The 57,501-nt window shown below is 68.4% G+C and carries 57 protein-coding genes and 1 tRNA gene (1 of these 58 only partly in view); 27 read left to right on the plus strand and 31 right to left on the minus strand.

What is annotated here, in order from left to right:
- From MK181_04935 to MK181_04945, 3 genes are all read right to left on the minus strand, one after another.
- Positions 1-728, minus strand: a 728-nt coding sequence (locus MK181_04935) for a biotin/lipoyl-binding protein (GenBank protein MCH2419142.1), incomplete at its 3' end; no start/stop codon positions are given.
- Positions 729-789: 61 nt separating this feature from the next.
- Positions 790-1,548: a hypothetical protein gene (locus MK181_04940; GenBank protein ID MCH2419143.1), complete on the minus strand. Its 759-nt coding sequence runs from the start codon at positions 1,546-1,548 to the stop codon at positions 790-792.
- On the minus strand, positions 1,545-2,456 hold the full coding sequence (locus tag MK181_04945) for a hypothetical protein (protein ID MCH2419144.1): 912 nt from the start codon (positions 2,454-2,456) through the stop codon (positions 1,545-1,547). The genes MK181_04940 and MK181_04945 overlap by 4 nt, the downstream gene beginning before the upstream one ends.
- A 193-nt stretch (positions 2,457-2,649) precedes the next feature.
- On the opposite strand from MK181_04945, the gene MK181_04950 reads away from it, so the two are divergent.
- Positions 2,650-3,879, plus strand: coding sequence for a hypothetical protein (locus tag MK181_04950; GenBank protein ID MCH2419145.1), 1,230 nt, complete (start codon positions 2,650-2,652; stop codon positions 3,877-3,879).
- Positions 3,880-3,933: 54 nt separating this feature from the next.
- On the opposite strand, the gene MK181_04955 is transcribed toward MK181_04950, so the two are convergent.
- The 6 genes from MK181_04955 to MK181_04980 form a co-directional block, all read right to left on the minus strand.
- A tRNA-Ala gene (locus tag MK181_04955) sits at positions 3,934-4,007 on the minus strand.
- Between the two features lie 60 nt (positions 4,008-4,067).
- Positions 4,068-4,526: a hypothetical protein gene (locus MK181_04960; protein ID MCH2419146.1), complete on the minus strand. Its 459-nt coding sequence runs from the start codon at positions 4,524-4,526 to the stop codon at positions 4,068-4,070.
- A 155-nt stretch (positions 4,527-4,681) separates the two neighbouring features.
- A complete protein-coding gene (gene moaC, locus MK181_04965; GenBank protein ID MCH2419147.1) occupies positions 4,682-5,113 on the minus strand; it encodes a cyclic pyranopterin monophosphate synthase MoaC in 432 nt (143 codons plus the stop codon).
- A 53-nt stretch (positions 5,114-5,166) separates the two neighbouring features.
- The gene (moaA, locus tag MK181_04970; protein MCH2419148.1) at positions 5,167-6,150 is read right to left on the minus strand and encodes a GTP 3',8-cyclase MoaA; all 984 of its coding nucleotides are present in this window, start codon (positions 6,148-6,150) and stop codon (positions 5,167-5,169) included.
- 51 nt (positions 6,151-6,201) lie between these two features.
- Positions 6,202-7,401, minus strand: coding sequence for a molybdopterin molybdotransferase MoeA (locus tag MK181_04975; protein MCH2419149.1), 1,200 nt, complete (start codon positions 7,399-7,401; stop codon positions 6,202-6,204).
- Positions 7,402-7,414: 13 nt separating this feature from the next.
- A complete protein-coding gene (locus MK181_04980; GenBank protein MCH2419150.1) occupies positions 7,415-7,990 on the minus strand; it encodes a glycerol-3-phosphate acyltransferase in 576 nt (191 codons plus the stop codon).
- Positions 7,991-8,096: 106 nt separating this feature from the next.
- Between MK181_04980 and MK181_04985 the strand changes: the two genes are divergently transcribed.
- Positions 8,097-8,456 (plus strand): FmdB family transcriptional regulator, encoded by a 360-nt coding sequence (locus tag MK181_04985; protein ID MCH2419151.1) that lies wholly within the window; start codon positions 8,097-8,099, stop codon positions 8,454-8,456.
- Between the two features lie 32 nt (positions 8,457-8,488).
- On the opposite strand, the gene MK181_04990 is transcribed toward MK181_04985, so the two are convergent.
- Genes MK181_04990 through MK181_05000 form a run of 3 tightly spaced genes read right to left on the minus strand, consistent with a single transcriptional unit; the run spans position 8,489 to position 12,094 of the window.
- The gene (locus MK181_04990) at positions 8,489-9,310 is read right to left on the minus strand and encodes an undecaprenyl-diphosphate phosphatase (protein MCH2419152.1); all 822 of its coding nucleotides are present in this window, start codon (positions 9,308-9,310) and stop codon (positions 8,489-8,491) included.
- 14 nt (positions 9,311-9,324) lie between these two features.
- Entirely contained in the window at positions 9,325-10,665 is a 1,341-nt protein-coding gene (locus MK181_04995) for a TldD/PmbA family protein (GenBank protein ID MCH2419153.1), read from the minus strand.
- Between the two features lies 1 nt (position 10,666).
- Complete coding sequence (locus tag MK181_05000) at positions 10,667-12,094, minus strand: TldD/PmbA family protein (protein MCH2419154.1); 1,428 nt, start codon at positions 12,092-12,094, stop codon at positions 10,667-10,669.
- An 82-nt stretch (positions 12,095-12,176) separates the two neighbouring features.
- Here MK181_05000 and MK181_05005 point away from each other — a divergent pair, with 82 nt between their 5' ends.
- The 3 genes from MK181_05005 (at position 12,177) to dxs (ending at position 15,328) form a co-directional block, all read left to right on the plus strand.
- Positions 12,177-12,557, plus strand: coding sequence for a thioesterase (locus MK181_05005; GenBank protein ID MCH2419155.1), 381 nt, complete (start codon positions 12,177-12,179; stop codon positions 12,555-12,557).
- Positions 12,544-13,389, plus strand: a complete 846-nt coding sequence (locus tag MK181_05010) for a phosphatase PAP2 family protein (GenBank protein MCH2419156.1) — start codon at positions 12,544-12,546, stop codon at positions 13,387-13,389. Before MK181_05005 ends, MK181_05010 begins: the two co-directional genes overlap by 14 nt.
- 106 nt (positions 13,390-13,495) lie before the next feature.
- Positions 13,496-15,328, plus strand: coding sequence for a 1-deoxy-D-xylulose-5-phosphate synthase (dxs, locus tag MK181_05015; protein MCH2419157.1), 1,833 nt, complete (start codon positions 13,496-13,498; stop codon positions 15,326-15,328).
- A gap of 16 nt (positions 15,329-15,344) precedes the next feature.
- Here dxs and MK181_05020 read toward each other — a convergent pair whose 3' ends face one another.
- The gene (locus MK181_05020) at positions 15,345-15,989 is read right to left on the minus strand and encodes a NifU family protein (protein ID MCH2419158.1); all 645 of its coding nucleotides are present in this window, start codon (positions 15,987-15,989) and stop codon (positions 15,345-15,347) included.
- 70 nt (positions 15,990-16,059) lie between these two features.
- Here MK181_05020 and MK181_05025 point away from each other — a divergent pair, with 70 nt between their 5' ends.
- The 6 genes from MK181_05025 (at position 16,060) to MK181_05050 (ending at position 23,734) form a co-directional block, all read left to right on the plus strand.
- Complete coding sequence (locus tag MK181_05025; protein ID MCH2419159.1) at positions 16,060-16,776, plus strand: crotonase/enoyl-CoA hydratase family protein; 717 nt, start codon at positions 16,060-16,062, stop codon at positions 16,774-16,776.
- Between the two features lie 23 nt (positions 16,777-16,799).
- A complete protein-coding gene (hemH, locus tag MK181_05030; protein ID MCH2419160.1) occupies positions 16,800-17,825 on the plus strand; it encodes a ferrochelatase in 1,026 nt (341 codons plus the stop codon).
- A gap of 55 nt (positions 17,826-17,880) precedes the next feature.
- The gene (locus MK181_05035; protein MCH2419161.1) at positions 17,881-18,201 is read left to right on the plus strand and encodes a hypothetical protein; all 321 of its coding nucleotides are present in this window, start codon (positions 17,881-17,883) and stop codon (positions 18,199-18,201) included.
- Between the two features lie 151 nt (positions 18,202-18,352).
- The gene (locus MK181_05040) at positions 18,353-20,770 is read left to right on the plus strand and encodes a DNA topoisomerase 4 subunit A (protein MCH2419162.1); all 2,418 of its coding nucleotides are present in this window, start codon (positions 18,353-18,355) and stop codon (positions 20,768-20,770) included.
- A gap of 2 nt (positions 20,771-20,772) precedes the next feature.
- Entirely contained in the window at positions 20,773-22,896 is a 2,124-nt protein-coding gene (locus MK181_05045; protein ID MCH2419163.1) for an ATP-binding protein, read from the plus strand.
- A gap of 10 nt (positions 22,897-22,906) precedes the next feature.
- Positions 22,907-23,734 carry a PD-(D/E)XK nuclease family protein gene (locus MK181_05050; protein ID MCH2419164.1) on the plus strand — a complete coding sequence of 276 codons (828 nt, stop codon included), beginning with the start codon at positions 22,907-22,909 and terminating at the stop codon, positions 23,732-23,734.
- Positions 23,735-23,744: 10 nt separating this feature from the next.
- Here MK181_05050 and MK181_05055 read toward each other — a convergent pair whose 3' ends face one another.
- A complete protein-coding gene (locus MK181_05055; protein ID MCH2419165.1) occupies positions 23,745-24,074 on the minus strand; it encodes a hypothetical protein in 330 nt (109 codons plus the stop codon).
- Positions 24,074-24,892: a ParA family protein gene (locus tag MK181_05060; GenBank protein MCH2419166.1), complete on the minus strand. Its 819-nt coding sequence runs from the start codon at positions 24,890-24,892 to the stop codon at positions 24,074-24,076. The genes MK181_05055 and MK181_05060 overlap by 1 nt, the downstream gene beginning before the upstream one ends.
- A 98-nt stretch (positions 24,893-24,990) precedes the next feature.
- Between MK181_05060 and mutM the strand changes: the two genes are divergently transcribed.
- Together mutM and MK181_05070 are read left to right on the plus strand one after the other, a co-directional pair.
- Entirely contained in the window at positions 24,991-25,812 is an 822-nt protein-coding gene (mutM, locus tag MK181_05065; GenBank protein MCH2419167.1) for a bifunctional DNA-formamidopyrimidine glycosylase/DNA-(apurinic or apyrimidinic site) lyase, read from the plus strand.
- A 73-nt stretch (positions 25,813-25,885) separates the two neighbouring features.
- The gene (locus MK181_05070; protein ID MCH2419168.1) at positions 25,886-27,598 is read left to right on the plus strand and encodes a DUF3048 domain-containing protein; all 1,713 of its coding nucleotides are present in this window, start codon (positions 25,886-25,888) and stop codon (positions 27,596-27,598) included.
- Between the two features lie 28 nt (positions 27,599-27,626).
- On the opposite strand, the gene map is transcribed toward MK181_05070, so the two are convergent.
- Complete coding sequence (gene map / locus MK181_05075; GenBank protein MCH2419169.1) at positions 27,627-28,568, minus strand: type I methionyl aminopeptidase; 942 nt, start codon at positions 28,566-28,568, stop codon at positions 27,627-27,629.
- Positions 28,569-28,611: 43 nt separating this feature from the next.
- A complete protein-coding gene (locus tag MK181_05080; protein MCH2419170.1) occupies positions 28,612-29,067 on the minus strand; it encodes a MaoC family dehydratase in 456 nt (151 codons plus the stop codon).
- A gap of 115 nt (positions 29,068-29,182) precedes the next feature.
- On the opposite strand from MK181_05080, the gene MK181_05085 reads away from it, so the two are divergent.
- A complete protein-coding gene (locus MK181_05085; GenBank protein MCH2419171.1) occupies positions 29,183-30,091 on the plus strand; it encodes a cation diffusion facilitator family transporter in 909 nt (302 codons plus the stop codon).
- Between the two features lie 21 nt (positions 30,092-30,112).
- Here the strand turns inward: MK181_05085 and MK181_05090 are convergent, their stop codons facing one another.
- Positions 30,113-30,832 carry a VIT1/CCC1 transporter family protein gene (locus MK181_05090; protein ID MCH2419172.1) on the minus strand — a complete coding sequence of 240 codons (720 nt, stop codon included), beginning with the start codon at positions 30,830-30,832 and terminating at the stop codon, positions 30,113-30,115.
- 93 nt (positions 30,833-30,925) lie between these two features.
- Here MK181_05090 and MK181_05095 point away from each other — a divergent pair, with 93 nt between their 5' ends.
- A complete protein-coding gene (locus tag MK181_05095; protein MCH2419173.1) occupies positions 30,926-32,035 on the plus strand; it encodes a hypothetical protein in 1,110 nt (369 codons plus the stop codon).
- A 16-nt stretch (positions 32,036-32,051) separates the two neighbouring features.
- Here the strand turns inward: MK181_05095 and MK181_05100 are convergent, their stop codons facing one another.
- From MK181_05100 to MK181_05120, 5 genes are read right to left on the minus strand one after another with little or no spacing between them, the layout of a single operon-like run.
- On the minus strand, positions 32,052-32,960 hold the full coding sequence (locus tag MK181_05100; protein ID MCH2419174.1) for a DMT family transporter: 909 nt from the start codon (positions 32,958-32,960) through the stop codon (positions 32,052-32,054).
- A gap of 49 nt (positions 32,961-33,009) precedes the next feature.
- On the minus strand, positions 33,010-33,666 hold the full coding sequence (locus MK181_05105; protein ID MCH2419175.1) for an aquaporin: 657 nt from the start codon (positions 33,664-33,666) through the stop codon (positions 33,010-33,012).
- Positions 33,667-33,670: 4 nt separating this feature from the next.
- Positions 33,671-35,290, minus strand: a complete 1,620-nt coding sequence (cimA, locus tag MK181_05110) for a citramalate synthase (protein MCH2419176.1) — start codon at positions 35,288-35,290, stop codon at positions 33,671-33,673.
- Positions 35,277-36,197 (minus strand): branched-chain amino acid transaminase, encoded by a 921-nt coding sequence (locus MK181_05115; GenBank protein ID MCH2419177.1) that lies wholly within the window; start codon positions 36,195-36,197, stop codon positions 35,277-35,279. Before MK181_05115 ends, cimA begins: the two co-directional genes overlap by 14 nt.
- 42 nt (positions 36,198-36,239) lie before the next feature.
- Positions 36,240-37,220, minus strand: a complete 981-nt coding sequence (locus MK181_05120) for a 3-isopropylmalate dehydrogenase (GenBank protein ID MCH2419178.1) — start codon at positions 37,218-37,220, stop codon at positions 36,240-36,242.
- A 221-nt stretch (positions 37,221-37,441) separates the two neighbouring features.
- Between MK181_05120 and MK181_05125 the strand changes: the two genes are divergently transcribed.
- Entirely contained in the window at positions 37,442-37,912 is a 471-nt protein-coding gene (locus MK181_05125; GenBank protein ID MCH2419179.1) for a transcription elongation factor GreA, read from the plus strand.
- 150 nt (positions 37,913-38,062) lie between these two features.
- Entirely contained in the window at positions 38,063-38,215 is a 153-nt protein-coding gene (locus MK181_05130; GenBank protein ID MCH2419180.1) for a hypothetical protein, read from the plus strand.
- A gap of 9 nt (positions 38,216-38,224) precedes the next feature.
- Here MK181_05130 and MK181_05135 read toward each other — a convergent pair whose 3' ends face one another.
- Positions 38,225-39,691 carry a hypothetical protein gene (locus tag MK181_05135; protein ID MCH2419181.1) on the minus strand — a complete coding sequence of 489 codons (1,467 nt, stop codon included), beginning with the start codon at positions 39,689-39,691 and terminating at the stop codon, positions 38,225-38,227.
- A gap of 142 nt (positions 39,692-39,833) precedes the next feature.
- On the opposite strand from MK181_05135, the gene MK181_05140 reads away from it, so the two are divergent.
- From MK181_05140 to MK181_05150, 3 genes are all read left to right on the plus strand, one after another.
- Positions 39,834-40,751: a LysR family transcriptional regulator gene (locus tag MK181_05140; GenBank protein MCH2419182.1), complete on the plus strand. Its 918-nt coding sequence runs from the start codon at positions 39,834-39,836 to the stop codon at positions 40,749-40,751.
- The gene (locus tag MK181_05145; GenBank protein MCH2419183.1) at positions 40,748-42,097 is read left to right on the plus strand and encodes a methylmalonyl-CoA carboxyltransferase; all 1,350 of its coding nucleotides are present in this window, start codon (positions 40,748-40,750) and stop codon (positions 42,095-42,097) included. The genes MK181_05140 and MK181_05145 overlap by 4 nt, the downstream gene beginning before the upstream one ends.
- A gap of 252 nt (positions 42,098-42,349) precedes the next feature.
- Positions 42,350-43,618 (plus strand): citrate synthase, encoded by a 1,269-nt coding sequence (locus MK181_05150; protein MCH2419184.1) that lies wholly within the window; start codon positions 42,350-42,352, stop codon positions 43,616-43,618.
- 22 nt (positions 43,619-43,640) lie between these two features.
- Here the strand turns inward: MK181_05150 and MK181_05155 are convergent, their stop codons facing one another.
- On the minus strand, positions 43,641-44,624 hold the full coding sequence (locus MK181_05155; protein MCH2419185.1) for an NAD(P)H-quinone oxidoreductase: 984 nt from the start codon (positions 44,622-44,624) through the stop codon (positions 43,641-43,643).
- Positions 44,624-45,811 carry an acyl-CoA dehydrogenase family protein gene (locus MK181_05160; GenBank protein MCH2419186.1) on the minus strand — a complete coding sequence of 396 codons (1,188 nt, stop codon included), beginning with the start codon at positions 45,809-45,811 and terminating at the stop codon, positions 44,624-44,626. Before MK181_05160 ends, MK181_05155 begins: the two co-directional genes overlap by 1 nt.
- Positions 45,812-45,875: 64 nt before the next feature.
- On the opposite strand from MK181_05160, the gene MK181_05165 reads away from it, so the two are divergent.
- The 6 genes from MK181_05165 to MK181_05190 all read left to right on the plus strand — a co-directional run bounded on the left by MK181_05165 (position 45,876) and on the right by MK181_05190 (position 51,866).
- Positions 45,876-47,069 (plus strand): M20 family metallopeptidase, encoded by a 1,194-nt coding sequence (locus MK181_05165; GenBank protein MCH2419187.1) that lies wholly within the window; start codon positions 45,876-45,878, stop codon positions 47,067-47,069.
- Between the two features lie 2 nt (positions 47,070-47,071).
- A complete protein-coding gene (locus tag MK181_05170) occupies positions 47,072-47,881 on the plus strand; it encodes a thioesterase family protein (GenBank protein ID MCH2419188.1) in 810 nt (269 codons plus the stop codon).
- Positions 47,882-47,989: 108 nt separating this feature from the next.
- On the plus strand, positions 47,990-48,943 hold the full coding sequence (locus MK181_05175) for a hypothetical protein (protein ID MCH2419189.1): 954 nt from the start codon (positions 47,990-47,992) through the stop codon (positions 48,941-48,943).
- Between the two features lie 21 nt (positions 48,944-48,964).
- Positions 48,965-49,912 carry a cyclase family protein gene (locus MK181_05180; protein MCH2419190.1) on the plus strand — a complete coding sequence of 316 codons (948 nt, stop codon included), beginning with the start codon at positions 48,965-48,967 and terminating at the stop codon, positions 49,910-49,912.
- A gap of 86 nt (positions 49,913-49,998) precedes the next feature.
- Positions 49,999-50,907 (plus strand): ribokinase, encoded by a 909-nt coding sequence (locus MK181_05185; GenBank protein MCH2419191.1) that lies wholly within the window; start codon positions 49,999-50,001, stop codon positions 50,905-50,907.
- Between the two features lie 17 nt (positions 50,908-50,924).
- Positions 50,925-51,866, plus strand: a complete 942-nt coding sequence (locus MK181_05190; GenBank protein ID MCH2419192.1) for a nucleoside hydrolase — start codon at positions 50,925-50,927, stop codon at positions 51,864-51,866.
- A gap of 17 nt (positions 51,867-51,883) precedes the next feature.
- Here MK181_05190 and MK181_05195 read toward each other — a convergent pair whose 3' ends face one another.
- A complete protein-coding gene (locus tag MK181_05195; protein MCH2419193.1) occupies positions 51,884-52,366 on the minus strand; it encodes a hypothetical protein in 483 nt (160 codons plus the stop codon).
- A 66-nt stretch (positions 52,367-52,432) separates the two neighbouring features.
- On the opposite strand from MK181_05195, the gene MK181_05200 reads away from it, so the two are divergent.
- Positions 52,433-54,238 (plus strand): FAD-binding protein, encoded by a 1,806-nt coding sequence (locus tag MK181_05200; GenBank protein MCH2419194.1) that lies wholly within the window; start codon positions 52,433-52,435, stop codon positions 54,236-54,238.
- Positions 54,239-54,262: 24 nt separating this feature from the next.
- Here the strand turns inward: MK181_05200 and MK181_05205 are convergent, their stop codons facing one another.
- The 4 genes from MK181_05205 to MK181_05220 form a co-directional block, all read right to left on the minus strand.
- The gene (locus tag MK181_05205) at positions 54,263-54,625 is read right to left on the minus strand and encodes a DUF2237 domain-containing protein (protein MCH2419195.1); all 363 of its coding nucleotides are present in this window, start codon (positions 54,623-54,625) and stop codon (positions 54,263-54,265) included.
- Positions 54,625-55,038: an arsenate reductase ArsC gene (locus tag MK181_05210; protein MCH2419196.1), complete on the minus strand. Its 414-nt coding sequence runs from the start codon at positions 55,036-55,038 to the stop codon at positions 54,625-54,627. Before MK181_05210 ends, MK181_05205 begins: the two co-directional genes overlap by 1 nt.
- 60 nt (positions 55,039-55,098) lie before the next feature.
- A complete protein-coding gene (gene typA / locus MK181_05215) occupies positions 55,099-56,931 on the minus strand; it encodes a translational GTPase TypA (GenBank protein MCH2419197.1) in 1,833 nt (610 codons plus the stop codon).
- 197 nt (positions 56,932-57,128) lie between these two features.
- A protein-coding gene (locus tag MK181_05220; protein ID MCH2419198.1) for a hypothetical protein crosses the window boundary here: on the minus strand, positions 57,129-57,501 show its 3' portion. It continues 275 nt past the right edge of the window; only the last 373 of its 648 coding nucleotides appear in the window; the start codon falls outside the window, past its right edge — the gene reads right to left on this strand; its stop codon occupies positions 57,129-57,131.

Consider the following 57,501-nt stretch of genomic DNA (forward strand, 5'->3'; position numbering starts at 1 on the left):
ATGACCGGACGACCCTCTTCGACGACCACGGCCGCTGTGATCACCGACACCGTGGGTACCGGAGCATCAGCGACTGACACGGCGGCAGCCACGGCCATCGCGGACGCCGCCTGGTTCCCCTGGCCGTCAAGCGGGTCGGGCAGGGCCGGACCGATGCGCACCGACACGGCGTTGACCGGTCCAACCGTGTAGCCGGCCGGGTTCTGCTGGAGCGAGCCGGTCACCACCTCGTTGACCTCTGTGGTCGAGCCGGCATAGCCATGGTCGGCCTGCCAGGCAGCCAGTCCCGACCGGGTCTCCTCGGTGTAGAGGCCGTCCACCACGCCAACCACATAGCCGCCGCCGTCTAGGACCTGTTCCAGTTGATGGACGTCATGTCCCTCGGAACCGACATCCAACTGGCGGTAGAAGGCGAAGTCCCCGGCTACGGCAACGGTCTGCCGGCCGTCAATGGTGAACAGGGGGTCACCGGCATTCACTGTCTGGCCGTCCTCTACCGCGATACCGCTGACCTGGCCGGCGGTGGCCGACGTGATCGTCTGCAACAGGTCGCGTCGCAGTTCCCCGCGCACCGTGATCTCGTCAGTCAGGGTCCGCACACTCACCGTCTCGGCGATGGCCCGGTCTACGCCGGGACCCGTCGGTGCCTCGTCGGCCCACGGCTGCCAGACGACTAGGCCGGCGGCCGCGCCACCGACCAGGATGAGCAGGGTCAGGATCTTTTTCATGCGCGGCCTCTCCGAGGGGAGTGGAGGGGGCCGTCAAAGCGGCACCCCGATCGGTAGGTAGTCACTGGTCGTCGTTCAGGCTTAGCTCGCTGATGCAATCTCGGATGTCACCCATGTCTAAGTCGCCGTCCGGCCCCCGGAAGTCGTCGCCGGGACCCAGCGAGCCTTCCTCGTCGGGCACCGGGTCACTCACAACCCAACCCTTCTGGCGGAGGCACCCCAACATGGCAATGAACTGCTCGTTGTCCTCCCGGATCTGGTCTGGTGTGCGGCCCGTCCGCGAGGTCTGGAACTCCTGCATGGCGGCAAGGATGCCCGACCGTCCCGCGCACAGCACTAGCGCATCGATGTAGGCGGGTTGGTTGACGGGGTCACCGGCTCCGAGTTCCGGGTTGGGTTGTCCGATGAAGGCAACGCCCTCGTCGGACAGGCAACCGTTGAACTCCTCTACAGCGTCCATCATCCGGATCCCCGGGTGGATTTCGTCTTCGGCCAGGGGGATCGTCTCCTTGGCCGGCTCCACTGTGGTCGTAGTAGTGGTCTCAACTGCCGGTTCCTCAGCAACACTCGTCTCCGAAGCCGTGGCCTCCTCAGCAACACTCGTCTCCGAAGCCGTGGCCTCCTCAGCTACCTCGATGGTCGTCGGAGCCACTGTCGTCGTGGTGGTCGTGGTCGTCGTTGTGGTGGTGCTAACCACGATCTCTGTGGGACCGTCCTCGGCAAGAAGGGTCACCGTCTGGGCCGTCTCACCGCCCCCACCGCAACCCGCGGCCACGAGGAGAAGGACGACCGGGGTCGACCACCGCTTGCAGTTCCTCACGATCCATTCTCCTGTTCTCCGGCCAGCGAAGTCTCGCTGACGCAGTCCCTGATCTCCCCGGTATCGACGTCTCCGTCGGCGCTGGAGAACTGGTCGCCGGGATTGAGTAGACCATTCTCGTCGGGTGAAAGCTCCCCGATGAGCCATCCCTTGGACCGCAGGCAGTCGGCCAAGAGGATGAAATTCTCGTTCTCTTGGCGGATCTCCTCCGGTGTCAGGTCGGACCGGGACGTCTGGAATTCCTGGAAGGCCTGGGAGATTCCGGTACGGGAGTTGCAGAACTGGAGGGCCTGGAGGTACGCGGGCTGGTTGACCGGGTCGTTGGCGCCGAGGTCGGGATTGGGAAATCCCATCCACTCGTAGCCCTCGGTAGCCAGGCAGGAGTTGAAGTCGTCAAGAGCTCCCATGAGTTTCACGCCCGGATTGATGTTCTCCTCGGCCAGGGGAACGGTCTCCTTAGTCGGGGTGACGGTCGTCGTAGTCGTCGTAGTTGTCGTGGTTGTCGTCGGGGCGACGGCCGTCGTGGACGTCACCTGAGCTTCGGCAGTAGTCGTAGGGGCGGGGGTTTCAGCCGCTGTCTCCGTGGATTCGTCACCGACTGACCGGTCGCCGTCGCTATCCGTCGCGTCGGTTCTGGCGGCCTCCGTAGGGGGCGCCGCGTCAGACGCGCTATCGGTCTCCTCGGAGGCTGGGGTTGCGATGACCGTCGTCGGGGTTACGGCCGCGATGGTCGAGGCAACTGGAACGGTGGTCGTGGCAGCACCGAACCCTGCCGGGACCACGATCTCGGTGGCCTGGTCAGCCGACAGGACGACCACGGACCGGGCCTTCTCGTGCGCTGGCCCATCGGCCGCGCAGGCCGCGAGGACCAGGAGCAGGCCGCAGGACGACCAGGCAAGGTGTTGCATCCGAGGGAACGCTAACGACGCCCGAACGGATGTCAGGTATTGGCCTAGTGAGGATCACTAAGAACATTCTCAGGGACCCGTGGTAGGGCGATGTTGGGGACCAAGGACGATTCCATTAGGTGCCGCCACGGGAGATAAGAGAAACGAAAGACCGAGCGTGGCCCGGGAGGGTAAGCCCTCCTAGCCTCGGCCCGTGGCCGACTTCTTCCAGAACGGGGTGATCGCCACCCTGCACGACCTTGGTCGCCGGACAACGGCGGACCTGGAGCAGGACCTGAAGGCGTGGAGCGACGACCGCCCAATGTCCCTGGTTATCCCGTGCCTGGTCTCCGACCTTGACGGCTCCGCCCTCGAGCGGATTCTCGACGAGTTGGCTGCCGTGCCGTACCTCGAGGAGGTGGTCGTCGGGCTGGACCAGGCCCACGCTGAGGACTTTGCCCGGGCCCGGAACCTCTTCTCACGACTCCCCCAGCACCACAGAATTCTCTGGAACGACGGGCCGCGCCTCCAAGCGTTGCAGGCCGAGCTCGCGGACCACGACCTCCCCCCGGGCCCGCCCGGAAAGGGGCGGAACGTCTGGTCCTGCCTTGGCTACTTCCTGGCCACCGGACGCGGAGAGATTGTGGCCCTCCATGACGCTGACATCCGTGACTACGACCGGTCCCTCCCAGCCCGCCTCCTCACACCGATTGCCCACCCGTCAAGGCGGTTCGGCTTTGCCAAGGGCTACTACCACCGGATATCGCGGGGGGCGGGCCCCGACGACCACCTATACGGGCGGGTGACGCGGTTGTTCGTCACTCCCCTAGTCCGCGCCCTGGCCGTCACCCTCGGCAACCGCCGCTATCTGAACTACCTGGACAGCTTCCGCTATCCGCTGGCCGGCGAGTGCGCCATGTCAATGGACGTGGCCGAAACGCTCCGGGTGCCGTCGGACTGGGGCTTCGAGATCGGGGTGCTGGCCGAGGTCTACCGCCGCCTCCCTGCCGGCCGGATCTGCCAGGTGGAGATGTCCGGGGCCTACGACCACAAGCACCGCGACCTCTCCTCCCACAACCCGGACAGTGGCCTCCACCGGATGAGCGTCGACATTGCCCGGGCTGTCTACCGGACGCTCGCCACCTCCGGGGTGGTGCTAACCGCCGAGGGATTCCGATCACTGGAGGCGGCCTACGACCGGACGGCGGTCGACCTCGTGGACCGCTACGAGGCCGATGCGGTGTTCAACGGCCTGGCCTTCGACCGGCACGCCGAGGAAGCGGCCATCCAGGTGTTCGCCGGGGCTGTGGTCCGGGCCGGTGAGGAGTTCCTGGAGGACCCGCTGGAGACCTCCTTCCTTCCCAGCTGGTCCCGGGTCCGGTCCGAGCTCCCCGACCTGCCGGACCGCCTGGTGGCCGCCGTGGAAGCCGACAACCGGACTTAGGCCCTCGTGCCGAACGCGAGCCGGCCCGCCGGTTTCGGCGGGCCGATGCTGCGGTGGAGGTGATGAGAATCGAACTCACGACCTCTACGTTGCGAACGTAGCGCTCTAGCCAACTGAGCTACACCCCCGCGAACGGGACGATCGTAGCGGGACGCCCTGTCGGACCGGCCGGGGCGCCGGGAGGGTCCTCAGTTGGCCTGTCGGCTCAGGACAGCCTCGTCGCGCATGGCCACCGAGCCGCTGTGGCCGACCACCAAGGGGCCGGCGGAGCGGAAGGGAACCACGGTAGCCGCCCGTTCGGCCTCCAACTGGTGTCGTTGAGTGACCAGCACCGCGTAAACCACGAGGACCACATCCACCAGGAAGTGCACCACCCAGACGGCGCCACCTACCGCTACGCCACCGAGGAAAGTGAAGACGGCTATACCGGCCATAGCCAAGAGGAGGTCACGTCGCCGGCGGCGAGCCGAGCCGACGTTGCCGGGCACCGAGGTAGCGGCCCTCCGCACAGACCGGAGCCGGCGGCCGTCGATGCGTCCAGCGGCCACAAGGGCCACCACCGGACGTCCGAGGCGGTGACGGTGTCTGACGACCTGCGGCCCGAGCACCGCCGCCCACAGCACTCCGAGCCCCAGCAGGATTAGCACCGGATTCTTCCCTCTCCGCCATCCGTGACGTACAGAGGCACCGTACCGCTCGACCCCTGTCAGATGGTGGATTTCCACGCGCGTAGAGCGCGACAATTCGCGCATAGCGCGCGTAAGCGGCGGGGCGGGACCTAGTTGGCGGTGGGCATTGACGGTCAGGCCGGGCGGTGCCAGTCGCCGGAGCGGCCTCCCGACTTCTCCACGAGGCCCAACGCCTCCACCTGCATGGCCCGGTCGCGGGCCTTGCACATGTCGTAGACGGTCAGGGCGGCCACCGAGCAGGCCGTCAACGCCTCCATCTCCACGCCGGTCCGGTCCACCGTCTCGGCCGTGGCCTCGATGTCTACCCATGAAGGGCCGGGGGTCAGGTCGACCTGCACTGAGCTCAACATCAGCGGATGGCAGAGCGGGATCAACTCGGAGGTCCGCTTGGCCGCCTGAATCCCGGCCACTCGGGCCACGGCCAGCACGTCGCCCTTAGCCACCGTGCCGTCGGCCAGGGCCTGGGCCGTCTCCTCCTGCATGGTCACCCTCGCCCGGGCCACGGCACGGCGTTGGGTGACCTCCTTGCCGCCCACGTCGACCATCCGGGCCCGCCCCTCGGAGTCCAGATGGGTGAAGCCCTCGTCGCTCACCGGACTTACCCGCCGATCTGGGACATGGACCGGGCCGGTCGGATGAACTCCACCTGGCCGATCCCGTGCCCGGCCCACTTGGCCCGGACTGCACCTTCCAGGAGTTCCCCCACCTCGTCGTCAGACGCACCGGAGCGCAGCAGGGACTGCAGGTCGAACTCGTCGACCGCGAACAGGCAGTTCCGGAACCGTCCGTCAGCCGTCAGGCGGATCCGGTCGCACGAGTCACAGAAACTCCGGGTCACACTGGCCACCACCCCGATCCGTCCACCACCGTCGACGTACCGGAAGCGGCTGGCCGGAGCCGAAGTCCTCGGTACCGGCTCCAGTGGGAAGGTCTCACCGATACGGGCCACGATCTCCTCCAGGCCCACCACGGCGTCGTCTGACCAGGCCCGGTCGGCATCCAGCGGCATGAACTCGATGAACCGGACCTCCACACTGCGATCCCGGCCGAAGCGGGCGAAGTCGACCAGTTCGTCGTCGTTGACGCCCCGCATGACCACCACGTTGATCTTCACGGGGTCCAGCCCCGCCTCGAGGGCGGCGTCGATTCCGTCCAGCACGCGGTCCAGGTCATCGCGCAACGTCATCTCGGCGAAGCGATCGGCCCGTAGCGAATCCAGCGACACGTTGATCCGGGTCAGACCGGCGGCGGCCAGGCCGGGAGCCATCCGGCGCAGGGTGGCTCCGTTGGTCGTCATCGAGAGGTCCACCGGTAGTTCGGAAAGCATCTGGACGAGGCCCGGCAAGTTGGCCCGAATGGTCGGCTCGCCCCCGGTGAGGCGGATGCTCTCCACGCCGTAACGCTCGACCAGTAGCCGGGCGGTGCGCGTGATCTCCTCGAAGGTAAGGAGGTCCTCGCGGTCCAGCCACTGCAGCCCCTCGGCCGGCATGCAGTAGGTGCAGCGGAAGTTGCACCGGTCGGTTACCGAGATGCGAAGGTCTCGGTGAACCCGCCCAAAGGTGTCGATCAACTGTCGGACCACGGGGCCAGCGTACGGCGCCGCATCGACGCCCGTTGTGGCCGGGCCACCGGGTCAACCCAGCAGCAGGACCTCCACCTCGTCGCCGTCCGTCACGCCGTCACCGTCGGGGAGCACGGCAAGGCCGGTCGCTGCGGCCATGGCCGTGAGCTGGTGGGAGCCTTGCCCCCCGGCCGAAGAGATGTAGGTCATGTCGTCACGGGTTGACACCACCACACGGGCGAAGTGGACCTTGCCGTCGGGCCGGCGCCGGAGGTCACCCTCGACGACGGCTCGAACCCGGGGGCGGTCCAAATCGCGACGGCCCGCCATGGCCCGCAGCGCCGGTCGGGCGAACAACTCGAAGGAGACCATCGAAGAGACCGGGTTACCGGGCAGGCCGAAGACCGGCACTCCGTCTACCAGACCGAAGGCCAGCGGCTTGGCGGGCTTGATGGCCACCTGCATCCATCGCATGTCGCCGATCCGGTCCAGCACGACCTTCACGTAGTCGAAGTCGCCCATGGATACGCCTCCTGAGGTGAGCACGGCATCGCACGTCGAGACGCCACCGCGTAATGCCGCCTCGATGGCCTCCTCGTCGTCGGCCACCCGGCCCAGGTCTACGCCGGTCACCCCCATCTCGTCTAGGAGCCCCAGCAGGGAGGGTCGGTTTGCATCGCGGATCTGTCCGATCTCCAGGGGGCCCACCCCGTCGACCAACTCATCTCCGGTCGAAAGCACACCGACCCGCGGTCGCCGCCAGGCGGCCACCCGGTCAACACCGATGCTGGCCAGCACGCCCAGGTGACCCGGCCCCAGTACGGTGCCTGCCGAGAAGACCGGATCACCGGGCTGGAGGTCTTCCCCGGCGGCTCGAATGTGGTTTCCCCCTGGCACCTCCACCTCGACCAGCACCGCATCGCCGTCTCCGACGGACTGTGTCCGCTCGACCATCACCACAGCGTCAGCCCCTACCGGCAGGGGGGCGCCGGTCATGATGCGCACGGCACAGCCCGGACCCACCTCCACGTCCGGAGCTGATCCGGCGGCCACCGTCCCGACGACACGTAGCTCGACCGGAGCGCCCACCGTGTCGGCCGCCCGGAGGGCGAAACCGTCCATCGCCGAGTTGGCAAACGGTGGCACGGCTTCGGGAGCTTCCACGGACGCTGAGATGGCTAGGCCGCGCGCCTCGACCAACGGCACCTCAGCGGCCACCGGACCAGGGCATCGGTCCAGCACGTGGGCCCGGGCGTCGGTCAATGAGATCACTGGCCGAGGATACTCAGAGGTTCCAGGAGCCTTCCTCGCCGGCCACTAGCCGGCGGATATTGGCCACGTGGCGTAACAGCACCAGGGCGCAGATACCCACCGCCACCAACACCTCGTCCAGACCCCTTCCTGTGGCCGCAACGGCGACCGGGAGAGCCACGGCGATGGTGATTGAACCCAGCGAAGCTTTTCCTGTTGTCCGGGCCATCAGGCCGAATAGAACGAAGGTGCCCGCAGCCACCACGGGGAACAAGACCAACGACCCGCCGCCTGCCGTAGCCACGCCCTTGCCTCCTCGGAACCGGCGGGTCACCGGGAGCACATGACCCAGCGTCGCCGCCGCCCAGCAGGCCAGACCCAGAGGCCGTCCACCGACCAGCAGGCCCAGGGTGGCAGCCCCCGCCCCCTTGCCGGCGTCGGCAAGGAACACGGCTAGACCGGCCCAACGGCCCGCCGTTCGATAAACGTTGGTGGCGCCGGGGTTCCCCGAACCGGCCGTCGTCGGATCTACCCCCTGACGTCCGGCGACCACTAGGGCTGACGGCAATGTCCCGAGCAGGTATGCCAGGACCACCAGGACGACGGGCATATGACCAGCATTCCCGACGGGAGACCGGGCGGGGCGGACCGCCGGTAGGATTCACGCCCGTTGCCGCCGTATGGACGACCGTTCCCCGGCGCGACGGCCAGCCACCATGCCGACCTACCAGTACCGCTGTAAGTCCTGCCAGAGCGAGTTTGAGGTGCGTCAGTCGTTCGCCGACGACGCTCTCTCCACCTGTCCGGACTCCGACTGCGGGGGTGCGGTAAGCAAGGTATTCAGTGGGGTGGGGATCTCGTTCAGGGGCGATGGTTTCTACAAGAACGATCACGGCTCCTCGGCCAAAGATCGCGGCGGCGACGCCGGTTCGACTACCAAGCCGGCGTCAGACTCCGGGTCGTCCGACAGCGGCACCAGTGACTCCTCCTCCGGCTCCACTGCCGAACCAAAGGGAACTGGCACGTCGGACTCGGGCGGTTCAACCGAAAAGGCCCCGGCGGCCACTTCCGGCTGACCACCCCGCCTTAACCTCGAGGACGCCGAAACTCACCGCAACGGTGTCGCTAGAAGGGCCAGCACCGTGAGGCCAGCCACCACGCGGTAGGCGGCGATCCCCCCGAAGCCCACCCGCACGACGAGGCGCAACACGAGGTGGACGGCCCACCAACCACTGACCGCCGCGGCCAGGGTGCCGACGGCGAACGGAGCCCACCAACCGGTGGGAACCGACAGGTCGAGAGCCGACACCAGCCCAGCTCCGGCAATCACCGGCAGGCTCATCAGGAACGCCAATCGGGCCGCCGCCTCCCGCTCCAGGTGCAGGCCCCGGGCCACCGACAGGACGGCTCCGGACCGTGACACCCCGGGCTGGAAGGCCAGGCCCTGGGCGACGCCCAGGAAGACCGCCTCGCCGAAGCTCAGGTCGGCGATCCCCCGGTCGCCCGGTCGGCGGTCAGCCAGCCACAGCACCACCCCGAAGGCGAGGAGGCACACGGCCACCAGCCAGGTGCGATCGCCCAGGTCGGTGGTCGTCCAGAGCACCCCGAGGCCCAGCAGGCCGGTGGGGACCGCTGTGGCGACCAGCAGGGCCGCCGTGCGACCGTCGCCGGCCAGCGGCCCCCGGACGACCAGCCACCGCAGGCCAGCCCTCCCATAGCGGACCACGTCGGCGCGCAGGTAGGCCACGGCCCCGACCAGGGTCCCCAGGTGGAGGGCTACATCGAAGGCGTTTTCCAAAGCGTCGTCGCCTCCGAAGTGGTCCCACCCAAATAACCATTGGACGAGGGCCAGATGCCCGCTGGACGACACGGGGAGGAACTCGGTCAGGCCTTGGACTAGGCCCAGAAGGATGGCGTGGAGAATCGGCATCCGGGTTGACGCACCTACATCCCGGAGACCGTGAGCTCGCCGATAACCAGAGTCACCCCGGCGGCTCGCATGGGCAGCCACCGGACGTCGTCCCCGATGGCCAACACGTCCAGGAGCATCTTCTGAATGGTCGAGGCGATCGTGAACTCCCGGACCGGCTCGGCCAGCGCTCCGCCACGGATGCGCAGGCCCTCGGCGCCGGTCGAGAAGTCGCCGCTAACCGCGTTGACCCCCGAGTGAAGGCCGGTGACCCCTTGGACCAGCAGACCGTCGTCAATCGCGGCGATCAGTTCGGCCGGCGGGCGGTCGCCCCCCGCCACGGCCACCGCCCGGACACCCACGCCGGGCGTCGACGAGTAGCCCCGAACCGCCGAACCAGTGGACACTGTCCCGGCCCGCCGGGCCGTCTCGCTGTTGTGAACGAACCGCTCCAGACGACCATCGGCCATCAGCACGTTTCGGCGGGTGGCCAGACCCTCGCCGTCGCTCCCGGTGGCCGTGTGGGCCGCCGAGTCGGTCGGGTCGTCCACCAAGGTCAGCAACGGAGCAGCGACGTCCTCGCCCAACCGGTCGGCAAACAGCGACCGACCCTTCTGCACCGCCTCGCCGCTGAGGGTTCCTCCCACGATTCCCAGGAACTGGGCACTGACCCACGGATCCAGCACCACAGTCATCCGACCGGAGGGCGGCTTCACGGCCCCCAGCATCCGGGTGGATCGCTCAGCCGCGTCGGCGGCGGCCTCCTCCACATCGAGGTCAGCCGGCTCCCGCCCCAACGAGAACCCGAAGCCGGTCTGCGTCTCGCCATCCTGTTCAGCCAACGCATAGGACGACAGGAAGCATCCGGTCTCCCGGCCTGTCACCAGGATCCCGGTCGTGGTGGCCACGGCGCTCTCCGAGATGGAGTCCGAGTAATCGGCTGACTCCACGCCGCTGATGCGAGGGTCGGCGGCCCGGGTCCGGCGTTCCAGATCCAGGGCCAGAGCCACCTTGGCCTCGGTCGGGTGGTCAACCAGCGTCGCCCGGTAGAGGTCCAGCTCAGCGGCCTCCACGCCGTCCGGCTCAGCCAAGGCGCAGTGCTCGTCCGGTGTGGCGAACGTCAAGTTGTCCCTGGCCTCGGCCAGAACCTCGGCCAGGGCGTCTGGATCTAGAGTCCCCGCGTAGGCGAAGCCCTGGCGGCCGTCGCGGACTACCCGGACGCCGACCCCCTGGGACTCGGCCGAGGTCAGCGACTCGACCTCACCCTCATAGGCGCGTACCTCGGTCTCCCGCTCGTGGACGACCACCGCCTCCACCTGCTCGCCCTCGTCGGCCCAGCCGACGATTCGCTCCGCCAGGTCCAACAGCTCGGGCACCTCAGGCCGCCGTCCCACCCACCGTCAGGCGGGACACCCGCAAGGTCGGTGTCCCGTCTCCGACCGGTACGCCCTGCCCGTCTTTGCCGCAGGTCCCGGGCGACCCCATGGCGAAGTCCCCGGCGATGGCGTCGATGTCGAGGAGAACCGCCGGGCCGTTGCCGATGAGGTTGCCCTCCCGGATAGGCGCCGTCAGTCGGCCATCTTCGATCAGGTAGGCCTCGGTCATCCCGAACACGAAGTCGCCGGTAGCCGTGTTGACCTGGCCACCACCCAGCTGGGCCACGTACACCCCATGGTCGGTTCCAGCCACGATCTCCTCCGGGTCGTCGTCGCCAGCCTCCAGGTAGGTATTGGTCATACGGACCATCGGGAGGTACCGGTAGCCCTGGCGGCGGCCATTGCCTGAGCTGTGCCGCCCCTCCTTCCGGGCCCGCAGGCTGTCCCACATGTAGTCGGTCAACTCACCGTCGCTGATCAGCACGTTGCGTTGGGCAGGCCGGCCCTCGTCGTCGACGGCGTAGCAGCCCCACTCCCCGGTCATGGTGCCGTCGTCCACCAAGCTGACCCCGGGGGCCGCCACCACCTCGCCTCGCCTCCCGGCGAACACCGAGGCAGACTTGGCGATCAGGTCGGCCTCCAGGCCGTGCCCGCAGGCCTCGTGAAACAGGACGCCGCCGCCGCCCGGGCCAACGACCACCGGCATCTCACCGCTGGGGGCCGGTACGGCATCCAACTTGGTCAGGGCCCGCTCGGCCGCCCGGCGGGCCAGGTCTCCCACGTCGACCCGGTCGAACAACTCGAAGCCCACGGTGTGGCCCACCGATTCGCGGCCGGTCTGGAGGCCCGAGTCGCCGCTGGCTACGCAGGACACCGAGAACAGGGTCCGGACTTGGCGGTCCCCGGTCAGTAGGCCCTCGCTATTGGCGATCTGGATTCGTCGTTGACTGTCGGCGTAGCGGGCCGTGACCTGTGTGATGGCACCATCTCGGGCCCGGGCCGCCTCGTTGGCCTCGGCCAGCAACGCCACCTTTCGGTCCTTGGCCACGTCGGACGGAAGAACCTCCACCACGGCCGATGGCGGACCTGACGGCCTGTCGAGGACCACCTCGCGCACTCCTCCACCCCCACCCCGTGCAGCGGCTGAGGCAGCCGCCGAGGCGGCCCGCAGGCTGGTCGGCGACAGGTCGGCTGTGTGGGCGAACCCGGTGGTCTCCCCAACCACCACCCGGATCCCGGCACCCCGGTCCCGGCCACTAGCCATCTCCTCGATGCGGCCGTCGTCGAGGAGCGCCGAGGTTGACCTCCGGTCCTCCACGAACACCTCGGCGAACTCACCTCCCGTGGCCAGCGCCTCGCCTAAAACGTCCTGCAGTAGTCGGGGGTCCACCATCGGCTCGATCCCCGCCCCAGCGATCCGGTCCTTCATCTACGCCTCCGTCTCATCTCTCCGCCAGCCGGCCGGTCTTCACCGACTCAGGGCGGATGCGTAGGGTACCGCTGTGCCCCCGATGCCTGGGTTGCGCGGCCTGGCCGTGCTTACCGTCACCGATGCCGACACGGCCGTCGCCCTGCGATCCGGCGAGGTCCCGACACTGGCTACGCCGCGCCTGGTCGCCCTGTTGGAAGAGGCCACGGTGTCCGCTCTGGACGGCTACCTCGGCAAGGGAGAGACCAGCGTCGGCATGCGGGTCCACATCGACCATCTGGCCCCGTCGGCCCCCGGCAGCCTGGTGGACGCCGAAGTCGTGCTGGAGGCCGTGGAGGGCCGACGACTGACATTCGCCGGCACGGCCCGGGTCGGCGACGACGTAGTGGCCAGGGCCACCATCGTCCGGGTGGTCGTGGAGACCGACCGGTTCCTGGACCGAGTGACCGGTGGGGCCGGCTGACATCGGGCCCGACGGGCACCGGGTGCTGTCGACCGGACGGTCGGGCCTCCGCCGGTCCGGAGAACCGGGAACCGGGCTTCACTGGTGGGCCGAGGTGGCCCTCGTCCTGGCCTTCTACGCCGTCTACTCAGCCATCCGGAACCTCTTCGGTTCCGAATCGGTGGAGCCCGCGGTCGCCCTGGCCAACGCCGAACGGGTCATTGACCTAGAGCGGGCACTGGGCCTCTACAGGGAGCCGGGAATCCAGGCTGCCTTCCTGGACCACAAATGGTTCATCCAATTCTGGAACCTCTTCTACGGGACGTTCCACTTCGGGCTGACCATCTTCGCCCTGGTCTGGGTCTACCGGCGGTTCCCTCACCTGTACGCCCGGCACCGGTCCACCTTCCTGTGCACCACGGGGTTGGCCCTAGTCGGGTTCAGCCTCTTCCCCCTGATGCCGCCTCGGTTGCTGTCGGACTGCGGGGAGTTCGGGGCCTGCCTGGCGTCCCTCCACCCCTACGTGGACACGGTGGCCGACGTCGGCGGCCTCTGGTCGTTCGACTCGGGGACCATGCAACGGGTCTCCAACCAATACGCCGCCATGCCAAGCCTGCACTTCGCCTGGGCTACCTGGTGCATGCTGGCGCTCTGGCCCACTCTGCGCACCCGGGCCTCTCGGGCCCTGATTGCCGCCTACCCGTTGGCCACCCTCTTCGCCGTGGTGGTGACGGGTAACCACTTCTGGATCGACGCCGTGGGTGGCCTGGTAGTGCTGGCCGCCGGCCAGGTCCTGTCTGGCCTGCTAGTGGCCGGTTGGCGCCGCTGGCGGTCGGCCGTCGAGGCCCGTTAACCGGCTCCCGCCGGGTGTCAACGTGACACCCCGGCTACCGTGTCCTCCTTGGTTCCGTCCCGGAGCCCCCGTCCCGACCCGGCCCCGCCGATAGGCCTGAGCGCCCATGCGACTCGACTCCATACGGACCCCCGCCGACCTCCGCGATCTCGAGCTCGAGGAGCTCACCGGCCTGGCCGCCGAGATCCGGCAGCGGATCGTGGACACTGTGGGCCAGACCGGAGGCCACCTGGGCTCCAACCTCGGTGTCGTCGAGCTGACCCTGGCCCTCCACCGGGTTTTCAGCAGCCCCCGGGACGCCATCCTCTGGGACACCGGGCACCAGACCTATGTCCACAAACTGCTGACCGGTCGGGTCGACCGGTTCGACGGCCTCCGCCAGGCCGGCCGGCTGTCGGGCTACCCGTCACGCGACGAGTCGGGCCACGACTGGATCGAGAACTCGCACGCCTCGACCGTGCTGTCCTACGCCCACGGCCTTGCTACGGCCCAGGCGGTCACTGGCGGAAACCGACGAGTGGTCGCGGTGATCGGCGACGGGTCCATGACCGGGGGCATGGCCTTCGAGGGGCTCAACAACCTGGGTCACAGCGGCCTGAAGGTCACCGTGGTGCTGAACGACAACGGCCGGTCGTACGCCCCGACTGTGGGCCGCCTATCCGAGAGCCTCATCCGGATCCGCTCCAACCCCATCTACATGCGCCGACAGCGTCGCCTGGAGGACCTAGCCGAGCACCTCCCGTGGGTCGGTGAGCTAGTCGAGCGGGGAATCAGCGCCACCAAGGCGGCCATCCGGGACATGTTCGAGCCCACGGCCTTCTTCGAAGCGCTCGGGGTCCACTACCTGGGCCCCTTCGACGGACACGACATCGCCGAGATGGAGGATGCCCTAGCCAACGCCATCGAGTTCGACGGCCCAGTCTTGGTCCATGTGCTGACTCAGAAAGGCCGAGGCCACGGACCGGCAGAGCAGGACCCCATCAAGCACATGCACGACACGGGAGGCGTCAAGCCGGGTAGTTACACGGCGGCCTTCACCGAGTCGCTCCTCAAGGCCGCCGAGTCGAGGCCCGAGGTGGTGGCCGTCACGGCCGCCATGCCGGACTCCACCGGCCTCCTGCCGTTCCGCGAGCGGTTCGGCGACCGGTGCTTCGACGTGGGCATCGCAGAGCAGCATGCGGTGACGGCGGCGGCCGGGATGGCCATGGGTGGGCTCCGCCCTGTGGTGGCCCTCTACGCGACGTTCTTAAGCCGGGCCTTCGACCAGGCCAACCTGGACGTCGGCCTGCATGGCCTGCCCGTGGTGTTCTGCCTGGATCGGGCGGGGATTACCGGCGACGACGGCCCGTCGCACCACGGCGTGCTGGACATCGTCCTGCTATCCAAGGTCCCCGGCATGACGATCCTGGCGCCTTCCTCCTACCAGGAGGTCCAGCAGATGCTAGAAGACGCCCTGGCCATCACCGACGGGCCGGTGGCCATCCGTTGGCCCAAGACTCCGGCACCCCACGTCGGCTGGGACGAGGTGGGTCGTGGCCTGTCGGCCCGCCGAGTGGTCGAGGCCACCGGCGACCGGACGGTGTGTCTGCTAGGAGCCGGCAAGATGCTGGCCGCTGCCCAACAGGCGGCCGACCTGCTGGCCGCCGAGGGCGTGGACGCCTCGGTTTGGGACCCGCGCTGCGTCTGCCCGTTGGATCCCGAGATGCTGGAAGACGCGGCGAGACACCGGCTGGTGGTCACCGTCGAGGACGGCTTCCGGGAGGGCGGCTTCGGCTCCGCTGTGCTGGACGACCTGGCCCGACGGTCCCCGAGCACCGAGGTGGAGGTGCTGGGCGTACCGGTAGCCCACCACGCCCACGGTGCGGCGGACGACCTGCTGGCCTCGTTCGGCCTGAACGGCCCGGGAGTGGCCGAAAGCGTCCGTAGGCGGCTGGGCTGATCCGGTCGTCGACCGCTCAGGTGAAGAAGGGGTTGTCGCCCGCCGCGTGGTCTGTGGCGTCGACCACTTCAGTGATCTCTGGGATGGCTTCCAGAATGGCCCGTTGAATTCCCTCAGTGAGGGTGGCCTGGCTCATAGCGCATCCCTGGCAGCCGCCGCCCATAGTCACGTAAGCCGTGTGGCCCTCGACGCCGACCAGGGTGGCGAAACCGCCATGGGAAGCCAGCATCGGGTTGACGTTCTGGTCCAGGAGCTGGGTGATCCGCTCCGGAACCTCGCCTTCCAGGACCAGTTCGCCGACGTCGCCCAACGGGTTGGGTCGGTTCGGGTTGCGGATGACCAGGCCGCCCTGCACCGGGTTGCTCGGCAGATCGAGGGTGGCCCCGGCCAGCTTCGACTGGCTCTCGTCGCCTACCGCGAACTCCAGGCCGCCGAACTCCCACCGGTGGCAGCCGTCGGGCAACTCAGAGATGGGTGTGAAGGCCAGGTCGTAGACATAGTCGACGCCAGACACGCCGGTCACGTCGATCTGTAGGGCCAGGGAGGCCGGCTCGTCCTCGCCGGCACGGACTTCGAGCACCTTGGCCAGGGCGGCCTCGGTGACCGAGATGACCGGCTCGTCGGTGGACGGTGCGGCGTCGAGAGTGGTCTGGTCGCTCATGTCCTAAGGCTACCGGCTTGTACTGGGCACACTTCGATGGCCCCCACGTTGCACCGGTAGGTTCTCGGATATGACCGACTCCTCCTCCGCCCCTGCCGTGGTCTCCGTCCGCCGAGACGGGGACGTGGCCATAATCGACCTCGACGACGGCAAGGCGAACGCCCTTGGACACGAGACCATCGCCGCCCTGCTGGCCTCCCTCGACCAGGTGGAGGCCGACGGAGCTGACGCCGTGGTGCTGGCCGGCCGGCCGGGCCGTTTCTCGGCCGGCTTCGACCTGACCGTGATGCAGGCGGGCCCGGCCGAGGCACAGGCAATGCTGAAAGCCGGGGTAGACCTGTTCCTCCGGCTGTATCTGTTTCCCCGGCCCGTGGTGGCGGCCTGCACCGGGCACGCCATCGCCGCCGGCGCCATCCTCTTGTTGTCGAGTGACGTACGCGTCGGGGCGGCCGGTGAGTTCAAGGTCGGCCTGCCCGAGGTCACCATCGGTATGCCGCTCCCGTTCTTCGCCACGGAGTTGGCCCGAGACCGCGTCTCCAAGCGGCACTACGCGCAGGTCATCCTGGGCCGGATGACCGACCCGGCCGCCGCGGTGGACGTCGGGTTCCTCGACGAGGTGGTCGATCCCGACGATGTCGTGGAGGTGGCTCTGGACCGGGCTCGGGCCCTGACCGGGGTCAGCCGGGGCGGGCTGGTGCGCACCCGGGTGACGTCTCGGGGGGCGGTGGCAGATGCGATCCGTGCCGGCCTGGAGGACGACCTCGCCCATTTCAACGTCGAAGGCTGAGCGGTCAGGGCGCAGCACTGACCATGCCCGAACGTTACGACGGCCTGCTGCTAGTGGCCTTCGGGGGACCTGAGGGACTAGACGACGTCGAACCGTTCCTGGCCCGGGTGACATCCGGCCGCTCCATCCCGCCCGACCGCCTGGCCGAGGTAGCGGACCGTTACCGATCGGTCGGTGGTCGGTCCCCGTTGAACGGGCGCATGCGGACGCTGCGAGATGCCATCCGAGCCGAATTGGATCGGCGGGGCCTCGACGTGCCCGTCTTCTGGGGCAACCGGAACGCCGACCCGCTACTGGCCGACGCTGTGGCCGCCATGAGCAACGCTGGGGTCCGACGGGCCCTGGCCTGGACGGCCTCCCCCTACGCCTCCTACGAGACGTGTCGCCGGTACGGCGAGAACCTGGAAGCGGCCCAGACGGCCGTCGGTCCGGGAGCGCCAGTAATCGATCGGGTCCGGCGCCACCACGACCATCCGGGCCTCATCAATCCGGCCGCCGACCGATTGGTCGAGGCCCTCGACCGACTGCCCGCGAACCGACGGGACCGGGCCCACCTCCTGTTCTCCGCCCATAGCATTCCGACCGCCCTGGCCGACACCTGCGCCTACGTGGCCCAACTCCGCGACACGGCACGCCTGGTCGCCGAGCGGGTGGATCCCGAGCATCGGCACGACCACGAGGTGGTCTGGCAGTCCCGTAGTGGCTCGCCGCAGGTCCCGTGGCTGGAGCCCGACGTAGGCGACCGGATCCAGGCCCTGGCGGCCGCCGGAGTGGACGCCGTGGCCGTCTCCCCCATCGGCTTCCCAGTGGAAAACTTCGAGGTCGCCTGGGATCTGGACGTGGAGGCATCCGGGCGGGCCGCCGACGCCGGCGTGGCGTTTACCCGGGCCGAAGCAGTAGATGACGATCCTCGCTTCGTCTCCATGGTGGTGGACCTCCTTGTCGAGAGACTCGGCCACGATCCCGAACCAATCCGATCGGGCCTCGGATCCCTCGGCGTCCCGGTCGACGCCTGCTCCAAGACGTGCTGCCCAGGACCCCGCCCCTGACCGCCGCCGACCCGCCGAGCATCCCCGAACGCCGGTAGACCGACAGGTAATTTCGGTGGTGATGAACCATGCTCGTATCGCCTCGGAAGCCCTCCGCTTCCGACTGGGAACGTTCTCTACCCCGATAGGCGGATCCCCGGCGCTGGATCCTGAGGAGGCCGGGGCCATCCTGGTGGCCTGCGGGGACCCTGGCGTTGACCACGCCCTACGGATGGTCGGTCAGACCTGGCAACAGGCGGGTCTAATCCCCGAGACCATCGAGCAACCCTGGTCGGCCGGTGATGCGGCACGAATGCGGTCGGTCGGCGGAGTCGCCCTGCTCGACGCCCTAGACGATCTGGTCTCCGGCATCTCCCGCTGCCGCATCCTGTCCTGAGCCCGGCTTTCCAGCGGTCGCCGGGAAGGTGCCGCGGCGGGGACCATGACCCGCAGTACGGTCGCCACGGGGCTCCGGTGGGCGATGTCGCACCCCCATGCCATGCTCGCCTTACGGCGCCACGACCGACGACCAGCCACCACCGAGGCCGATGAGTAAGCAGCAGAAACTCCTCCCTGATGACCGGCCCTTCGCCCGTCAGGTCGTGGAGGTCCCGGTCGCCGACGAGATGAAAGAGTCCTTCCTCGCCTACTCCCTCTCGGTGATTACGGCCCGGGCCATCCCCGACGTTCGGGACGGCCTCAAGCCGGTTCAGCGGCGCATCCTCTATTCGATGCTGCGTATGGGTGTGCGTCCCGACTCCCCGCACCGAAAGAGCGCACGGGTGGTGGGCGACACCATGGGTCGTTACCACCCGCACGGTGATGCAGCGATCTACGACGCCCTGGTGCGCATGGGCCAGACGTTCTCGCGGGGCATGACCCTGATCGACCCGCAGGGCAACTTCGGTTCGCTGGACGACCCACCAGCCGCCCCCCGTTACACCGAGTGCCGCCTCACCGAGGCAGCCATGGCCATGGTCCGGGAGCTCGACGAGGACACGGTGGAGTTCCGTCCAACCTACGACGGGGAGGCCACCGAACCCGTCTCGCTGCCAGCCCTCCTCCCCAACCTGCTGCTGAACGGCACCACGGGGATCGCCGTGGGCATGGCCACCAACATGCCCACCCACAACCTGGCTGAGGTCCACGCGGCGGTCGCCCTGGTGATGAAGAAACGTCGCCCGAAACCCACTACCGACGAGCTGATGGCCGTCCTACCCGGCCCGGACTTCCCCAGTGGGGGAATCCTGGTCGACGACGGCATCCGCGAGGCCTACGAGACGGGCCGGGGGACCATCCGGCTTAGGGCCCGGGCCCACGTGGAGGACATTGGTCGGGGCCGACAAGCCATCGTGGTCACCGAACTCCCATACCTGGTGGGGCCGGAGCGCGTGATCGCCAAGCTCAAGGAGTTGAACGAGACCGGACGAGTGGCCGGCATCTCGGACTTTAAGAACCTGTCGGACCGCCACACCGGGTTGCGCCTCCAGGTCGCCGTTAAGCCGGGGCACAACCCGCAGGCCGTACTGGGTGAGCTGTACCGGCTTACCCCGCTGGAGGAGACCTTCGGGATCAACAACGTGGTCCTGGTGGACGGCGAGCCCCGGACCCTCGGGATCTACGACCTCTGTCGCCACTACATCGACCACCGTTTGGAGGTGGTGGTCCGCCGGACGAACCACCGGCTAGCCCGGGCCGAGGAACGCCTCCACATCGTGGCTGGCCTCCTGATCGCCCTGGACGCCATCGACGAGGTGGTGGCCATCATCCGCGGCTCGGAGGACGCGGCGACGGCTCGCGAGGCCCTAATGGACCGCTTCTCGCTGAGCAGGAACCAGACCGACCACATCCTAGATATGCCCCTGAAGCGCCTGACAGCGCTCGAGACCCGGCGTCTGGAAGAGGAGCGAGAAGAGCTTGAAGCGGCGATCGGGGACTTCAAGCAGCTCCTCAAGTCGGAGACCCGTCGTCGCACCCTCGTAGTGGCCGAGCTGACCGAGGCCGTGGAGGCATTCGGTCGGCCGCGACGGACCGAGATCGTCCACCCGGATGACCTTCCCGTGTTCGACACCACGGAGGTGGCCGAGGACGTGGCCGACGAGCCTTGCGTGGTGACCCTGACCACATCAGGCCAGATTGGCCGGTCACCCGCTGACGGGGCCCGGCGCGCTGCTCCCGGGCGCCACGACGTGCTGGTCGCCTCCCTCCTGACCCGGACCCCAGCTACCGTCACCGCGGTGACGTCGGAGGGCCGGGCCCTCCAGGTGCTGGCTGCCGAGCTGGCTGACGGCGCTGGCCGAGCCCGGGGCGCCGGTGCTGCCCAGGCCTTCGGTACCAACCGAGGTGAGTCCATCTACACGGTGGTGGCTGAGGGCGACGAGCACCTGGTGTTGGCGACGGCCGGTGGGATGACCAAGCGGCTGACCCTCGACGAGGTCCGCTCCACCCGCAATGGCAAGCCCCTGCTCAAGTTGAAGACCGGCGACCGGGTGACCGCCGCCTTCACCGCCCCCAACGGTGTGGACGTAGTCCTCGTGGCCTCCGACGGCCAGGTCCTACGGACCCCGGTGGACGGCATCAGCGTGCAAGGGCGCGGGGCGGCCGGTGTGGCCGGAATGAAGCTCCGGCCCGGTGCGACGGTGGTCGGCGCAGCCGTCATCCTGGGCGAAGACGTCCTCATCACGGTGACCGACGACGGCGGAGTCAAAGCCACCCTGGTGTCGGAGTTGGACGCCAAGGGGCGGGGCGGCGTCGGGGTGCGAGCCACCCGGCTGGGAGACGGGACGACCCTGACCTTGGCCCATGTCGGACCCCCGATGGGCCTTCTGGCCATCATGGCCGCAGACGACGACCCAAAGAAGCCCGATCCGAACCCGGTGCCTCTCGTCCTGGAACCGACTCGCCGGGACCTGGTGAGCGCACCGTCTGAACGACAGATCCTGGCCATCGGCCCGGCCAGGTGGTGACCGTGGCCACCACGGCCAAGAAACCCACCACGGCCAAGAAACCCACCACGGCCAAGAAGCCCGCTGCGGCCAAAAAAGGCGGAGCAAAGGGGTCCGGTAACGGTTACGACGCCGACGCCATCCAGACTCTCGAGGGTCTGGAGGCGGTCCGCAAGCGGCCCGGGATGTACATCGGCGGCACGGGCGCCCCCGGTCTGATGCACCTGGTCTGGGAACTCGTGGACAACGCCGTCGATGAGGCTTCGGCCGGTTTCGCCGACCGGATCGAGATCACCCTGCACCGCGACCAGTCGGTCGAGGTGGCCGACAACGGCCGGGGCATTCCTATCGACCGACACGCCAAGCGCAAGGTCTCGGCCTTGGAGGTCGTGCTGACCGAGCTCCACGCGGGGGGCAAGTTCGGTGGCGGGGCCTACGGGGCCTCGGGGGGACTTCACGGGGTCGGTGCCTCGGTGGTCAACGCGCTGTCCAGCAAGCTGGTGGCCCAGGTGGACCGGGACGGCCATACCTACGAGTTGGCCTTCCGGGAGCGGGTGGCCGGCCAGTTCTCCGGATCCTCGTTCACCGCTGGCCACCAGCTCGCGAAGGTCAAGCGGATCTCCAAGAACAAGACGGGAACGCGTATCCGCTTCTGGGCTGACCGGGACGTCTTCGACGCCGATGCCCGGGTAGACACCGAAGAAGTCCATCAACGAGTCGTCCAGGCGTGCTTCCTGGTCCCCGGCGTAAAGATCCGGGTAGTCGACAAACGGGCTGGCGCCTCCTCGGATCCATTCGAGTTCGTGTCCCGGGGAGGCCTGGCCGACCTGGTCGACCACCTCTCCACCGGCGAGAACGCCTGCGAGGTCATTGCCCTGTCGGGCATAGACACCTTCACCGAACGTGTCCCGGTGGACGGCAAGATGCGCGACGTCGAACGGGAGTGCACCGTAGAGGTGGCCCTGCGGTGGGTGAAGGGCTACGACACCCGCCTGGAATCGTTCGTCAATACCATCCCCACAGTCCAGGGGGGTACCCACACCGCGGGGTTCGACCGGGCCCTGACCCGCGCCGTTAACGACGTCCTCCTGAAAGACACCCGGAAGCTGGCCAAGCTGGCCAAGGAGAACAAGCACCGGGCCACCAAGGAGGACGTGCAAGAGGGCATGGTGGCTGCCTGCAAGGTGGTCTTCCCTGAACCCCAGTTCCGGGGCCAGACCAAGCAGGAGCTGGGCACCCCGGCCATCGAGAAGATCGTCTACGACGTGGTGAAACAGGGCATCACTGACTGGTTCTCGGGAAGCGGTCCCAAGACCCACATCAATGCGGTGCGAGACAAGCTGGCCAACGCGGTCATCAACCGTGTGAGCTCCAAGCAACTGCTGGAGACCCGCCGGAAGGCGGCCAGCATGGGGTCCACCGGCATGCCCGACAAGTTGGCCGATTGCCGGACCCACGGACCCGACTCGGAGCTGATCATCGTCGAGGGCGACTCGGCGGCCGGGCCAGCTAAGGCGGGGCGCAACGCCGAGTACATGGCCATCCTCCCCCTACGGGGCAAGGTGGTGAACGCGGGCAAGGCCACCCTCAAGCAGGTACTGGACAACGCCGAGGCCCAGGCGCTCTTCACCGCCGTGGGCGCCGGGTCGGGTCGGGACTTCGACCTGGAATCGGCCCGGTACGGCCGCATCGTCATCCTGTGTGACGCCGACGTGGACGGGAGCCACATCCGGTGTCTGCTCCTCACTCTCATCCACGAGTACATGCGCCCCCTGCTGGAGGCGGGCCGTGTGTACGCCGCGCAACCGCCCCTCTACACCTGCCGGGTCGGCGACACCATCCACCGGGCGTTCAATGACGAGGAACGGGACGACATCGTAAAGGCGCTGGCCAAAGGGGGTCGTAAGCCCGAGAACCTTAAATGGAACCGCTTCAAGGGCCTGGGCGAGATGAACGTCGAAGAACTAGCCGAGTGCGCCCTAGACCCGGAGACCCGGATCCTCCGTCAGCTCACCATGGCCGAGGGCCGGGAAGCCAAGAAGGCTGCAGAACTCTTCGACGTCTTGATGGGAGCCGACGTGGGCCGAAGACGCGACTACCTGATTGCCAATAGCAGCCTGCTGGATCCCGACGCCCTCGATATCTAGGACCTGTCCGATGCCAGACCTCCCGCGCTCCTTCTCGCCCTCGTCGGCCGGCGTCTGGAAGCAGTGCCCACGACGGTGGCGGTACCGCTACGTCGAAAGGCTCCCCGATCCTCCGGGCATCCCCGCCCTGATAGGCACCTTCGCCCACCGCGTGCTGGAACTCCTGTGCGACGAGCCGGCCGCCGACCGCACGGTGGACCGGGCCCGGGAACTGGCCGGCCGGGCCTGGCCGGAAACGGCCATCAATCCCGACTTCGTGGCCCTGGGCCTGGACGATCGCCAAGTCCACGACTTCCGCTGGAAGGCCTGGACGGCCATCGAGGGGCTCTGGGCCCTGGAGGACCCGGCTGGCGTCGAGGTCCGGGCCACCGAGTGCCGGGTAACTGCCACGGTGGGCGGAGTGCCCTTCTACGGCATCGTGGACCGCCTGGACGGGGACGGTGACGGCCTGGTGATCACCGACTACAAGTCGGGTAAGGCCCCTAGGAGCGCGGACCGACCGAAGTCCCTTGACCAGGTCCTTCTTTACGCGGCGGCCGTCGAGGACAGCATGGGCGAGCGTCCGGATCGGGCCCGCCTCCTCTATCTGGGCGCCGAGATCCTGGAGACCGCCGTCTCCGAGGACCTTCTGGCCGACACCACCGGCCGCTTCGCCAAGTCCTGGGACGAGGTCGGTGCGGCCTGCTCCGGCGACCACTTCGAGACCCGCCCGGGGCCGCTGTGCGGCTGGTGCCCGTACGTGGACCGTTGCGACGACGGGCGGGCCGAGGTGAAACGGCGGGTGGGCGCCGGGCGGATGCGCGAGGACGCTCCGGCGCGTGCCCTGCTCGGCCTCTGACTGAGGAGGTTCAGTCGGCCCGGCGGCGACGTCGCCACAGGGCCAATATCAGGGCCACCAGGGCTACCGCCGCCAGCACCCCGAAGCGGTGCAGTAGGTCGGCCCGTTCGTCGGTCATCTCCACTGACGGGGTCTCGAACGGTCGCAGGCCATCGTCCGCCGAATCGGCCGGCGGTGGATCCCCAACCGTCTCGGTGGCTACCTCAGGACCGACCCCGGCGGAAGCTTCGGATGGGACCGGCCCGTCGCCGACCACCGGAATGGCCTCCAACAGGCTGTCCACCGGGCTATCGGCAGTGGGACGGGGCCGGGCTCGCTGGGCCTGCGGGTCGTAGGCCATCAGGCCACAGCCTCGACCGGAGTACCGGCCAGTCCGTCGGAGAGCGGTAACCGGTCTAGGAGGGCATCGAACTCGGCTGCCGCCTCGGCCGCCCCGGGTCGTCGCCCCAGAGCATGGATTGGAAGGGACCGGGCCGCCGCCTCGGTGACGGCGGCTCGGAGATGAACAGGCGGCAGACACCGTCCCGGGTACGCCTCACCCAGCTGTTCATGCCAGTACCGACCGTCCCGGGTCCGACCCAAACGGTTCACGGAAATCCCGACAAGGTCGGGTCGACCGTCGGGACGTCGCAGACGAATGCGGTCGATGGTCTGGACCATCCGGGCTACACCGTCCACAGCCCACGCACCCGGTTCGGTCACCAGGAGCACCGCGTCAACGGCGAACAGGGCGTTGACGGTGAGCAGGCCCAGCGAGGGCGGGCAGTCAACGAGGACCAGGTCGTGGCCGGTCCCGACCCCGCCCCGGAGAGCCAGGGCCAACCGGTCCTGAGCTCCCAGGGGGTCGGTGGCCAACTGCGGCTCGCGTACGGCCAGATCAGGCGAAGAGGCCACTAGATCGGGCACCGGGCCGAGATCAGATGGCCACCCGCTGGGCTCCACCTCCGACGCCAGGCCACCGGGACGCTCTTCGGCCAGCACCCGGTCCACCCCGGGACCGGGTTCGAACACCCCGAGGCCCGTGGTGGCGTTACCTTGCGGGTCCAAGTCCACGACGAGGACGGCCAGGCCTCGAGCCGAGGCAGCCGAAGCCAGTCCCAGCACCACGGTGGTCTTTCCGACCCCGCCCTTCTGGTTCACTACGGCCACCGCGACCATGGCGGCAACCTAACCCACGGCACCCGGTCTGCCGGGTCCCCTCGGACCCAGTGACTGGTCCTCCGGAGCGGCCTGTCAGCCGCCGGTACGCTGCGACGGTGCCCGAGCTCCCCGAGGTCGAGACGGTACGCCGGCAACTCGATCCGCTGATCCGGGGGGCCGTAGTGGTCGCCGGGCGGGCCCACCCCTCGGCCAAGTTCGCCTCGGGCCCGGACGCCGTCGGCCACCGGTTCTCTAGCGTGGACCGTCGGGGCAAGTACCTGCTGTTGGGCCTAGAACCGGTCACCTCCCCGAGTGGGGCGCCGCTGGAACTGGTCGTCCACCTCGGGATGACCGGAGCTCTCTACGTAGACCCCTCCCCACCCGTCGACCCTTATGCACGGGCCGAATGGGAACTGGACGATGGTCGCTGGCTCTGGTTTCGGGACGTCCGACGGTTCGGGCGCACGGTGGTGGTCCTACGGGGCGACCACCGGTTGTTGCCCACTCTCCGGGATCTGGGACCAGAACCCTTCGACCCGGCCCTGACCGGGGCGTCCTTCCACCGGGCCCTGGTCGGCAGCCGTCGCCGGGTCAAGACGCAACTCCTGTCCCAGCGCCTCGTTGCCGGAGTCGGCAACATCTACGCAGACGAGGCCCTCTGGCGGGCCGGCATCAACCCCGGAACCCGACGGGTCGGGCCCGAACGCGCTACCCGCCTCCTCAACCACCTCCGGGACGTTCTGGCCGAGGCGCTGGACCACGGGGGAACCACCCTGCGCGACTACCGGACCCCGGACCGGTCAACCGGATCGAACCAGCACCGGTTGGATTGCTACGGACGTTCCGGTCTCCCCTGCCGAGAATGCGGTGGACTGCTGACCAGTCGGCCGATCGATCAGCGGACTACCACCTGGTGTCCCACCTGCCAGGCCCGGTGATCGGCAAGAAATACGGCCTCGGACCCCCCGGGGTGCCCCGACCGCCGAGCAGTCGACCTCTACGCTCAACCCCGTGGACGCCGCCCCCCGACGCCAACTCCGGGCGGTACTCCCCCTCGCCCTGGCCGTAGTAGCCCTGGCCGCCGTCCCGGCCCTGGCCGGTGCATTCGACGAGGAGATCGCTGCCCTCCGAGACGACATTGCCGACCACCACGACCTCATCGGCGACCAGGAAGACCTCATCGAGGACCACCACGACCTCATCGGCGACCAGGAAGACCTCATCGAGGACCACCACGATCGAATCGCCGAGCTGGAGGGCGATCTGGTTGATCTGGACCACCAGATTGCCGAGACCGACGAACTGATCGGCGACGAGGCCACTGAGCTGCGGATCCTGGAGGTGCGTCTCGAGCTGCTGGCCGACCGGTTCGCCCGGATCCTGACTTCCCGAGACGAGCCGGCCTTCCTCCATCGAACCATGGCGGTCGACGCCTACTTGCAGAACAACGAGCGGATGAACGCCGTGCTCACCCAATCGGCCCACCTCGCCAACGACGCCCTAGAGGGCGTTCGGGACCAGATAATTTACGACTCGGTGATCGAGGAGGCCCAGAACCGCCTCGACCTCGTAGACGCTGAACTCCGGCTCGCCGCCGATTCGGTCCGGGGCCTCCATGCCCTGAAAGCGGAGGCCGAGCAACGGCGGGTCCAGGCCATGTCTTCTCGCTCCGCGACAGAGGACGCTAAGCCGGCCGTCCGGGAGGCCATCGGGCGGGTCTACGACGACATCGCCGACGCCCGATCGACCATCGCCGACCTGGAGACCCGGATCCTGGAACAGGAGGCCCAGATCCCGGAACTGGAGGCCCAGATCCAGGAACTGGAAGCCCAAATCCAGGAATTTGAACGCCTGGACGTCACCCGGACGTGGGCTGGCCTACAGGGGAACGACATCCCACGGCCCGCCCTGGCCGTCAAAATCGACAACGTGACTCGAGCCCACCCGCAGTCGGGGGTGAACCAAGCTGACGTCGTCTACGAGGAACTGGTGGAGGGTGGAGTGACGCGGCTGGTGGCCGTGTTCCAATCCACCTCTGCTGAGACGGTGGGACCGATCCGGTCGGCCCGGACGTCGGATCCGCAACTGCTGTCCGGCTTCGACCGGCCCCTGTTCGCCTACTCGGGAGCTAACCGGGGAACCCGTCAGGAACTGGCCACCTCGTCGATGGTCGACGTCGGTTACAGCGCCCTCACCGACGACTACTGGCGAGATAAGTCCCGTCGGCCGCCCCACAACCTCTACGTCTCGCCCGACACCCTCTGGGCCCACCACACCGACCGGACCGGGGTTCCCCCTGCACCGTTCCTTTACCGACATGTGGGCCAGGCTCATCACCCGGACGCCGAGGAAGCCGCCGGGGTGAACATCGACTTCGGCCTCACCGAGGTCGACTACGAGTGGGACGGCACCGGCTGGGCCCGCACGCACGGTGGTAACCCCCACGTGGACCACTCCGGAACCCGGGTTGCGCCAGCCAACGTCGTGGTGCAGTTCATCTCCTATGGCTGGTCCAAAGCCGACTCCCGCTCCCCAGAGGCCCGTACCACAGGCTCGGGAGAGGCCTGGGTGTTCACCGACGGCCACGTAGTTCGAGGCCAGTGGAGCCGACCCGACGAGGCCCTCCCGGCCGTGTTCACAGCCGACGGGAAGCCCGTCCGGCTAACCCCGGGCAATACATGGGTCGCCCTTGCCAAGTCGGGAACCGCCGATTGGTGGGACTGAGCCCCGCCGAACCTCCAGGTCGGTTGGGTCAGGCCGGGGCGGCGACGGCGAACACGTCGGCCGGCACTGTGCCGTCCGCCGTCATCGTCAGCACTCGGATCCCGTCCTCGGTGACGAGCACCGTGTGCTCAAACTGGGCCGTTCGGCGACCATCCAAGGTGACCGCCGTCCAGTCGTCGTCCCATAGCCCGCACGCCGGATCTCCCAGGGTCAGCATGGGCTCGACGGTGAAGGTCATACCCGGAACCAGGATCGTCTGGGCACGCGGATCGTGGTAGTGCGGGATCTGCAGGCCGCTATGGAACTCGGTGCCAATTCCATGTCCGATGAACTCACGCACCACCCCCAGTCCGTGGCGGTTGGCGTGTCGTTCTATGGCCCGGCCGATGGCGTGGACTGGTTGCCCGGGCCCGGCCGCTGAGATCCCGAGTTCCATGGCGGCCCGGGTCTCAGCGATGAGACGCAGGTCGTGGTCGCTGACCTCGCCCACTGGAAAGGTGACCGAGGTGTCCCCGTGGACGCCGTCCAGGTAGATGGTGACGTCAACGTTCACGATGTCGCCGTCGGCCAGCGGCCGACTGTCGGGTATCCCGTGGCAGATCACCTCGTTGACTGAGGTACAGACCGACTTGGGGTAGCCGCGGTAGTTCAGTGGGCTGGGGTAGCCGCCGCGGGCCACCGTGGCTGCGTGCACGACCTCGTCCAGGTGGTCGGTAGTCACGCCGGGTACCACGTGGGGCCCCACCTCGAGCAGGATCCCAGCAGCTGCCTCACCGGCCCGACGCATCCGCTCCACCTCCTCGGGTGTACGCACTGACGACGAGGTCGACGGCCCGGGATCCCCGGAAAGGGCGTATGGGGGGCGTCCAATTCCGGCCGGTACAGGTCGGGTGGGGCTCTGGAGCCCCGGTCGGACCGGGGGTTCGGACCGGGGGACTAGGGGTGCTGGACGGCGCTTCCGCTTGGTCACCTGCCGATGCTACCGGCGTCTGTCGTAGGGGGCCGCCGGACGGTCAGCGTAAGAAGCGGCTGACGCTGTCCACCACGCAGGCCGGACGATCGCTGCCCTCAACCTCCACGGTCACCCGGATCACGGCCTGGTAGCCCCCCGATACCTCGTCCACCGAAATCAGCTCCGCACCGCCCCGGACCCGCGAATCCACCAGGACGGGCGACGGAAACCGGACCTTCTCCGTTCCGTAGTTGATGCCCATGGAGATCCCGTCCACCCGGATCAGGTCGGGAAGCATCTTGTTGGTCAGCGAGAGGGTCAGGTAGCCGTGGGCGATGGTGGTGCCGAACGGCCCGGCAGCGGCCCGTTCACGGTCCACGTGGATCCACTGGTGATCACCAGTGGCCTCAGCGAACAGGTCAATCCGGGTCTGGTCGACCTCCATCCAGTCGGTGTAGCCCAGGTGGGTTCCCACAGCGGCCGGTAGGTCATCGGGGCTATCAAAGACGGTGGGCATGGGTCCTCCGGTTGGTGGTCGGAATCGAAGGTCGGGCGGCGGTCCGTTGGTGGCGCCGACACTACGCTCCCGGTCAGCCGGAAGGCCCGGCGGGCCTTGTGACTCGGGAGGTGCCATGGCTGCGTCGGGAAGCAGGAAGGCCATCATGGCCGCCCTGATCGCCAACTCCGGCATCGCCGTGGCCAAGTTCCTGGGGTTCCTGGTCACACAGTCGTCGGCCATGCTGGCCGAGGCCGTCCACTCGGTGGCCGACGTGTCGAACCAAGGCCTGCTCCTGCTCGGCGGCCGTCGGTCCCGCCGCGAACCCACTGCGACCCACCCGTTCGGGTACGGACGGGAGCGCTACTTCTGGTCGTTCGTGGTCTCCGTAGTGCTGTTCTCGCTCGGTTCGGCCTTCGCCGTCTACGAAGGCATCGAGAAGGTCCGCCACCCTCACGAAATCCACAGCGTCGGCTTGGCGCTGGCCATCCTGGGCACCGGCATCGTTCTGGAGTCGTGGTCGTTCCGCACAGCCATTGTGGCGGCATCGCCGGAACGGCGAGGCCTGTCGTGGCGGAAGTTCATCCTTCAGACTCGCAACCCGGAGCTGCCCGTGATCCTGCTGGAAGACGCCGGGGCACTATTCGGTCTGGTAATCGCCGCAGCCTCCGTAAGTCTGTCGGCGGCCACCGACCAGCCCCGGTGGGACGGGGTGGGGACCATCCTCATCGGCCTGCTGTTGGGGGTCATCGCTGCCGTCTTGGCCCGGGAGATGAAGAGCCTCCTGATCGGCGAGTCGGCCGACGATGGCGACCGGAAAGCCATCCTTGCCGCCATCGGGGAGACCCCGGGCGTCTCGTCGGTGGTCCACCTCCGGACTCAGCACTTGGGTCCGGACGAGATCCTGGTCGGAGCACGGGTCGCCTTTGACCCCGGCCTTGACGTGGCCGCAGTGGCCGCCGCAGTGGATGAAGTTGAGGAGCGGGTCCGGGCCGTCGTACCGGCGGCCCACCCCATCTACGTCGAACCGGCGAATCCGGCGTAACGGCACCGCACCTGCTGAAGCTCAGCCCACCGAGGCCCCCAGGATCCCTCCGATCCAGTAGGTGGCCATGCAGGCCCCCCCGGCCACCAGCATCTGGCGGATGGCCGTCCTGACCACCGAGCGCTCGGTGAGCCGGGCCAGCATTCCGCCGACGGTCGCCGTGGCACCGACCCCGAGAAGGGCTGACGCCCAGACGGCGCCCGTTCCCGACCCTCCCAGCCAAGGGATCAGCGGCACGAAGGCCCCGAGGGCGAAGGCCAGGAAACTGGCCGTGGCCGCGGCCAGCGGGCTGCCCAGCTGGGTGGGGTCGACGCCCAGTTCCTCTCGGGCATGGACGTCGAGGGCCACCTCGGGATCCGACATCAGCTCAGCAGCTACCACCTTGGCCTGCTCGGGCGTTAGACCCCGTTCCACGTAGATAGCGGCCAGCTCGGCCGTCTCGGCCTCCGGGTTCTCGGCGATGGACGCCCGCTCGATGGCCAGCTCCCGTTCCACCAGCTCGGCCTGGGCCTTCAGCGACACGTACTCGCCAGCCGCCATGGAGATCGCCCCGGCCAGAAGACCTGTAACTCCGGCCACCCGGACGAAGGTGGGATCGGTGCTGGCACCTGCGATGCCCAAGATGAGGGCCACGTTGGAAACCAACCCGTCGCTCACCCCGAAGACGGCGGCCCGAGCCGTGCCGCCCTGAACGTTCCGATGTCTATGCACCATCCCCGTGGGCCCGAGTCCTCCTGACATGGCACCGACCGTAGCGGGGCACCCGACTGCCGTCGGCCCTCTTCCCGGACCACGATCATGGACCGCTCCCCCGTCCCCTACTGTTCGGCGGACATGTCCACCCCTCTTTCCCCGCGTGCCCTGATCATCGGCGGGACCGGCCCCACCGGTCCAGCCATCGTGCGCGGGCTGGAAGAACGGGGCCTAAACGTCACGCTGTTCCACACGGGACGACACGAGGTGGACGAGGTGGCCCACGTCGAACACCTCCACGGAGACCCGTTCTCAGCCGAGGGGGTGGCTGCGGCCCTGACCGGACGCTCGTTCGACGTGGTGGTGGCCTGCTATGGGCGCCTACGAACCATCGCAGAGGTGCTATCCGGACGGTGCGACCGGTTCGTGAGCGTGGGTGGCACCCCGGCCTACCGGGGCTACTTCGACCCGACCCGGTTTGATCCCCCCGGCCTGCCCATCCCGACCGCCGAGAACGCCCCACGGTCCAGCGAGGACGACGACGGCAAGAGCTACCGGGTGGCCCGCACCGAGGACCTCCTGTTCGAGTACCAGCCGTCGGCCATCCACCTCCGGTACCCGTTCGTCTACGGCCCCCGGCAGATCGCCCCGTTGGACTGGTGCATCGTGCGACGGGTCTTAGACCGCCGCCCGGCCATCATCCTTCCCGAGGGGGGCCTGGCCGCCGAGACCCGGTCGTTCAGCGAGAACGCGGCGCACACTGTCCTGCTGGCCGTGGACCACTCGGACGCTGGTGGCCGGGCCTTCAATGTCGGCGACGAGGAGGCGCTCACCGCCGCCCAGCGGGTCCAGCTGATCTGCCGGGAGCTGGGACACGAGATGGAGATCGTGGGAATGCCTACAGACCTGGCCATACCGGCCCGCCCGCTCATGATGCAGGACGAGCCGGGACACCGGATCCTGGACCTGTCAGCCACGCGGGACGTTCTCGGTTACCGGGATCTCGTTCCGGCCCGGGTGGCAACGGCCCAGTCGGCCCGCTGGCTGTCTGATAATCCGCTGAAGCCAGATGGGTCGGCTGAGCGGGTGCTGGAGGATCCATTCGACTACGACCGCGAGGACCACCTGCTGGACTGGTGGCGATCGGCCACCTCCGACCCGCCGAATCTGGACTACCCGGTCGAGCCGGGCTACGGCGTGTACTACAGCGGCCCGGGCACCAGTCGTCGACGTTCCGACACCCGCATCTGACCCCTGAGGGGCGCTGTCAGGATCCAGCCCTGGTGGTCAGCCAGGCTCCGGCGACCAGCACGACGGCACCGGCGACCTCCCATGGGCCCAGGACCTCGCCCAGCACCCCGACTCCCAGCACGGCGGCCACCACCGGGATCACGTAGGTCACGGCCGACATACGGACCGGTCCGACCCGGCCGATCAGGGTGGCAGCAGCGACGTAGGCGATCCCGGTGCCCCCCACCCCGACGGCCACGTTGGCGGCTGCCGCCGACCATGTGAACGACGACCGGGCCAGGCCGAACAGGCCCCACGGTGTGGTGGCTACAGCGGCGACGCCCAGGACTCGTATCAGTACGGCCGGCGAGCCGTACCGCCGTTGGAGGGGCCCAGCGATGTTCGCCGCCACGCCGTAGCAGCTGACGGCCAGCACCACCAGGACGACACCCACCGCTCCGGTGTCTCCCATGCTCGCAGTAGACAAACCGATCATGAGCATGCCCAGGATGCCCACAACCACCCCGGCCACCTGGACCCGGTGGGTGGACACCCCGAACAGGACCGCCCCGGCCACCAGGGTCATGACCGGCATACCGCTGTTCAACATCCCGGTGACTGAGGAGTCAATCCAGGTCTGGGCCAGGGGGAAAAGGCTGAGTGGAAGGGCCATCCAGAGGATGCCCAGCAGGGCGATGGCGGGCCGGTCGGCTGCGTCCACCGGCCGACGGGCCGACGGGACGAGCGCCAGGAAGCACAGGCCCAGCACGGGGCGGAGCCAGGCCACCAGGCCGGGATGCTCGGCCTCCAGAGCTACCTCCATGAACAGGAACGACGACCCCCAGATTCCAGCTGCGGTGCACATCAGCAGCCAGTCGAAGGCCGCCATCGGCGACTCCCCGGCCCCGACCTCCCCGGGACCGGTCGGCGGTCCGGCCTCGTTCATCGCCGCACGCTACCGGCGGCCCCGGACTGGCATCCCGGTTGGAGACGGCTCAACTGGCGGTCGGGAATAGGGCCCGGAGGAGGGCGACGGCCACTCCCACCCCGACCACCTGCATGAGAATGAACATTGGCGCACAGGTCGGGTCGATACCAGCGAACGTGTCCGAGAGGGTCCGCCCGATGGTGACCGCCGGGTTGGCGAAGCTTGTGGAGGAAGTGAAGTAGTAGGCCCCTCCGATGTAGGCCCCAACCACGTAAGGAAGGTGGGCTGTGCGGGAGGTGCAAACGAGGCTGAATACCACGAGCAGGAGGCCCACGGTGGCCACCACCTCGCCCAGCCAAAGGGGTCCGCCGGTCCGACTGGTCGTGGACCAGTCCACGGCCGGTAGGTCGAACATCAGGTTGGCCAATACTGTTCCGGCGACCGCCCCAACCACCTGGGCGATGATCATGAACGGGACGTCACGGCCGGCCCGGTGCCCGAGTGCCCAGGCGGCCAGGGTGACCGCCGGGTTGAAGTCAGCTGAGATGGTGCCGAAGACGGCGATCACGGCGATTAGGACGCAGGCGGTAGCCACCGCGTTCTGGAACAGTTGGAGGCCCTCGTCGGTGGGGCTGAGCCGGGCGGCCATGATTCCCGACCCGACCACCCCGACCAGTAAGAAGAGGGTCCCGGTCCCCTCAGCCAGTAGGCGCCGGGCGCTCACCTGCTCAGGCCGGAGTGTGAAGGATGCCGTAGACCAGCGAGTCGACCAGGGCCTGCCAGGAGGCCTCGATGATGTTCTCCGACACCCCGATGGTGGTCCAGGTCCTCTCACCGTTGGTGGTGTCGATGAGCACCCTGGTCACCGCGGCCGTGCCCTGGCGGGTCTCTAGGACTCGAACCTTGAAGTCAGTCAGGTGCAGGCGGTCCAGCTGGGGGAACCTGCCCTCCAGGACTGAGCGCAGGGCAGCGTCCAGGGCGTTGACCGGGCCATTTCCCCGGCCGGTGGCCTCCAACCGCTCGTCGCCCACCTGGACCTTCACCGTGGCCTCGGTCTCAACCTCGACGGCCACCTCGTTCCACGCCCGGCTGCCACTTCCCGACCGGTGGCCCACGTTGACCGAGAAGGACTCCAGGGTGAAGTAGTCCTGGGTCCAGCCGGCAGCGGCCCGCATCAGGAGCTCTAGGGAGGCGTCGGCCACCTCGAAGTGGTAGCCGGCGTACTCCAGTTCCTTGAGGGTCTCCACAATCTCACCCAAGGTGTCGCCGTCCATCTCGATCCCCAACTGGTCGGCCTTCAACTCAATGGTGGACCGCCCCGACATCTCCGAGACCAGGAAGCGAGTGCCGTTGCCAACCGACTCCGGATCTACGTGCTCGTAGGCATCGCGACGTCGGGCGATGGCGCTGGTATGAAGACCCGCCTTATGAGCGAACGCCGTGGTCCCCACGTAGGGCTGCTGGGGATCAGCCGCAAAATTGACCAGCTCGGCCACGTGGTGGGCCACCGGCGTCAGTTTGGCCAAGCGGCCCTCGGGCAGCGTCTCCACGCCCATCTTGAGGCTGAGGTTGGCCACGATGGGCACCAGGTCGCAGTTGCCGACCCGCTCGCCGTAACCGTTGATGGTCCCCTGAACCTGCGTGGCTCCAGCGGCCACGCCGGCCAGGGCGTTGGCCACCCCGCAGCCGGTGTCGTTGTGGAGGTGCACACCGACCTCACAGTCCACGGCAGACACCACGTCGCGGACCGTGGCCCCCACCTGGTCGGGCAGAGAGCCGCCGTTCGTATCGCACAGCACGAGGCAGTCGGCGCCTGCCTCGGCAGCCCCCTGTAGGACCTGCATGGAGAATTCCGGGTTGTCGCGGTAGCCGTCGAAGAAGTGCTCGGCGTCGAAGAACACCCGACGACCACGGGACTTCAAGAAGCGGACGGAGTCGGCCACCATGGCTACGCCCTCGTCGAGGCTGGTCCGCAGGGCCTCTGTCACGTGGTATGCCGAGGCCTTGCCAACGATGCACACCACGTCGGTCTCGGCGGCCAGAAGGTTGGCCAGCGTGGCGTCCTCGGCGGCGTCGCCACCCACCCGCCGGGTGGACCCGAAGGCCACCAGGGTGGACCGCTCGAGGGCCAGCTCGGTACGGGCCCGGGTGAAGAACTCCTCGTCCTTGGGGTTGGCTCCCGGCCAGCCCCCTTCGATGTAGTGAACGCCGAGGCGGTCGAGCTGCTCGGCGATGCGCAGCTTGTCGTCGACGGTCAGAGAAATTCCCTCTAACTGGGCGCCGTCGCGCAGCGTGGTGTCGTAAATCTCGACAGCGGCCGGCAGCCCGGTGGCGTCAGGCGCTGACATGCTCGTTCCACCCCGCGTACTCGGGACGTTCCCCGCGAACGGCCTGGAAGAAAACCTCTTGGACCTGGCGTGTGACGGGGCCGGGGTCGCCTATGACCCGGTCGTCGACCGACCGGATGGGCACCACTTCGGCGGCCGTCCCAGACAGGAACGCCTCGTCGGCCGTGTAGAGGTCGCTGCGCAGGATGTTGCCCTGCTCGTATGGGATCCCGAGGTCACTGGCGATGCAGCGCACCGAGTCCTGGGTGATGCCCTCCAGGGCTCCGGCGCTGGCCGGCGGGGTAACGATGGTGCCGTCGCGAACCACGAACAGGTTCTCGCCGGTGCATTCGGACACGTGGCCCTGGGGCGACAGCAGGATGGCCTCGTCATAGCCGGCCTTGACGGCCTGGACCTTGGCCATCTGCGAGTTGATGTAGTGACCACACCCCTTGGCGGCGGGCGGCATGGAGTTTGGGTCGTGGCGCTGCCACGACGAGATCATCATGTCCACGCCCTCGGCGATTCCCTCTTCGCCGAGGTAGGACCCCCACGGCCAGCTTGCAATGGAGACGTCGACGGTGCACGAGAGGGGGTTGAGGCCCATCTCGCCGTAGCCGAGGTACACGAGCGGCCGGATGTAGCAGGACTGGTGCCCGTTTGCCCGGACGGTGTCCAGCGTGGCGGTGACCAGGTCGTCGACGGTGTACGGGATCTCGAGGAACAGGATCTTGGCCGAGCGGAAGAGGCGCTCGATGTGATCGCGGAGACGGAACACGGCCGGCCCGTTAGCCGTCTCGTAGGCGCGAATGCCCTCGAACACACCGTTGCCGTAGTGCAGAGTGTGGGTAAGTACGTGGATCGTGGCGTCGCCCCAGTCGACAAGCTCCCCATTCATCCAGATCTTGGACGATTCCTGGATCGGCATCTCGGTTCCCTTCTCGTTCGTGTTTCGTTCGTTCAGCGAGCCTCAGGCCACCAGAGCGGCGACAGCGTCGCCGATGGCCTTCGTGCCCTCGACCTCGGTGGACGGGTCAGCACAGGCCGCCTCCACCCTGGCTGCGGCGTCGGACTCCCCGAGGAAGTCCAGCATCATCGCCCCCGACAGGATGGCCGCCTTGGGGTTAGCGATGCCCTGTCCAGCGATGTCGGGCGCCGAGCCGTGGACCGGCTCGAACATGGACGGGCCGGTCCGGTCGGGGTTCAGGTTGGCCGAGGAGGCCAGCCCGATGCCACCCGACACGGCGCCGCCCAGATCGGTGAGGATGTCCCCGAACAGGTTGTCGGTAACGATGACGTCGTACTGCTGGGGTGAATGCACGAAGTAGATGCAGGCGGCGTCGACGTGGTTGTAAGCCGTCTCGACCTCAGGGTATTCGGCGGCTACCTCGTTAAAGGTGCGCTCCCAGAGGTCGCCAGCGAAGGTCAGCACGTTGGTCTTGTGGACCAGGGTGAGGTGCTTCCGGCGAGTCATGGCTAGCTCGAACGAGTAGCGGACGGCCCGCTCTACGCCGTGGCGCGTGTTGACCGATCCCTGGGTGGCGATCTCGAACGGCGTACCCCGGCGGAGGAACCCGCCCTCGCCGGCGTAGGTGCCTTCGGTGTTTTCGCGCACCACCCGGAAGTCGATGTCGTCGGCCGGGTACACGAAGGGCCGGAGGTTCACGTAGAGGTCCAGGGCGAAACGCATCTTCAGTAGGAGGCCCCGCTCGATCACCCCGGGCGGCACCTCCGGCGTGCCGACGGCCCCGAGGTAGAGGGCGTCGAGGTCCCGCCACTCCTCCAGGACCTCGTCGGGCAGCACCGTGCCGTCGCGTCCGTAGCGGGCGCCCCCAAGGTCGTAGTCGACCGTCTCGAGAGACACCCCGGCCGCGTCAATGACCTTGAGGCCCTCGGCGATGACCTCTGGGCCGATGCCGTCGCCGCCGATGATGCCGATCCGATGGGTCACGACTCTGGTCTCCTGGGAAATGGGTGGGGAACAAAAAAACCGCCCACCGAGGTGGACGGTTGGGCGCACACCGGGCGGGTGTGCGCTAGCAAATGATGATCACCTGGTGCCGGAATTCCACCGAGCAAGTGTACCAAGCACCCTGAGACGCTGGTCAACCGGGTTTCGACGTTGCCAGGTCCGACACCCCGACCGCCAGATTCCGTCGTTACCCTCAGGGTATGGCTGACGTACAGCAGTTCTCCCAGGAGGCCCACGACCGGCTCGTCGCCGAGTTGGAGGACCTCACCACTCGGGGGCGTATCGACCTCGCCCGCAAGATTGAGGTGGCCCGTGAACTCGGCGACCTGTCCGAGAACGGCGACTATCACGCGGCCAAGGAGGAGAAGGGAAAGATGGAGGGCCGGATCCTCCACCTCGAGAGCCTCCTGGAGAAGGCCGAGATCGTGGAACAGGTCAAGACCTCCGACGTGGTTGCCCCCGGAACGGTGGTGGCTGTGGTCTACGACGGAGACGACGAGCCGGAGCGGATGCTGGTCGGCTCCATCGAGGAGCAGCGCGACGATGTGGGTGTGGTGTCCCCCGGGTCCCCGCTTGGCGAGGCGCTGCTGGGTGCGACGGTGGGCGACACGGTGTCCTTTGAGGCGCCGAGCGGCTCGCTCTCCGTCAGGATCGTCGCTATCGAGCGGTGATAGCCGGCGCGCCCCCTTGGCGCCAGGTCGGCCTTCCGGGGCTGGAACCCCTCCACGTGCGGGACTCGGGTCCTCCGGAGGCCGTCGACGAGGCCGTAACGGCCCCGGTCGGGCGATGACCAACGACGCGCTCCCCTCAGGGCCTTCCTGATGACCGGAGATCGGGGGCCCTCCGGCCGGTCAATGCCCGGATGGTGGAAGGCCCTTCTGGTGGCCGGAGCTGTGTTGCTGGCCGGCGGTTTGGTGGTGGGTGCGTGGCCAGACGACCCCGGCCCGCCTCCAATTAGTGGCGTCGCTGACTGATCGGGCCGGTCAGCCGAAGCGGCGCTGACAGGCGTTTCCCGCCCACATCAGGAGGACCCGACCGGCATCGGTGGTGTTGCCCACTGCTCCTAGGATCCCGTCGCCCAGGATCGGCTCGGTGTCGAACCATCCGGCCGGATCGCGGTCCAAGGGCTGTTCGAGGGAGAGGCTGGTCCCGTGAGCTGCCCTCAGGTCGGCCACCGTGGAGCCCACCCCGATCCGCTCCAAGGTCCACAACGACGAGACGGAGGCGTCGTCCCCAGACACGAACCACTGGGCCATCCGGGATGGCCACTCGACGGCGTCCCGGGCTAGGACGACCTCCAGGTCGCCCCACACCAGTCGTCGAACCTCGGCCGGGGTACATAGTCCATCGCTGGCCCATCCGGTATCCCCCACCGGTTCGCCGAGCACGGTGACCAGGTCGGCTAGCACTAGGTCGCCGTCGTCGCCTAGGGCTAGTAGTCGTTCGTCGTCCGTGGTGGCATCCGCGGTGAGGCCCACCCCGGACAGCGTCACCGTGCCCAGCTGGGGCGGCAAGGTGGTCGTCGTAGGTGTCACGTCCCCACCCTCGCCGGGTTGCTCCTCCGTCGCCGGTACTTCCGTGGGAACCGGGCCTGGGGGAAGGGTTTCGCCGGTCACCGGGTCTACGGCCAATAGGGGTTCCTCGTTGGCCGGCGGGAGGGCGGTGGTGGTCGGGGCGGTCGTGGGCACGGCAATCGTGGTGGACGGCACGGTGGTGGGCGCCAAGGCTGTCGCAGGGGCCACCGTCGTGACGACTGGCACCGTGGTGGCCGGAGCCGTTGTGGCCGGGAAGGGTTCCGGGGGCGGAGCGATAGCCCGGTCGTCGTCGGGAAGCACCAGTAGCACGATCAAGACCCCCAGCACCACCACGACCAGCGCCCCCAGCAGCGGGAGGGGCAGCATCCGCCGTCGCCGGACGGCACCGGCCTCCTCCTCAAACACGGTCCGCGGTCCGACAGCTACCACCGACGGGGCTGGGGGCAGGCGCTCAGGTCGGCCGGCGTCCACGCCGAGGTCTTCTCGGGTGACGATGGGCTTGGGACCGGTCGGGGCGTCGCCCCGGCGGTGCCAAAAGATCCCTCCGAGGGCGGGCGCCAACATCGGATCCACCCCCGTAGGACCGTGGGCGGCCAGGGCAGCCACGGCCCGGAGTTCCTCCAGGACCACGGGCACTGGGACACGCGCCCGTCGGGCCGCCTCGCCCAGTAGGGCATCGTCAACGCCACCACCGGGTCGGACGACCACCAACTCGTCGGGGACGGCGTCGACGACCCGAAGACACCGGGCCTGGGCTGTGGCCAGGACTCGGACCAGACCCGGCCCGTCAGTGGGCGCCGGCGCCGGGAGGTGCATGCTCTGGTCGTCGAGGGCCAGGACATCGATCCGGCCTCCGATGGCAACGGCGGCGTGCACGGTGGAGCCGCCGAGGTGGATAGCGAGGACGGTCGGCATGGAAGGGGTCGGTCGCGTGGTCCGGTCGGGGGCGTGCGTCGCCGACGACCCTACGGCCTCCGATCCCTGACCGGGGGCCACCTCCCTGGTCGCCCTCCATCCTCGACGCGTATGGCACTCCACCGTGGCATCCTTCTGAGCGATGGACCTGCGCCAGCTCAACCACCTCATAGCGGTCGCTGAACACCAAAGCTTCTCGGCCGCCGCCCGTGCCCTCCACACTGTGCAGTCCAACGTGTCGACCCACGTTGCGAAGCTGGAGAAGGAGCTCGGCGCGGCGCTAATCGACCGGCACACCATGCAACCCACCGCCGAAGGGCGGGCCGTCCTCGAGCGGGCCCGAAGAATCCGAACCGAGCTCCAGGCCATCAACGACGACATTGTGTCCATGCGCCACGAGGTGGCCGGCGAAGTCCGCATCGGTTGCATCGGCACCACCGGCCGGTGGATGGCCAGTCCGCTGCTCGGCCGCCTGGCCGAACGCCATCCGGCCTTGCGTCCCGTGCTGGTCGAGGCCACGACGACTTCGCTGACCCCGCGGGTATTGGACGGCGACCTGGACATGGCCATCGTGAACACGCCGGTGGTCGAGGCCGGCCTGGAGTCCGAGCCGCTGTTTGACGAGGAGCGGATCATTGTCGCCCCCGCTGACCATTCGCTAGCCGATCGGGGAACCATCGACGTGGCCGACCTGGCCGAGCACCCAGTGATGCTCACCCCGCGAGGTACCACCTTCCGAGATGCCATCGACCAGGAACTGGCCGCCGCCGGGGTTCGTCTGACAGCAGCCGCCGAGGTGGACGGCCTGCGCCTCCTGGCCTCACTGGCCTACCAGGGCTACGCACCGGCCCTGCTCCCAGCCAGTGCCGTCTCTGGGTACCCAGACGGCAACTGGTCCCTAGTGCATGTCGAGGGACTGGCCCGTCGCTCGGTGGGCCTGGTCCGCAACCGGCGCACCACCCCCTCGATGCCCATCCGGGCCGCCCGGGAAGTCGTCCTGGACGTGATCCGCGAGATCGCACCCCGACAGCCCGGAATCCATGTCACGCTGGACGGGTGACTGCCGTGCCTGACCTGGGCTTACGCACCCGCACTGGGGGCTCGGTGACCTTCGCCGTTCGCCAACTGGGCGACCGGCGGGTGATGGTCGTCGAGGTGGAGGGCGAGGACCGAGGAGCCCTGCGCCCGGCCGATGGTGAGAACCTGGCCATCGCCGCCCGCACGGCACGCGACCAGCGCCTCCCGCTGGTTTGCTTCATGGCCTCCAGCGGCGCCGCCATCGACGAGGGTGTGGGAGCCGTTCACGGGTGGGGTACGGCGGCCCGGGAGTTCGTGGCCTGCTCGGGGGTCGTGCCTACCATCTTCTGCGTAACCGGGCCCACGGTCTCCGGTCCAGCGCTGCTGCTGGGCCTAGCCGACCTGGTGGTAATGGTGGATGACACCTACGCCTTCGTGAGCGGACCCAACATGGTCCGCCAGTTCACTGGCGAGGACCTCTCCAATGAGGGTTTGGGCGGAACGACGATGCACGAGCGGACGTCCGGCGTAGCCCACTTTACGGTGGCCGACCGGGCCGAGGCCGACGACCTGGTCACCGAACTGCTCTCGTTCCTCCCGGACCACAACGATCAGATCCCCGCTGGCTGGGCGTGTGCCGACCCGGTGGAGCGCCTCACGCCCGAGGCAGGCGACCTCATCCCTGATACGCCGACCGGAAGTTACGACGTCCGCGACGTCCTGGCCTGCCTGGTCGACGACGGCCACTTGTTGGAACCCCGGGCCCAGTGGGCCCCCAACCTGGTCACGGCCTTCGCCTCCATCGGCGGCCGTCCGGTCGGCCTGGTGGCCAACCAGCCCCAGTCGGTAGCCGGAACGTTGGACATCGCGGCCTCCCAGAAGGGCGGGCGATTCGTGGCCTTCTGCGATGCGTTCAACCTGCCGCTGGTGACCTTCGTGGACACCTCCGGCTTCTATCCGGGCAAGGACCTGGAGTGGCGGGGCATGATCCGCTACGGGGCCCAGATGGCGTTCGCCTATGCCCGGGCCACCGTGCCCCGGGTATGCGTCACGCTCCGGAAGTCCTACGGGGGCGCATACATCGTCATGGACTCCCGGTACATGGGCAACGACCTAATGCTGGCCTGGCCATCGGCCGAGATCGCTGTGATGGGCGCCAAGGGGGCGGTGGAGATCCTGCACCGCGACGCCGACGAGGACGAGCGGGCCGGGCTGGTGGCCGCCTACGAGGAGCGGCTCCTAAACCCCTACATCGCCGCCGAACGAGGTTCCGTGGACCGGGTCATTGAGCCGGCAGATACCCGCTCCGAGTTGGCCGCAGCGCTGGACGTCCTGGCCGGGAAGCGGGAACGCCTACCTCGTCGGCGCCACGACAACAGCCCCCTCTGACCGGTCGCCCGCCCCGGGCCGGGTCCGCCCGGACGGGGTCAGTACGCCCTCGAAACAGGTCGCCAAGCGGTTGAAATCCGAAATTGTCACGTTTCTTTGAGCCTGCCTCGGGCGACGCGGCCCCATTCGGCCGATACCGTCGGAAACCACATAAGGGATTCGGATGTCGACGAGGACCCCCGAACCGACCGCAACCGCAACCGGGGTAACCGTGCGGAGCGCGGGCCGGCACGTCACAGGAGGGACCGCAACGTGGCCGACAGCATAACGATCACCGACAACCGGACCGGCCGGACAGTCGAGGTCCCGCTCGTCGACGGCACCGTGTCGGCCAAGACCTGGAGTTCGCTGTTGCCCGGGGTCTGGTTCGACGACCCGTCCTTCAGCGCCACTTCAGGCGCCGATAGCGCCATCACCTTCCTGGACGGAGGGGCGGGCCTCCTTCGCTATCGGGGCTACCCGATCGAGCAGTTGGCTGAGCGGGCCACGTTCCTCGAGGTGGCCCATCTGCTGGTTCGCGACGAGCTCCCGACGGCATCCCAACTGAAGGACTGGCAGGGCGAGATCGCCGAGGCGGCGCCCATCCACGAGAACTTCCACAAGCGGATCTTCGAGGGCTTCCGCGACGACGCTCACGCCATGGGGGTCCTGGTCTCCACCATTGCCGCCATGTCCACCTTCTGGCCGGACAGCAAGGACATCGAGAACCCCGACCAGCGACGGGCTGAGATCGTCCGTCTCATCGCAAAAATGCCGACCGTGGCAGCCGGTGCCTATCGCCGCAACGTGGGCCTGCCCTACGTCTTCCCCGACCCGGAACTCGACTACACGTCGAACTTCCTGGCCATGATGTTCAAGATGGGTGACTCACCGTACGAGGTGGACCCCGTCCTGCGAGACGCCCTGGACATGCTCTTCGTCCTGCATGCCGACCACGAGCAGAACTGCTCCACAACGACAGCCCGCGTGGTGGGCAGTTCCCACGCCGACCCGTACGTCACGGTGGCGTCGGCGGCCGCCGCCCTCTACGGCCCCCGCCACGGCGGTGCCAACGAGGCGGTGTTGCGGATGCTCGAGGGGATCGGCGACTACTCGAACGTCGACAACTTCATCACCGAAGTGAAGGCCGGCGAGCAGAAGCTCATGGGATTCGGCCACCGGGTCTACAAGAACTACGACCCTCGGGCCAGGATCCTGAAGGACACTGCCCACCGAGTGTTCGAGGTGACAGGCACCAACCCACTGCTAGACGTCGCTCTGAAACTCGAGGAGGTGGCGTTGGCTGACGAGTACTTCGTGGAGCGGAGCCTCTACCCGAACGTCGACTTCTACTCGGGCCTCATCTACCAGTCCATGGGGTTCCCGGCCGAGATGTTCACCGTGCTGTTCGCCATTGGTCGTACGCCAGGATGGCTGGCCCACTGGGACGAGATGCTCTCCCGCAACTCGCGCATCGCTCGTCCCCGTCAGCGCTACATCGGCCCCGCCGATCGGGACGTGCCAGACATAGACGGCCGCTAACCAGTCGAGAAGACGACCAGGCTCAGGAAGCGACCACGTCCAGGGCGATCTTTCCCACGCTGGCGTTGGTCTCCATGTAGGCGTGGGCCTCGGCGATGTCGGCCAGGGGGTACCGTCGATCCACCACCACTTCCAGCCGACCGTCCTCGAAGCCGGGAACGACCCGGTCTTCGAAGGCCCGGCTGACGGACACCTTCTCGTCCAGGGACCGCGCCCGCAGGGTGGTCCCGACCAGGGTGGCCCGCCGGAACAGCATCTTGCCCAGGCCGAAGGTGGCCGATCCGCCGCCCATGACCCCCACCTGGACGATGGTCCCGCCGACGGCCAGGGCATCAAGGTTGCGGTCTAGGTAGTCAGCGCCGACGACGTCAAGAACGACGTCAACCCCGCGTCCCTCGGTGTGGTCGGCCACCGCAGCCACCCAGTCCTCAGACGCGTAGTCGACGGCCCGGGTCGCGCCCAGAGACAGGCACCGATCGACTTTGCCCGCCGAGGCGGTAACGAGGACCTCGGCGCCAGCCATCCGACAGAGCTGGATGGCCGCCGTCCCCACCCCTGAGGCGCCGGCGTGCACCAGGGCCGTGTCCCCGGCTGACAGCCCGCCCTGCAGGACTAGGGCATCCCAGGCGGTGAGGAAAACCTCCGGTAGGGCACCGGCCACGGTCAGGTCCATGCCTCGGGGCACCCGAACGGCCTGGTCCTGGTGGACCACCAGCCGTTCGGCATGGCCACCGCCGGCCGTGATCCCCATCACCGAGTCTCCGGAACCCCACCGGGTGACCCCGTCTCCTGTGGCAACCACCCGGCCGGCGAACTCCAGGCCCGGCACCTCGGGGTCCATGGGTGGACCCGGGTAAAGACCCATGCGCTGCAGCAGGTCGGCCCGATTCAGCGCGCTGGCCACCACGTCGACCAGCACCTCGGCCGAGCCAGGGACGGGCTCCGGTACGTCGGCCACACGGAGCACCTCGGGCCCGCCGTGGGCGGTGATGACAGCGGCCCGCATCAGTGGCTCTTCTTCAGGTCGGAGAACGGAACGCCCTTGTCGACCCGCGGTTCACCGGGAAGGCCCAGTATGCGCTCCCCGACGATGTTGCGCTGTACCTCGTCGGTCCCGCCTCGGATGGACATAGAAGGGGCGGTCAGGAACTCCAGGTGGCCCGCCGTCTCCGACAGCATCCCGGCGGCGCCTGCCAAAGCCTTGCCCAAGTAGGCCCGCTCCTTGAAGGCGGCAACGCTGCGTAACTTGGCTGCCGAGCCCGCCGGGCCGGGAGCGCTCCCGGCGGCCGACGCTGCGACTCGGGCCACCGCCATCTGGTTCACCCGGTACAAGATGAAGGCCCGCATGGCGGCCTGCCGGGCCACCGGGTCGTCCAACCATCCGCCAGCCCGCCATTCCTCCAACCACGACGGTAGACCGACCTCCTCGGAATCCCCGCCGCCGAAGGCCCGGCCCCCGATTGTGGCCCGCTCGTGGGCCAGGGTCTCCACAGTGATCCCCCACCCTGCCCCGAGGTCGCCGATCCGGTCGGTGTCGGGGACGCGAACGTCGGTCACGAACACCTCGGTGAAGTGCCGATCGCCGTTGATCTGCTCCAGGGTCCGCACCTCCACACCGGGGTCCCCCATGTCCACGGCAAACATGGTCAGGCCCCGGTGCTTGGCCACTGAGACGTCGGTCCGGGCCAGGCACATCCCCCAATGGGCGTAGGCACCGCGGGAGGTCCACACCTTGGAGCCATTCAGTACCCACTCGTCGCCGTCACGTTCGGCCCGCATGCCAGCGTTAGCCAGATCGGAGCCGGCGTCAGGCTCAGAGAACATCTGGCACCAGATCTCCGAACCGTCGGCGATGGCCCGCAACCAGCGGTCCTGCTGGCCGACCGAACCCTGGTCCAACAGGACCGGCCCCACGAGGCTCAGCCCAACCCCGTACGGGTAGAGATCGGCTGCCTCGTAGTCGGTCAGAGCGGTGTCGATTCGGGCTGCCTCGTCGCCGTCGGCGTCTCGCCCGCCGAATCGAGAGGGCCAGGTGGGCACCATCCACCCGCCCCTGACGAGGCGTTCCAGGTACCGGCGACCGGCCGCCAGGTCGTCACTGCCTGCCCCTAGGACTGTCGACGGGGCATCTGGGTGGCGACGTTCCAGTAGGTCAGACAGTGCGGCGTGGATCGTCTGGAGATCGGTGGACACTGCCGCAGTCTGCCCGGTGGCCCCAGCACCTGTGTACCCGGCTCCGTTCGGCCATGATGGCTCCATGACCGATCTGGACAACCCCCGGGGAATCGCAACGGAGATCATCGACGACGTAGTGGCCCTTCGTCGCGACATCCACCGCCACCCCGAGTTGGGCCTAGATAACCCGGACACCCGGGACCGGGTGCTGGCCGCTCTGGATGACCTCCCCCTGGACGTCCGGTTGGGTGTGGCCTGCACGTCGGTGGTGGCCGACCTGGCCGGGACTACTGATGGGCCGACTGTGCTCCTGCGAGCTGACACAGATGCCCTGCCCATGACCGAGAACACCGATCTGGACTTCCGGTCAACGGTGGACGGCCGCGCCCACGCCTGCGGCCACGACGCCCACACAGCAATGCTGGTCGGGGCTGCGAAGGTACTAGCCGCCCGACGAGGAGAGATTGCCGGTCGGGTCCGCTTCATGTTCCAGCCTGGCGAGGAGGGGTTTGCCGGTGCCCGCCTGATGATCGACGAGGGAGCGCTGGATGGCGTTGACCGGGCCTTCGCCCTGCACATCAGCCCTAACCAGCGAGTGGGCACCGCGTCGTCCCGACCTGGGCCCCTCATGGCCGGCGATACCTCGATAACCGTCACCGTCCGGGGGCGTGGTGGACATGCCTCGGCCCCCCACTACGCCACCGACCCGATCCCGGCTACAGCAGCGATCATCACCGCCCTCCAGACCGCAGTCACCCGGGAGGTCGACGTCTTCGACCCGGCAGTCCTCACCATCGCCCATGTAGTGGCGGGTACCACGACCAACGTCATTCCGGAGACGGCCTTCTTCGAGGGAACCATCCGCTGCGTCTCCGAGCACACGCGGGCGCGGATTCGTGAGGCAGTGACCCGGACGGTCCAAGGGGTGGCTGAGGCCCACGGCTGCACAGCCGAGCTCGAGCTCGTGGACGGCTACCCGGTCACGTACAACGACGAGACCGAGGCCGCCCGGTTCGCCGAGGTGTGTCGAACCACACTCGGCGAGAAGGGCCACCGCGTCCTTCCGGCGCCGGCCATGGGCGGTGAGGACTTCTCCTACGTGACCCAGCAGGTGCCCGGGATGATGGCATTTCTCGGTGTGTGTCCGGCAACCGAACCTGATCCACGGTCTGCACCTCCTCTCCATTCCAACCGCATGGTCCTCGACGAGGATGGGCTGGCCCACGGCGTCGCCCTCCATGTCGCCATGGCCATTCACCGGTTCGCGGACGAGTAGCCGTGGCCTGGCAGGTCGACGGCTTCGCCACCCTTATGGCGCTCGAAGCCCACGGCCCCGACGTCTACGTGGGGGTCAGCCCGGAGTATCCGTGGGGCCGGGTATACGGCGGCCAGGTGGTGGCACAGGGCCTCCGGGCCGCCCAGGCCACCGTGGACGACGACCACCACGTCCACTCCCTTCACGCCTACTTCATCAGAGGGGGCGCCAGCGACGAGCCCATCCGCTACGAGGTGGACCGGATCCGCAACGGGCGGTCCTTCGTGACGAGACGGGTGGTGGCCCGTCAGTCCGAAGGAGCCATCCTCAACCTCTCGTGCTCGTTCCAGATCCGAGAGGACCAAGCCGAGGTCCAGGAGTCCTCCCTGCCCGATGACGTGGGCGATCCGGGCTCGGGCTCCGTGGAGGACTGGGATCTCCTCGGCCGGCGGGTAGCCCACCGTTCGGCGGGTCGCTCGGCCATCTGGCTCCGGGTCCTGGACGACATAGGCGACGATCCGGCAATGCAGGCCTGCGCCCTGGCCTACACATCGGACGACATCCCAACCAACGCAGTGGGCAGCACCCACCCGCGGATCGCCGAGGTGGCGGACGGGGAGATCCCCTACGGCGACATCTTCGTGGGCGCCAGCTTGGACCACGCCATCTGGTTCCACCGTCCACTGCCCGCCAACGAGTGGCTGCTGCACGACCACCGCTCACACGGCCTGGCCAGCGCACGCGGGCTGGCTGTGGGTGAGGTGTTCGCCCCCAGCGGGATCCACGTGGCCACCGTGGCCCAGGAGATCCTGATCCGGGAGCGAACTCGCTGAACCGACGGCCTGGCAACCGGGACTGACCGGGATTCCGGCCACGGACGCTGCTCTTCGCCCCCGCCGGGACCCCGGCACCCACCACACCCCGTGACAGACTCGGCAGCGATGGCTGAGTCAGGAAACGCCACCCCCGTCCTCGTCCACCTGGTGGGCAACCACTTCCCCACTCCGGACATCAGGGAACGGTTTCCTAAGGTGGAGTTTGTCCCTGTCCCAACCGACGGGCCAGTGGGCGACGGCGTCTGGGGGGAGGCGTGCCTCACTCAGGCGGCCCACACCGAGAACTTCGCCGAGGTGATCCAGCATGGAGTGCGGTGGATCCACGCCCTCGGCCACGGCGTGGATCACTTTCCGTTCGAGCTGCTGGGCGACCGGACCCTGACGTGTGCCCGGGGAGTCAACGCCGTCCCCATCGCCGAGTGGGTGGTGGCCATGCTGCTCACCGCGGTCAAGCAGCTCCCGGACCGGTGGGTGACCGAACCACCGCGCCACTGGGTACTGGCCGACCTCGGGTCCCTTTCCGACGCCACCGTGGCCCTGGTGGGCCTGGGCTCGATCAACCAAGCCGTCGCCGAACGCCTGAGCCCCTTCGGGTGTCGGATGGTGGCCGCCACCCGGTCTGGTGCGCCCAGCCCAGTACCCGGAGTGGAGGTCACGACCGACATCCGTGCTGCGCTGGGCAACGCCGACCACGTGGTGGTCGCAGCTCCCCTGACCCCGGAGACCGACCTCATGTTCGACGACGGGTTGCTGGGAGCGCTCCGGCCCGGCGCCCACTTCGTGAACGTGTCCCGGGGACGGCTAGTGGACCAGGAGGCCCTCCGCAGGGCCCTGGACGACGGACCGCTGGGCCTGGCATCCCTCGACGTCTGTGAACCGGAACCCCTGCCGGCTGGCCACTGGCTGTACGAACATCCGCAGGTACGGCTCAGCGCCCACGTCTCGTGGGCCGGCCCCGGGGCCATCGACCGCCTCCACGCCGCCTTCACCGACAACCTCCAGCGGTGGCTGGACGACGAGCCGCTAGCCAACGTGGTCGATCCGGCCGCCGGATACTGACCCCGTCCCGGGAGGACCTCCATGCCGCTCTCCGACCAGTTCCAGGAACTCTCCGCCCAGGTCCGCAATTGGGGGCGTTGGGGCGACGACGACCAACTGGGAACCCTGAACCTGATCTCCCCCGAGGTGGTCCGGAGAGCCGCCGGCTGCATCCGACACGGCCGGACTATCTCGCTGGCCGTCCCCCTGGAGCACGACGGCATCCAGGTCGGGTTCATCCCGGGACGCGACAACCCTGTCCGGACCATGCACGCCGTCAACGAGGGCATGGACCCCGACGGCGACCCCGCCACGTTCCACACCAGCGACGACCACGTGTCGTTCGGCCTCCAGGCCGGCACCCACTGGGACGGCCTGGGACACGTCTCGTATTCCGGCCTGCTTTACAACGGCTACGACGCGTCCACCATCACCGCCGAGGACGGCGCCACCCGGTGCGGCATCCAGAACCTGCAGAGCGTCTGTTCCCGCGGCGTGTTGTTGGATGTGGCTCGGGCCAAGGGCATGGACCTCCTGGACTGCCCGTACGCCATCACGGCCAACGACCTGGACGAGGCGGCGGAGATGGGCAGTGTGGAGGTCCGGGCGGGCGACATCGTGCTGGTCCGCACCGGTCGGATGTCGCTGTACCACTCGGGGGGAGGCATGGCTTACTGCCTGGGCCCCAAACAAGACGGATCAAACGCCGGCCTGTCCCTGTCCACCGTGCCTTGGCTCCACGAACACGACGTAGCTGCGGTAGCCAACGACACCCTCGTCCTGGAGGTCTACCCGTCAGAGGTCGACAACCTGGCCGTGCACATGCTGCACGTGGTCGACATGGGCCTTACCCAGGGGCAGAACTGGGACCTGGAGGCGCTGTCCGACGACTGCGCAGCCGACGGCGTCTACGAGTTCTTCCTGGCCGCCACGCCCGAGCCGTTCCGAGGTGCGGTCGGCAGCCCCGTGGCCCCAGTGGCCATCAAGTAGCCAGCGGCTCGCTCCTCGCGCTGGTGGCCGTCGTGGAGCTGTTGACCAGAACTGCTTCCGGGAGGCGCGGGTGTCATGCTGGCCCCGTGGAGCGCGTCCCGACCATCGCCGTCCTGGGGTCGGCCAACCTCGACATCGTCGTACCGGTCCCCCACCACCCGGTGACCGGCGAGACGGTTCTGGGCGGTGACCACGCCCTGATACCTGGCGGCAAGGGAGCCAACCAGGCTGTGGCAGCAGCTCGCCTCGGTGGCTCGGTGTCTTTCGTGGGACGGGTGGGAGACGACGATGCTGGTGAGACGTTGCGCTCCTCGCTGGAGGCCGACGGCGTGGACACAACGCACCTGCGGACCGACTCGGAGGCACCCAGCGGGATCGCCCTGATCGGCGTCGACGCCGACGGCGACAACGCCATCGTGGTCAGCCCGGGAACCAACGCCCGGGTGGGCCCTGAGGACGTGCAGGCTGCCAAGGCAACTATCGCCGGAGCCGCAGTCGTCCTCCTGCAACTGGAGGTACCGACCGGAGCGGTGGTCGCCGCGGCCCAGGCGGCCACCGGCACAGTGGTCTTGAACCCTGCACCCGCCACGCCCCTACCCGACGGACTGCTGGACCGAGTCGACGTGCTGGTACCCAACGCTCTGGAGCTGGCCCAGCTGGCCGATACCCAACCAGACGCCGCTGTCGACGCCCTGATAGCCATGGCCCGCAGCCTCCCCACGGCCACCGTCATAGTGACCCGAGGAGCCCGGGGGGCGCTCCTGGTTACGCCCGACGACCACCGGGAGGTCGCCGCGCCATCTGTCCGGGTCGCGGACACGACCGGGGCCGGCGACTCGTTCTGCGGTGCGCTGGCCGAGGCCCTGGCCCGGGACACCACCCTCCTCGAAGCCGTGGAGCGAGCCGTCGTAGCTGGAGCAGTCACGGCCACCCGGCACGGCGCCCAGCCGGCAATGCCCACGGTGGCCGACCTGGTCGCTGTTCCGAGCACCTGAGAGGGCACACTCCCCCCGTGACCACCACGGCGTCCGGCCGGCCCCGGATCATCCTGGACTGCGATCCCGGCGTGGACGACGCCATGGCGGTGATCGCCGCCGCCCGGTGGGCCGACCTGGTGGCCATCACCACGGTGGCCGGCAACGTGCCCCTGGAGCACACGACGGCCAACGCCTGTCGCCTTCGGGAACTCCTCGGCCTCGACGTGGAGGTCCACGCCGGAGCTGACCAGCCGCTGGTGGGCCTTCAGGGGTTCGCCCGACACGTTCACGGCGAGACCGGCCTGGGCGACGTCGTACTCCCCGAGCCGAAGCGGGGACCCGACTCGGAGCGGGCGGTGGAGTTCCTGGTCGAGGCCACGCGTGCCGAGGAGGGATTGCACCTGGTTCCCGTGGGGCCCCTCACCAACGTGGCCTTGGCGCTCCGGGCCGACCCCGGGCTAGCGAACCGGGTGGCGTCGCTGACCCTGATGGGCGGAAGCGCCCAGGGAGTGGGCAACGTCACTGCGGCTGCCGAATTCAACGTCTGGGCCGACCCGGAAGCCGCCGACGAAGTCTTCCGATCCGGGGCGCCGCTGACCATGCTGGGCCTGAACCTCACCCACCAGGTCCGGATGGGACAGGTCCACGCCGACGAGTGCCGGGCCCTAGACACCCCGGTGGCCGAAGCTATGGCCGGGCTGCTGGAGTTCTACGCCGTCTTCCACCTGGCCGCCGAGGAGGTGGCCGACGGTCCGGTCCATGACCCGTGCGCCGTGCTGGCTGTTACCCACCCCGACCTGTTCCAGATGGAGGACCGGCCGGTCCACGTCGAGCTTTCCGGTACCCACACCAGGGGCATGACCCTGGTCGACGAACGGGGGCCCCAAGCCGACACCCCCACTAACTGCCGGGTGGCCTACAACGTCGCCTCCGGTGCGGTCGTCGACCTCATCATGCAGGCGGTACGGGACGCCTGACCGGGTCGTCTGAAGGGTCAGCCCTTCGGAGTGTGCACCCCTACACGCCACCGCCCCTCGACGGGCAACGGACACAACAGCGAGGTGGCCTCCAGAATTAGGACAGCCACCGCCTCACCATCGAAACCAACGGACGGGGCTCCGGTCCTTTCCCACACCAGGCCCCGTTTTGGATGGTCCTGGCGGAGTTCCCAGCCCGCCGGGGTATTCACCCCGGCCTCCTTTAGGTGGTCGCCAGCGCCCCGCCCGGCACCGTGGTCGATACCCACCGACGCCGGCTGACGGCCAGTGGCAGCCACCAGTGTGCCGACCGGCACCTGGGATCCCCGGGCCGAGAACCAGTTGAAAAGACCTGACACGTCGCTGCGCAGGCTGTCGTCGACGTCCGGCTCGACGTTCAGCCAGGAGCCGGGACGGTCGGCTACCTCGACCAGGGCATTGACCAGGTCACCATGGTCGTCAGCGGCGACCAGGAAGTTCTCGCTGTCGAAACTCGCCACGGTGCCAACGCTAGCCACGCCGGGCCGGCAGACCGACAGGACGGAACTCGCCGGTACGTTGGCGCCATGGCCGACCCGCGACCCACCTCTGCCTTGCGGATCGCCGCTCTGGTGAAGCAGATCCCGAAGTTCGAGGAGATGCGCCTCGGACCGGACGGCCGCCTGGTTCGCGACGGCATGGAGCTACACCTAAACGACTACTGCCGTCGGGCTGTCCGGGCCGGATGCGACCTGGCTGCCGAAACCGGAGGGTCCTGCACGGCACTGACCCTGGGCCCCCCTTCGGCCGACACCGTGCTGCGGGAGGCCATCCTCTGTGGCTGCGAGGCGGGACTCCACGTCTCCGACCCGGCGTTCGCCGGCAGCGACACCCTGGCTACCTCCCGGGCCCTGGCCGCCGCCCTGGAGGCGCACGGTCCATGGGACCTAGTGCTCTGCGGGCGCAACTCGGTAGACGCCGACACCGGTCAGGTCCCGGCCCAGGTGGCCGAGATCCTCAAGCTCCCCCTACTGACCGGGGCCCGCGAGCTCCGCCTGGACGGCGGCACGGTGCACGCCCTGCTGGAACACGACGACGAGTGGGTCCGAGCCGAGGTCGACCTCCCGGTCGTGGTCTCCTGCGCCGAGCGGCTCTGTGAGCCGTGCAAGGTCAAGGAACCGGAAGCCTGGGCCACCGTGAACGAGAACCTCGTCACAGTGATTGGGGCCGCCGCCCTGGGCGACGGTCCGTGGGGAGCTGACGGCAGCCCAACCACGGTGGGGCCGGTCCGGGTGCTGGAGGTGGACCGGGCCGGCGAACGGCTGAACGGCTCTGGGCCGGAACAGGTGGACCGGGTACTCCAGGTACTGGACAATCGGGGAGCCTTCGACAGGACGGCTGTCGGGGCAACCAGCGAGGTGGCCCGCCCGGAGGGTCCCGGCGACGGCGGTGAGGTGGTGGTTCTGGGCGAACCAGACCGCCTGTCCCAGACCGGAGAGCTACTGGGAACGGCGGCCCGCCTGGCCGCCGAGATCGGCGGACGGGCCGCGCTGGCCGTCGACACGGTGGTCGACTGGGAGAAGCTCAGCAGCCAGGGGGCCGACAAGGTCCTGAGGCACCGTGGCGTGACCGGGGCCGAGGATGTGGCCCACTTGCTGGCTGACCGGTTCGCCGACCAGCCTCCGTGGGCCGTGCTGGCCCCCAGTACGGCGTGGGGGCGAGAGGCGGCGGCCCGCCTCGCTGCCCGCCTGGGTGCCGGCCTGACGGGCGACGCTGTCGGCCTGGAGGTCCGCGACGGCCAGCTAGTGGCCCTCAAGCCAGCATTTGGCGGTCGGCTGGTCGCCGAGGTGACCTGCACCTCCCGCATCCAGATGGCCACTGTCCGACCCGGATCCCTCCCTGGGTACCGTCCCCGTCCCACGGCACCATTCGCCGCTGACCACCTGGCGTCCACCGGGACTTCTCGGATCCGGGTCCTCGAACAGCGGCGGGACGACGACCGGGACCTGCTGGCTCATGCCGAGGTGGTTGTGGGTGTCGGTCAGGGCGTCGATCCAGCCGACCTAGCCGAGGTCGAAGCCCATGCCGCGACCCTTGGTGCCGAGCTGTGCGCCACCCGCAAGGTCACCGATGCCGGGTGGATGCCCCGGGCCCGCCAGGTCGGGATCACCGGCCACTCCATCGCCCCCCGTCTGTACATAGCCGTCGGTATCTCGGGACGGTTTAACCACACGATCGGCGTCCGGGGCGCCGGAACCATCGTGGGAATCAACCCCGACCCCGAATGCGAGTTGTGGGCCTGGTGTGACGTCGGCCTGGTAGCTGACTGGCGGGACGGCCTGGCCGCCCTGGTCCCCGTGCTGGCCGAGCGGTTCTCCTCTCGGTCGTCCTGACGGTTTGGCTCGGCGGGTGGCCATTCAGTCCGGACGGTCCACCCCGGCGGCCCGAAGGGCGTCAGCGTCCACCCATTCCAGACTCAGGATGTGGGTGGCGGCTAGCAGGACCGGCGGGGCCATGCCCGCCTCGTGGGCTTCCTGCCACCGCGACGCGCACATGCACCACCGGTCGCCGGGCTGCAGGCCATCGAACCCGGGGCGTGGGGTGGACAGGTCATTGCCAGCCCGGGCTGAGAAGTCCAGGAACTCGGCGGTGACCAGGGCGCACACGGTGTGCACCCCGAGGTCGTCGGCGCCCGTGTTGCAACACCCATCCCGGTAGAAGCCGGTAAGGGGGTCAAACCCGCACTCTTGGAGCTCGGTGCCCAGCACGTTGACGGCCATCAGTTGTCCTCCTCGTCGAGTAGATCCTCGAGCAGTTCCTCGACCAGGGTCTGGATCTCGTCGCGCACACCGCGCACCATCTCCATCCCCTGGCCAGCCGGGTCCTCCAGTTGCCAGTCCAGGCGTTGGGTCCCCGGGTAGACCGGGCACTCGTCGCCGCAGCCCATGGACACCACGACGTCCACGTCGCGCACCATGGCCTCGGTCCACAGTTGGGGCCGGTTGGACGAGATGTCGACGCCCACTTCGGCCATGGCTTCCACGGCCGTCGGGTTCACCGTCTCGCTGGGGGACGAACCGGCCGACAGCACCCGGATCCGGTCACCGGCCAGGTGTCGCAGCCAGCCAGCACCAATCTGGGACCGGCCGGCATTGTGGACGCACAGGAACAGGACCCCAGGCGGACGGCGCATGGCGCTGAAGGTATCCGGCCCCGGGGAGGGGTCCTGCTACACGCAGGTACCCGTCGGTCCTCAGACCCGGGCGTGCTTGAGTTTCTTGACCGTCCGGGCCCGTGCCCCGGCGTCCAACTCCACCTTGCGGAGCCGTACGGCAGCCGGCGTGACCTCCACGCACTCGTCGTCGGCTATGTACTCGAGGGCCTGTTCGAGGGAGAGCCTCCGGGGAGGGGTCAGACGGACCGTGTCGTCCGAGGCGGCGGCCCGGACGTTGGTGAGTTTCTTCTCCCGACAGATGTTGACGTCCATGTCCTCGGCCCGGGGGTTCTCGCCGATAATCATCCCGCCGTAAACCTCCTCGGTCGGCCCAACGAACAGGGTGGTTCGATCTTGGAGGCCGGTAATGGCGTACGGCGTGGCGACACCCAGACGGTCGGCGACCACGCTTCCGCTCTGGCGGGTCCGGAGCTCTCCCATCCACGGCTCCCAGCCTTCAAATACGTGGTGGAGCAAGCCAGTGCCCCTGGTCTCGGTTAGGAACTCGGTCCGGAAGCCGATGAGAGCCCGGGCGGCCACCACGTAGTCGAGGCGCACCCACCCGGTGCCGTGGTTGGTCATATCCTCCATCCGGGCCTTGCGCTCACCGAGGAGTTGGGTGACTGCCCCCACGTGCTCCTCGGGAACGTCGACGGATAGGCGCTCGGTCGGCTCGTGCAGGGTGCCGTCGAGTTCACGGAGGAGAACCTCGGGCTTGCCCACCGTCAACTCGAAGCCCTCACGGCGCATGGTCTCAATGAGCACGGCCAACTGCAGCTCGCCTCGCCCCTGAACCTCCCATGTGTCGGGACGTTCGGTGGGCAGGACCCGCAGTGACACGTTGCCGATCAACTCGGTGTCCAGGCGGGCCTTTACCTGGCGGGCGGTCAGTTTGTCGCCGGTCGCTCCAGCCACCGGTGAGGTGTTCACGCCGATGGCCATGGAAAGGGTGGGTTCGTCGACGGTGATGATGGGTAGCGGGCGGGGATCCTCGGGGTCGGCCAGCGTCTCGCCGATGGTGACATCATCGATTCCCGACACGTAGACGATCTCGCCCGGTCCCGCCTCCTCGACGTCGACCTGACCGAGTGCCTCGGTGACCGTGATGGTGGCGACGCGGGCTGGCTGGACCGAACCGTCGGTCCGACACCAGGCCACCGGAGCGCCTCGCCGCAGGGTTCCGCTGTCGATCCGGCAGACGGCGATACGACCGACGTAGGGAGAGGCGTCCAGGTTGGTGACGTGGACCCGCAGCGGGGCGTCCTCGTCGTAGACAGGAGGAGGTACGTGGTCGAGGACCACATCGAAGAAGGGCGCCAGGTCGGTTCCGTCGCAGTCGGGGTCCAGGGTGGCCGTTCCGGCCCGGGCATCGGTGTAGACGATCGGGAACTCGATCTGGTCCTCGGTGGCGCCCAGGTCGAGGAATAGTTCGTAGGTCTCGTCCACCACCTCGGCCAGGCGGGCGTCGGGACGGTCGACCTTGTTGACGACGAGCACGATGGCCAGGCCGGCCTCCAAAGCCTTGCGGAGGACGAAACGGGTCTGCGGTCGGGGTCCCTCGGCAGAGTCGACTAGCAGGATGACCCCGTCAACCATGTTCAGGGCTCGTTCGACCTCTCCGCCGAAGTCGGCGTGTCCAGGGGTGTCCACGATGTTGACCTTTACGTCGCCCCGGTGAACCGCCGTGTTCTTGGCCAAGATGGTGATCCCCTTTTCCCGCTCTAGGTCCATGGAGTCCATAACCCGGTCGACCACCTCCTCGTTCGCTCGGAACGCTCCGGACTGGCGTAGGAGGCCGTCGACGAGGGTCGTCTTGCCGTGGTCGACGTGGGCGATGACGGCGACGTTGCGGAGGTCGGAGCGGGTGGCCACGGGAAAACGCTACGGCGGGCCGGGACTCCCGGGGTGGAAGTGTGACCGATGAGCACTGGCCTTCCCGGCGTTACCGGAACGCTCACGAGCGTCGACCGGGTGCAACGAGTAGGACTAGGTGCACGAATCCCGCCCTGATCAGCCTCGCCCGGGAAGCCCGTCAACAGCCGGACATCGGGATTCCTCGACCCGGATGGTCAGCGTCGACGTCCGGTTTCCAGGCGCCGGCGGGGCGGCTCACCGCCCTTCCGGGAGATGGCCGTGCCTAGGTCGTCGACGGCGTCGTCCAGCAGTGGCCAGGTCTTGTAGGCCGGGCCGGTAGAGCCCAGCATGGCCAGGCGTTCCACGGCATCGGCCACCAGCAGCGGGTGTGGGGCCCGTCCGTCCTGCTTGTCGACCTCAGACCGGGTGGTGGCCGCCCAGAGCACCAAGTCGGTGGCCACCGGAATCTGTACGGCGACCAGTGGGGCCACGCCGCGGGATTTGCGCCCCGCGAACACCTGGACCATCCGGGGGCGGGTCCGTCGCCAGGTCTCGAGGTGCCCGGACAGGGTCCGCGGTGGCACCCCT

The organism is Acidimicrobiales bacterium, assembly GCA_022452035.1.
Taxonomy (GTDB): Bacteria; Actinomycetota; Acidimicrobiia; order Acidimicrobiales; family MedAcidi-G1; genus UBA9410.

Excerpts from the sequence above, each read along its gene's own strand:
- MK181_05140 (MCH2419182.1), top strand. The coding sequence starts at position 39,834 with ATGGACCTGCGCCAGCTCAACCACCTCATAGCGGTCGCTGAACACCAA.
- moaC (MCH2419147.1), bottom strand. The coding sequence starts at position 5,113 with ATGGTCGACGTGGGCGGCAAGGAGGTCACCCAACGCCGTGCCGTGGCC.
- MK181_05090 (MCH2419172.1), bottom strand. The coding sequence starts at position 30,832 with ATGTCAGGAGGACTCGGGCCCACGGGGATGGTGCATAGACATCGGAAC.
- MK181_05080 (MCH2419170.1), bottom strand. The coding sequence starts at position 29,067 with ATGCCCACCGTCTTTGATAGCCCCGATGACCTACCGGCCGCTGTGGGA.
- MK181_05210 (MCH2419196.1), bottom strand. The coding sequence starts at position 55,038 with ATGCGCCGTCCGCCTGGGGTCCTGTTCCTGTGCGTCCACAATGCCGGC.
- MK181_05040 (MCH2419162.1), top strand. The coding sequence starts at position 18,353 with ATGAGTAAGCAGCAGAAACTCCTCCCTGATGACCGGCCCTTCGCCCGT.
- MK181_05095 (MCH2419173.1), top strand. The coding sequence starts at position 30,926 with ATGTCCACCCCTCTTTCCCCGCGTGCCCTGATCATCGGCGGGACCGGC.
- MK181_05005 (MCH2419155.1), top strand. The coding sequence starts at position 12,177 with ATGCCTGGGTTGCGCGGCCTGGCCGTGCTTACCGTCACCGATGCCGAC.
- MK181_05060 (MCH2419166.1), bottom strand. The coding sequence starts at position 24,892 with ATGGTCGCGGTGGCCGTAGTGAACCAGAAGGGCGGGGTCGGAAAGACC.
- MK181_04945 (MCH2419144.1), bottom strand. The coding sequence starts at position 2,456 with ATGCAACACCTTGCCTGGTCGTCCTGCGGCCTGCTCCTGGTCCTCGCG.
- MK181_05125 (MCH2419179.1), top strand. The coding sequence starts at position 37,442 with ATGGCTGACGTACAGCAGTTCTCCCAGGAGGCCCACGACCGGCTCGTC.
- MK181_05130 (MCH2419180.1), top strand. The coding sequence starts at position 38,063 with ATGACCGGAGATCGGGGGCCCTCCGGCCGGTCAATGCCCGGATGGTGG.
- MK181_05200 (MCH2419194.1), top strand. The coding sequence starts at position 52,433 with ATGGCCGACCCGCGACCCACCTCTGCCTTGCGGATCGCCGCTCTGGTG.
- MK181_05100 (MCH2419174.1), bottom strand. The coding sequence starts at position 32,960 with ATGAACGAGGCCGGACCGCCGACCGGTCCCGGGGAGGTCGGGGCCGGG.
- cimA (MCH2419176.1), bottom strand. The coding sequence starts at position 35,290 with ATGTCAGCGCCTGACGCCACCGGGCTGCCGGCCGCTGTCGAGATTTAC.
- MK181_05020 (MCH2419158.1), bottom strand. The coding sequence starts at position 15,989 with ATGAGCGACCAGACCACTCTCGACGCCGCACCGTCCACCGACGAGCCG.
- MK181_04985 (MCH2419151.1), top strand. The coding sequence starts at position 8,097 with ATGCCGACCTACCAGTACCGCTGTAAGTCCTGCCAGAGCGAGTTTGAG.
- MK181_05155 (MCH2419185.1), bottom strand. The coding sequence starts at position 44,624 with ATGCGGGCCGCTGTCATCACCGCCCACGGCGGGCCCGAGGTGCTCCGT.
- MK181_05000 (MCH2419154.1), bottom strand. The coding sequence starts at position 12,094 with ATGAAGGACCGGATCGCTGGGGCGGGGATCGAGCCGATGGTGGACCCC.
- MK181_05085 (MCH2419171.1), top strand. The coding sequence starts at position 29,183 with ATGGCTGCGTCGGGAAGCAGGAAGGCCATCATGGCCGCCCTGATCGCC.
- MK181_05050 (MCH2419164.1), top strand. The coding sequence starts at position 22,907 with ATGCCAGACCTCCCGCGCTCCTTCTCGCCCTCGTCGGCCGGCGTCTGG.
- MK181_04990 (MCH2419152.1), bottom strand. The coding sequence starts at position 9,310 with ATGCCGATTCTCCACGCCATCCTTCTGGGCCTAGTCCAAGGCCTGACC.
- MK181_05205 (MCH2419195.1), bottom strand. The coding sequence starts at position 54,625 with ATGGCCGTCAACGTGCTGGGCACCGAGCTCCAAGAGTGCGGGTTTGAC.
- MK181_05180 (MCH2419190.1), top strand. The coding sequence starts at position 48,965 with ATGCCGCTCTCCGACCAGTTCCAGGAACTCTCCGCCCAGGTCCGCAAT.
- MK181_05175 (MCH2419189.1), top strand. The coding sequence starts at position 47,990 with ATGGCTGAGTCAGGAAACGCCACCCCCGTCCTCGTCCACCTGGTGGGC.
- MK181_05135 (MCH2419181.1), bottom strand. The coding sequence starts at position 39,691 with ATGCCGACCGTCCTCGCTATCCACCTCGGCGGCTCCACCGTGCACGCC.
- MK181_05115 (MCH2419177.1), bottom strand. The coding sequence starts at position 36,197 with ATGCCGATCCAGGAATCGTCCAAGATCTGGATGAATGGGGAGCTTGTC.
- MK181_04980 (MCH2419150.1), bottom strand. The coding sequence starts at position 7,990 with ATGCCCGTCGTCCTGGTGGTCCTGGCATACCTGCTCGGGACATTGCCG.
- dxs (MCH2419157.1), top strand. The coding sequence starts at position 13,496 with ATGCGACTCGACTCCATACGGACCCCCGCCGACCTCCGCGATCTCGAG.
- MK181_05055 (MCH2419165.1), bottom strand. The coding sequence starts at position 24,074 with ATGGCCTACGACCCGCAGGCCCAGCGAGCCCGGCCCCGTCCCACTGCC.
- MK181_05025 (MCH2419159.1), top strand. The coding sequence starts at position 16,060 with ATGACCGACTCCTCCTCCGCCCCTGCCGTGGTCTCCGTCCGCCGAGAC.
- hemH (MCH2419160.1), top strand. The coding sequence starts at position 16,800 with ATGCCCGAACGTTACGACGGCCTGCTGCTAGTGGCCTTCGGGGGACCT.
- MK181_05165 (MCH2419187.1), top strand. The coding sequence starts at position 45,876 with ATGACCGATCTGGACAACCCCCGGGGAATCGCAACGGAGATCATCGAC.